53 protein-coding genes and 1 other RNA gene (2 of these 54 running past the window's edge) are annotated in these 57,353 nt (G+C 59.9%); 26 read left to right on the top strand and 28 right to left on the bottom strand.

Translation table 11 applies throughout. From position 1 onward, the window contains the following. From BWR59_RS27935 to BWR59_RS27920, 4 genes are all read left to right on the top strand, one after another. On the top strand, window positions 1–680 hold the 3' portion of the coding sequence (locus tag BWR59_RS27935) for a transporter substrate-binding domain-containing protein (RefSeq protein ID WP_081568926.1). It extends 94 nt beyond the left edge of the window; the window shows 680 of its 774 coding nt (coding positions 95–774); its start codon lies off the left edge, out of view; the stop codon is at window positions 678–680. A gap of 214 nt (window positions 681–894) precedes the next feature. After that, on the top strand, window positions 895–2,604 hold the full coding sequence (locus BWR59_RS27930; protein WP_081568925.1) for an acid phosphatase: 1,710 nt from the start codon (window positions 895–897) through the stop codon (window positions 2,602–2,604). A 116-nt stretch (window positions 2,605–2,720) separates the two neighbouring features. Continuing rightward, on the top strand, window positions 2,721–3,206 hold the full coding sequence (locus BWR59_RS27925) for an N-acetylmuramoyl-L-alanine amidase (RefSeq protein ID WP_081568924.1): 486 nt from the start codon (window positions 2,721–2,723) through the stop codon (window positions 3,204–3,206). Window positions 3,207–3,333: 127 nt separating this feature from the next. Next, entirely contained in the window at window positions 3,334–4,170 is an 837-nt protein-coding gene (locus tag BWR59_RS27920; RefSeq protein ID WP_081568923.1) for a PhzF family phenazine biosynthesis protein, read from the top strand. An 88-nt stretch (window positions 4,171–4,258) separates the two neighbouring features. Here BWR59_RS27920 and acpP read toward each other — a convergent pair whose 3' ends face one another. The 8 genes from acpP to BWR59_RS27880 all read right to left on the bottom strand — a co-directional run bounded on the left by acpP (window position 4,259) and on the right by BWR59_RS27880 (window position 9,572). Then, window positions 4,259–4,504 carry an acyl carrier protein gene (acpP, locus tag BWR59_RS27915; protein WP_081568922.1) on the bottom strand — a complete coding sequence of 82 codons (246 nt, stop codon included), beginning with the start codon at window positions 4,502–4,504 and terminating at the stop codon, window positions 4,259–4,261. Window positions 4,505–4,543: 39 nt separating this feature from the next. Then, window positions 4,544–4,837, bottom strand: coding sequence for a DinB family protein (locus BWR59_RS27910; protein WP_081568921.1), 294 nt, complete (start codon window positions 4,835–4,837; stop codon window positions 4,544–4,546). Window positions 4,838–4,941: 104 nt separating this feature from the next. Beyond that, entirely contained in the window at window positions 4,942–6,165 is a 1,224-nt protein-coding gene (locus BWR59_RS27905) for an MFS transporter (protein ID WP_081568920.1), read from the bottom strand. A 39-nt stretch (window positions 6,166–6,204) separates the two neighbouring features. Beyond that, a complete protein-coding gene (locus BWR59_RS27900) occupies window positions 6,205–6,783 on the bottom strand; it encodes a TetR/AcrR family transcriptional regulator (RefSeq protein WP_081568919.1) in 579 nt (192 codons plus the stop codon). 111 nt (window positions 6,784–6,894) lie between these two features. Then, the gene (locus tag BWR59_RS27895; protein ID WP_081568918.1) at window positions 6,895–7,263 is read right to left on the bottom strand and encodes a Rap1a/Tai family immunity protein; all 369 of its coding nucleotides are present in this window, start codon (window positions 7,261–7,263) and stop codon (window positions 6,895–6,897) included. After that, window positions 7,263–8,189 carry a type I pantothenate kinase gene (gene coaA, locus BWR59_RS27890; protein ID WP_081568917.1) on the bottom strand — a complete coding sequence of 309 codons (927 nt, stop codon included), beginning with the start codon at window positions 8,187–8,189 and terminating at the stop codon, window positions 7,263–7,265. Before coaA ends, BWR59_RS27895 begins: the two co-directional genes overlap by 1 nt. A gap of 165 nt (window positions 8,190–8,354) precedes the next feature. Beyond that, window positions 8,355–9,287, bottom strand: coding sequence for a CDF family Co(II)/Ni(II) efflux transporter DmeF (dmeF, locus tag BWR59_RS27885; protein ID WP_081568916.1), 933 nt, complete (start codon window positions 9,285–9,287; stop codon window positions 8,355–8,357). Between the two features lie 9 nt (window positions 9,288–9,296). Next, window positions 9,297–9,572 carry a metal/formaldehyde-sensitive transcriptional repressor gene (locus BWR59_RS27880; RefSeq protein ID WP_081568915.1) on the bottom strand — a complete coding sequence of 92 codons (276 nt, stop codon included), beginning with the start codon at window positions 9,570–9,572 and terminating at the stop codon, window positions 9,297–9,299. A gap of 296 nt (window positions 9,573–9,868) precedes the next feature. On the opposite strand from BWR59_RS27880, the gene BWR59_RS27875 reads away from it, so the two are divergent. Next, complete coding sequence (locus BWR59_RS27875; protein ID WP_081568914.1) at window positions 9,869–11,200, top strand: hypothetical protein; 1,332 nt, start codon at window positions 9,869–9,871, stop codon at window positions 11,198–11,200. 69 nt (window positions 11,201–11,269) lie between these two features. On the opposite strand, the gene BWR59_RS27870 is transcribed toward BWR59_RS27875, so the two are convergent. After that, window positions 11,270–12,397 carry an alkene reductase gene (locus BWR59_RS27870; protein ID WP_143490968.1) on the bottom strand — a complete coding sequence of 376 codons (1,128 nt, stop codon included), beginning with the start codon at window positions 12,395–12,397 and terminating at the stop codon, window positions 11,270–11,272. A gap of 138 nt (window positions 12,398–12,535) precedes the next feature. Between BWR59_RS27870 and BWR59_RS27865 the strand changes: the two genes are divergently transcribed. Beyond that, window positions 12,536–13,477 carry a LysR family transcriptional regulator gene (locus tag BWR59_RS27865; protein WP_081568913.1) on the top strand — a complete coding sequence of 314 codons (942 nt, stop codon included), beginning with the start codon at window positions 12,536–12,538 and terminating at the stop codon, window positions 13,475–13,477. Between the two features lie 127 nt (window positions 13,478–13,604). Further along, window positions 13,605–13,808 carry a hypothetical protein gene (locus tag BWR59_RS27860; RefSeq protein ID WP_081568912.1) on the top strand — a complete coding sequence of 68 codons (204 nt, stop codon included), beginning with the start codon at window positions 13,605–13,607 and terminating at the stop codon, window positions 13,806–13,808. 107 nt (window positions 13,809–13,915) lie between these two features. On the opposite strand, the gene ffs is transcribed toward BWR59_RS27860, so the two are convergent. Continuing rightward, an RNA gene (gene ffs, locus BWR59_RS27855) (signal recognition particle sRNA small type) lies at window positions 13,916–14,012 on the bottom strand. Window positions 14,013–14,157: 145 nt separating this feature from the next. On the opposite strand from ffs, the gene BWR59_RS27850 reads away from it, so the two are divergent. Next, on the top strand, window positions 14,158–14,646 hold the full coding sequence (locus tag BWR59_RS27850; RefSeq protein WP_081568911.1) for a GNAT family N-acetyltransferase: 489 nt from the start codon (window positions 14,158–14,160) through the stop codon (window positions 14,644–14,646). 98 nt (window positions 14,647–14,744) lie between these two features. Here BWR59_RS27850 and BWR59_RS27845 read toward each other — a convergent pair whose 3' ends face one another. The 6 genes from BWR59_RS27845 to BWR59_RS27820 all read right to left on the bottom strand — a co-directional run bounded on the left by BWR59_RS27845 (window position 14,745) and on the right by BWR59_RS27820 (window position 25,757). Continuing rightward, window positions 14,745–16,550, bottom strand: coding sequence for a GGDEF and EAL domain-containing protein (locus tag BWR59_RS27845; protein WP_081568910.1), 1,806 nt, complete (start codon window positions 16,548–16,550; stop codon window positions 14,745–14,747). A gap of 167 nt (window positions 16,551–16,717) precedes the next feature. Continuing rightward, a complete protein-coding gene (locus BWR59_RS27840; RefSeq protein WP_081568909.1) occupies window positions 16,718–17,884 on the bottom strand; it encodes a putative zinc-binding peptidase in 1,167 nt (388 codons plus the stop codon). 149 nt (window positions 17,885–18,033) lie between these two features. Continuing rightward, the gene (ligA, locus tag BWR59_RS27835; protein ID WP_081568908.1) at window positions 18,034–20,400 is read right to left on the bottom strand and encodes an NAD-dependent DNA ligase LigA; all 2,367 of its coding nucleotides are present in this window, start codon (window positions 20,398–20,400) and stop codon (window positions 18,034–18,036) included. 82 nt (window positions 20,401–20,482) lie between these two features. After that, window positions 20,483–21,340, bottom strand: a complete 858-nt coding sequence (zipA, locus tag BWR59_RS27830) for a cell division protein ZipA (RefSeq protein WP_081568907.1) — start codon at window positions 21,338–21,340, stop codon at window positions 20,483–20,485. 265 nt (window positions 21,341–21,605) lie between these two features. Next, entirely contained in the window at window positions 21,606–25,094 is a 3,489-nt protein-coding gene (gene smc, locus BWR59_RS27825) for a chromosome segregation protein SMC (protein WP_081568906.1), read from the bottom strand. 3 nt (window positions 25,095–25,097) lie between these two features. Next, window positions 25,098–25,757 (bottom strand): GntR family transcriptional regulator, encoded by a 660-nt coding sequence (locus BWR59_RS27820; protein WP_081568905.1) that lies wholly within the window; start codon window positions 25,755–25,757, stop codon window positions 25,098–25,100. 310 nt (window positions 25,758–26,067) lie between these two features. On the opposite strand from BWR59_RS27820, the gene xdhA reads away from it, so the two are divergent. From xdhA to guaD, 4 genes are all read left to right on the top strand, one after another. Then, window positions 26,068–27,537, top strand: coding sequence for a xanthine dehydrogenase small subunit (gene xdhA, locus BWR59_RS27815; RefSeq protein WP_081568904.1), 1,470 nt, complete (start codon window positions 26,068–26,070; stop codon window positions 27,535–27,537). Next, window positions 27,530–29,947 (top strand): xanthine dehydrogenase molybdopterin binding subunit, encoded by a 2,418-nt coding sequence (xdhB, locus tag BWR59_RS27810; protein WP_081568903.1) that lies wholly within the window; start codon window positions 27,530–27,532, stop codon window positions 29,945–29,947. The genes xdhA and xdhB overlap by 8 nt, the downstream gene beginning before the upstream one ends. 115 nt (window positions 29,948–30,062) lie before the next feature. Continuing rightward, on the top strand, window positions 30,063–30,914 hold the full coding sequence (xdhC, locus tag BWR59_RS27805) for a xanthine dehydrogenase accessory protein XdhC (RefSeq protein WP_081568902.1): 852 nt from the start codon (window positions 30,063–30,065) through the stop codon (window positions 30,912–30,914). A gap of 24 nt (window positions 30,915–30,938) precedes the next feature. Then, window positions 30,939–32,243, top strand: a complete 1,305-nt coding sequence (gene guaD, locus BWR59_RS27800) for a guanine deaminase (RefSeq protein ID WP_081568901.1) — start codon at window positions 30,939–30,941, stop codon at window positions 32,241–32,243. A gap of 268 nt (window positions 32,244–32,511) precedes the next feature. Here guaD and BWR59_RS27795 read toward each other — a convergent pair whose 3' ends face one another. Further along, on the bottom strand, window positions 32,512–33,276 hold the full coding sequence (locus BWR59_RS27795) for a GntR family transcriptional regulator (protein WP_081568900.1): 765 nt from the start codon (window positions 33,274–33,276) through the stop codon (window positions 32,512–32,514). Window positions 33,277–33,649: 373 nt separating this feature from the next. Between BWR59_RS27795 and BWR59_RS27790 the strand changes: the two genes are divergently transcribed. Continuing rightward, the gene (locus BWR59_RS27790; protein WP_143490976.1) at window positions 33,650–34,993 is read left to right on the top strand and encodes an NCS2 family permease; all 1,344 of its coding nucleotides are present in this window, start codon (window positions 33,650–33,652) and stop codon (window positions 34,991–34,993) included. A 138-nt stretch (window positions 34,994–35,131) separates the two neighbouring features. After that, entirely contained in the window at window positions 35,132–35,758 is a 627-nt protein-coding gene (locus tag BWR59_RS27785; protein ID WP_081568898.1) for a LysE family translocator, read from the top strand. 105 nt (window positions 35,759–35,863) lie between these two features. Here BWR59_RS27785 and uraH read toward each other — a convergent pair whose 3' ends face one another. Beyond that, window positions 35,864–36,217 (bottom strand): hydroxyisourate hydrolase, encoded by a 354-nt coding sequence (uraH, locus tag BWR59_RS27780; RefSeq protein ID WP_081568897.1) that lies wholly within the window; start codon window positions 36,215–36,217, stop codon window positions 35,864–35,866. 382 nt (window positions 36,218–36,599) lie between these two features. Between uraH and puuE the strand changes: the two genes are divergently transcribed. From puuE to BWR59_RS27745, 7 genes are all read left to right on the top strand, one after another. After that, on the top strand, window positions 36,600–37,526 hold the full coding sequence (puuE, locus tag BWR59_RS27775; protein WP_081568896.1) for an allantoinase PuuE: 927 nt from the start codon (window positions 36,600–36,602) through the stop codon (window positions 37,524–37,526). Next, window positions 37,523–38,038: a 2-oxo-4-hydroxy-4-carboxy-5-ureidoimidazoline decarboxylase gene (gene uraD, locus BWR59_RS27770; RefSeq protein ID WP_081568895.1), complete on the top strand. Its 516-nt coding sequence runs from the start codon at window positions 37,523–37,525 to the stop codon at window positions 38,036–38,038. The genes puuE and uraD overlap by 4 nt, the downstream gene beginning before the upstream one ends. Window positions 38,039–38,096: 58 nt before the next feature. Further along, window positions 38,097–39,092: an allantoicase gene (alc, locus tag BWR59_RS27765; RefSeq protein WP_081568894.1), complete on the top strand. Its 996-nt coding sequence runs from the start codon at window positions 38,097–38,099 to the stop codon at window positions 39,090–39,092. A 197-nt stretch (window positions 39,093–39,289) separates the two neighbouring features. Continuing rightward, window positions 39,290–39,793 (top strand): ureidoglycolate lyase, encoded by a 504-nt coding sequence (locus BWR59_RS27760; protein WP_081568893.1) that lies wholly within the window; start codon window positions 39,290–39,292, stop codon window positions 39,791–39,793. Between the two features lie 48 nt (window positions 39,794–39,841). Further along, window positions 39,842–41,143, top strand: coding sequence for a urate hydroxylase PuuD (locus tag BWR59_RS27755; RefSeq protein WP_081568892.1), 1,302 nt, complete (start codon window positions 39,842–39,844; stop codon window positions 41,141–41,143). A gap of 282 nt (window positions 41,144–41,425) precedes the next feature. Beyond that, on the top strand, window positions 41,426–42,781 hold the full coding sequence (locus tag BWR59_RS27750; protein ID WP_081568891.1) for a nucleobase:cation symporter-2 family protein: 1,356 nt from the start codon (window positions 41,426–41,428) through the stop codon (window positions 42,779–42,781). 383 nt (window positions 42,782–43,164) lie between these two features. Then, window positions 43,165–43,953: an outer membrane protein OmpK gene (locus BWR59_RS27745; protein ID WP_081568890.1), complete on the top strand. Its 789-nt coding sequence runs from the start codon at window positions 43,165–43,167 to the stop codon at window positions 43,951–43,953. A gap of 51 nt (window positions 43,954–44,004) precedes the next feature. On the opposite strand, the gene BWR59_RS27740 is transcribed toward BWR59_RS27745, so the two are convergent. The 3 genes from BWR59_RS27740 to BWR59_RS27730 all read right to left on the bottom strand — a co-directional run bounded on the left by BWR59_RS27740 (window position 44,005) and on the right by BWR59_RS27730 (window position 45,891). Continuing rightward, window positions 44,005–44,322, bottom strand: coding sequence for a hypothetical protein (locus BWR59_RS27740; protein WP_081568889.1), 318 nt, complete (start codon window positions 44,320–44,322; stop codon window positions 44,005–44,007). 374 nt (window positions 44,323–44,696) lie between these two features. After that, complete coding sequence (locus tag BWR59_RS27735) at window positions 44,697–44,921, bottom strand: hypothetical protein (RefSeq protein ID WP_230982100.1); 225 nt, start codon at window positions 44,919–44,921, stop codon at window positions 44,697–44,699. Between the two features lie 28 nt (window positions 44,922–44,949). Next, a complete protein-coding gene (locus BWR59_RS27730; protein ID WP_081568888.1) occupies window positions 44,950–45,891 on the bottom strand; it encodes a DUF808 domain-containing protein in 942 nt (313 codons plus the stop codon). A gap of 140 nt (window positions 45,892–46,031) precedes the next feature. On the opposite strand from BWR59_RS27730, the gene BWR59_RS27725 reads away from it, so the two are divergent. Next, window positions 46,032–46,640 carry a TetR/AcrR family transcriptional regulator gene (locus BWR59_RS27725; RefSeq protein WP_081568887.1) on the top strand — a complete coding sequence of 203 codons (609 nt, stop codon included), beginning with the start codon at window positions 46,032–46,034 and terminating at the stop codon, window positions 46,638–46,640. A 3-nt stretch (window positions 46,641–46,643) separates the two neighbouring features. Here the strand turns inward: BWR59_RS27725 and BWR59_RS27720 are convergent, their stop codons facing one another. After that, entirely contained in the window at window positions 46,644–47,036 is a 393-nt protein-coding gene (locus BWR59_RS27720; protein ID WP_081568886.1) for a response regulator, read from the bottom strand. A gap of 594 nt (window positions 47,037–47,630) precedes the next feature. Here BWR59_RS27720 and BWR59_RS27715 point away from each other — a divergent pair. The 4 genes from BWR59_RS27715 (at window position 47,631) to BWR59_RS27700 (ending at window position 52,342) form a co-directional block, all read left to right on the top strand. Further along, window positions 47,631–49,262 (top strand): methyl-accepting chemotaxis protein, encoded by a 1,632-nt coding sequence (locus BWR59_RS27715; protein ID WP_081568885.1) that lies wholly within the window; start codon window positions 47,631–47,633, stop codon window positions 49,260–49,262. 183 nt (window positions 49,263–49,445) lie between these two features. After that, window positions 49,446–50,330, top strand: coding sequence for an urea transporter (locus BWR59_RS27710; protein WP_081568884.1), 885 nt, complete (start codon window positions 49,446–49,448; stop codon window positions 50,328–50,330). 45 nt (window positions 50,331–50,375) lie between these two features. Further along, complete coding sequence (locus BWR59_RS27705; RefSeq protein WP_081568883.1) at window positions 50,376–51,233, top strand: ion transporter; 858 nt, start codon at window positions 50,376–50,378, stop codon at window positions 51,231–51,233. A gap of 110 nt (window positions 51,234–51,343) precedes the next feature. Then, a complete protein-coding gene (locus BWR59_RS27700; protein ID WP_081568882.1) occupies window positions 51,344–52,342 on the top strand; it encodes a sulfate ABC transporter substrate-binding protein in 999 nt (332 codons plus the stop codon). 138 nt (window positions 52,343–52,480) lie between these two features. On the opposite strand, the gene BWR59_RS27695 is transcribed toward BWR59_RS27700, so the two are convergent. The 6 genes in view from BWR59_RS27695 to ccmE are tightly spaced (at most 39 nt apart) and all read right to left on the bottom strand, a layout consistent with a single transcriptional unit that may run on beyond the window. Then, window positions 52,481–52,894 carry a hypothetical protein gene (locus BWR59_RS27695; RefSeq protein ID WP_081568881.1) on the bottom strand — a complete coding sequence of 138 codons (414 nt, stop codon included), beginning with the start codon at window positions 52,892–52,894 and terminating at the stop codon, window positions 52,481–52,483. Window positions 52,895–52,933: 39 nt separating this feature from the next. Continuing rightward, window positions 52,934–54,139, bottom strand: coding sequence for a c-type cytochrome biogenesis protein CcmI (gene ccmI / locus BWR59_RS27690; RefSeq protein ID WP_081568880.1), 1,206 nt, complete (start codon window positions 54,137–54,139; stop codon window positions 52,934–52,936). Then, a complete protein-coding gene (locus BWR59_RS27685) occupies window positions 54,136–54,606 on the bottom strand; it encodes a cytochrome c-type biogenesis protein (protein ID WP_081568879.1) in 471 nt (156 codons plus the stop codon). Before BWR59_RS27685 ends, ccmI begins: the two co-directional genes overlap by 4 nt. Continuing rightward, window positions 54,603–55,139, bottom strand: coding sequence for a DsbE family thiol:disulfide interchange protein (locus BWR59_RS27680; protein WP_081568878.1), 537 nt, complete (start codon window positions 55,137–55,139; stop codon window positions 54,603–54,605). Before BWR59_RS27680 ends, BWR59_RS27685 begins: the two co-directional genes overlap by 4 nt. Then, window positions 55,136–57,109, bottom strand: coding sequence for a heme lyase CcmF/NrfE family subunit (locus BWR59_RS27675; protein WP_081568877.1), 1,974 nt, complete (start codon window positions 57,107–57,109; stop codon window positions 55,136–55,138). The genes BWR59_RS27680 and BWR59_RS27675 overlap by 4 nt, the downstream gene beginning before the upstream one ends. 3 nt (window positions 57,110–57,112) lie before the next feature. Continuing rightward, window positions 57,113–57,353, bottom strand: the 3' portion of a protein-coding gene (ccmE, locus tag BWR59_RS27670; RefSeq protein WP_081568876.1) for a cytochrome c maturation protein CcmE. It continues 239 nt past the right edge of the window; 241 of the gene's 480 nt are visible here — the last part of the coding sequence; its start codon lies off the right edge, out of view — the gene reads right to left on this strand; it ends in the stop codon at window positions 57,113–57,115.

Genomic DNA, 57,353 nt, shown 5'->3' with positions numbered 1-57,353 from the left:
CGATGCCGCTGGTGCAGCTCGATGACCATCAGCCGACCGGCGGGATTATCTTCGACATCATGCAAAGCATGGCGGCGCAGGCGAAGCTGTCGGCGGAATATCGCGTGGTGCCGATCCAGCGCGTGCAACGCACGCTGGAACGCGGCGCCATCGACGTGCGCTGTTATGCGGCGCAGTCGTGGATGCCCAACCTGTCCGGAGACTACACTTGGAGCCTGCCGCTGTTGATCCAGCGCGATCTGCTGATCAGTACGCCCGAGAATGCCACCCCCAGAGCGCCGGAGACCCTGACCGGCGAAACCATTGGCACGGTGCTCGGTTACGCCTACCCCACCCTTCAATCGGCTTTCGACAGTCATCGTCTGCGCCGGGATGACGCGCGCAGCGAAGTTCAGGTTCTGCAGAAGCTGCAAATCCACCGTTATCGTTATGCCGTGGGCAATCAATGGTCGCTGGACTGGTTCAACCGCAACCTGCCTGAAGACCAGCAACTGCGCGGCGTGGCGGTGATCGACGAGCAGCCGGTGGGGTGCATCGTGCGCAATGACACGCAGATCCCCGCACAGAAGCTGATGCGGATTTTGCTGCGCATGCGCATGTCTGGCGAGATAGACCGGATCATGAGTCGTTACAACACGGTGTCCGGGCTGCCACCCGATGGGCCTGCGGCACAGCCTTGAAACCAGAAAAGTGCGACCCGTAGCGGCACGGCTTGCCGGCGGTTGCGGTTTCTAACGCCATTGCGCCGACAAGCAGGACGGCTACAGGGATCTACGAACTATCCGGAAAAGGCTCTGGCACAGGCGTTTACGACTGTCGCATTAATGTCACATTGCGAGATTAGGCTCCGTCGACATAATTAGTAACACCTCAAATCCCGCAGCAGGAGCCGTGATGAGCGACAAAAAACAAAATCCCGCCAACGAGAACTCCACCGATTCACCTACTGATTCCAGCCGTCGCCGCTTCCTCGGTGGCGTTGCCGTGCTTGGCGCGGGCGCGACGTTAAGCAGCGTGGTCGCCGCCAGCGAGTCGGCAGGTGGCGGCCAGCCCACCGCCCTTGAAACCACCCTCAGCGGTCCGGAACTGGACGTGGCGCTGCAGGACAACGTCAAGACCATCGTGGTGATTTACGGCGAGAACCGCAGTTTCAACAACCTGTTCGCCAACTTCCCCGGAGTGGAAAAACCCCTGTCGGCAGTCAAGCCAGAAAATTATCGCCAGCGTGATCGTGACGGCAAAGTGTTGGAAAACCTGCCGCAATGTTGGGGTGGCATCTGCCAGGTCGGCCCGCAAAACGTCGACGGCGTGACCTACGCCACCGGCGTGCAATACCAGGAAAACCTGCCCAATGCGCCGTACGCCCTCAAAGGCCCAAGCGGAGAAGACCTGCCGCTGAGTGTCGTGACCCGCGATCTGTGGCACGTGTTCTACCAGAACCAGATGCAGATCAACGGCGGCAAGAACGACGGTTTCGTCGCCTGGGCTGACTCGGGCAGCCTGACCATGGGCCATTACGGCCAAGCCCAATATTCCCTGCGCCTGTGGGACGTCGCCAAAGAGTTCGTGCTCTGCGACAACTTCTTCCAGGGGGCTTTCGGCGGCTCGTTCCTCAATCACCAGTATCTGGTGTCGGCCAAAGTGCCGTTCTATCCCGACGCGGTCAATTCACCCGCCAAATCGCAAATTGCCACGCTGGAAAGCGACGACCCACTGGAGACTCGTCTCAAGCCGCTGGAGAAATCCCCGGCCAGCGCCATGACGGGTCCACCCCAATTCGGCCCCAGCCTGCTGACCCCGGATGGCTACGCGGTCAACACCATGGCCCCGCCCTACTGGCCGACCTGGTTGCGCGACAAGGACAACCCCGACTATTCACAACCGAACCTGGCCAACGTACTGGTGCCGCAGACCCACGACCACATCGGCGACAAGCTGTCGAAGAAGAACGTCGACTGGGCCTGGTACTCGGGCGCCTGGCAGGTGACGCTGGACGCCTACAAGGACTCGGCGGGCATTCCCAAGATTCCGAACTTTCAGTACCACCACCAGCCGCTGAACTACTTCAAGCGCCTTGGCCCGGAAAACCCTGCCGAGCGTAACAAGCACCTGCGCGACGGCGGCCTGGGCGATGAATCGGCGACCAACAAATTCCTCGCCGACGCTGAAGCGGGCAAGCTGCCTGCGGTGACCTTCTACAAACCCCAGGGCAACCTGAACATGCACGCCGGTTACGCCGACGTCGCTGCCGGGGATCGCCACATCGACCGCGCTGTGAAGGTTCTGCGCAACAGCCCGCAATGGAAAAACATGGTGATCGTGGTGACCGTCGACGAGAACGGTGGCTGGTGGGACCACGTGGCGCCGCCAAAAGGCGATCGCTGGGGGCCGGGCACACGCATTCCGGCCATCGTCATCTCGCCGTTCGCGCGCAAGGGCACGGTAGACCACACCGTCTACGACACGGCCTCGATCCTGCGCCTGATCACCCGCGTGCATGGCCTGGAAAAACTCGATGGCATCGTCGAACGCGACAATGCCATGGTGGCGCGCGGCCAGGCGCCAATGGGCGATCTGACCAACGCACTGCATTTCCCTGCCTGAGTAAAATGAGCATTGCAGAGCGTCGCCGAGACGTTCTGCAACGCTTGCCGCGTTGACCCGTTGCACCCTTTTATATTCCTTTCAGGACTCAACTCATCCTGCAAGGACGCAACACCATGAACGCGACAACAGCCACTTACGTTCCGCAATACCGCACCACCACCGAATTCCTCGTCGTGCACTGTTCAGCCACCCGCCCTACCCAGGACATCGGCGTACGGGAAGTCACCCAATGGCATCGTCAGCGCGGGTTCGACACCGTGGGTTATCACTACGTCATCCGCCGCAACGGCGAGGTGGAAACCGGTCGCCCGGAAACCGCCATTGGCGCCCACGTCAAAGGGCACAACGCACAATCTGTCGGCATTTGCCTGGTGGGCGGCATCAATGCGGCGGGCAAGCCGGAAAGCAACTTCACGCAGGCGCAATTCGAGGCTCTGAAAGAGCTGCTCGATCAACTGCAAACCCGCTATCCCAACGCTCGCATTCTCGGCCATCGCGACCTGTCACCCGACAAAAATGGCGACGGCAAAATCACCCCCAATGAATTCATCAAGGCGTGCCCGTCGTTCGACATTTCGACCTGGCTGAGAACCCAGTAACCCCAACCCAGACATGGCCTCTTCCGACCACACACATTCAGCGTGAATGAGCGGGGATCTGTGCATATACAGCGCTGTTTCGCCTCCTTAGAGTGGCTGCGTCCTACAGCACAATCAGGAGAGAGCCATGCCTCAGACGTTCAAGTTCCAGCAGGTCGATGTATTTTCCAGCGCGGCAACCGAAGGTAATCCGCTCGCGGTGGTGACCGGGGCCGACGATTTGTCCGACGCACAAATGGCCGCCTTCGCACGCTGGACCAACCTCAGTGAAACCACATTCCTGCTGAGTCCCAAGCACCCGGACGCCGATTACCGAGTGCGTATCTTCACCACTACCCGCGAGCTACCCTTCGCCGGCCACCCGACGCTGGGCAGTTGCTTCGTCTGGCTCGACAACGGTGGCATCGCCAAAGCCGATGAAGTGATTCAGGAATGCGGCGCGGGCCTGGTACGTATCCGCCGCGACGGCTCGCGTCTGGCGTTCGCTGCCCCGCCGCTGTTGCGCAGCGGCCCGGTTGAGCACGACATCCTGCAACGCCTCGCCACCGGGTTGGGCGTAAAGCCCGAGCAAATCGTCGGCAGCCAGTGGGCAGACAATGGGCCGGGCTGGGTCGCGGTCATGCTGGCCAGCCGTGAAGAAGTCCTGGCCATCCGCCCGGACTACGTCGCGCTCAAAGGCCTGAATGTAGGTATCGTCGCACCGTGGACCGGGCCTGACGCCGAAGCCGATTTCGAAGTTCGCGCGCTGACCGGTGACCTCAACGCAGAAGATCCCGTGACAGGAAGCCTGAATGCCACTCTCGCGCAATGGATGATTCCGGCGGGCCTTGCGCCGAGGAAATACACCGCTCGCCAGGGTACTGTACTGGGGCATCGCGGGCGGGTCAGTGTCGAACAGATTGGCGAGCGGATCTGGGTGGGTGGGGATGTGCAGAAGTGCGTTTCGGGGAGTGTGACGCTTTAAGTAGCAGTAGAATGCCGGTCCCGAAGTTTCGGTGCCGGCCTCATCCCCGGTCGCCCTGGTTCGAGAAAAAAGTTCTGTTGCTAGGAGTTCATTTAGCACTAAGCTTTTCGATGAGGTCTATCGCGTCTTTGAAAGTGATAATTTTAGACACGGCGTCATCGGGGACAGAAATCTCGAACTCCTCTTGCACACTTAGAACCAACTCAACTGAGCCCAGTGAGTCGGCATCTAAATCGTCAACGAAACTTGCTTCTGATACGATCTCTTCCGAATTTATCCCTAGCTGAGTGCTCACAATCTCGCGCATCTTAGTTTCGATTTCATTCCTGGTCATTTCACACCTCAGCGGTTAATTGGACTTATTAATCAAAGCCTATCCCACCGTGAATAAACCATTAGATGCATTCGAAATTAACGATATAGCGAACACCTCGGGATACGGCACTTCAAAGCGCGTCTTGAATTCGTGCTCGCGCCCTTCCAGATGCGCCTGCCAGATTCGGTCGACCACGTAGATATGATTGAGACAGCCGACCATGTTCTTGAACACGGTGACCCGCTCCCTGGTCGCTTCGCCCGGGGGAAGCGAGGCGACGCTGGTAAACATCTGTTCGTCCGCCCATTGTTTGTAATGCGCCAGCATGTGGGCGGTTCGCACGTTGATCATGATTGACCTCCTGAGCGCTGCCGGAGCGAGGAATGGTCAAGCAATGATAGTCCCTGTTTTCCGTGGGATTGGTCTATTTGAACAAGCGAAGACTCGCTGCGTATTCAGTTGTTCGCGCAAGGCACCGCTCCGACCTCAAGCACCTCGGCGCCCTCTCTTGGCAAACGAAGTGTGAGCATCGCCAGCAAAACCGCGATGAGGCCGATGGCAACGTACACGCCAACGAATGAGCCGTCGAAGCTCGCCAGCACGCCCGCACAGAAATTGCCGATCATGCCGCCGACGCCCTGCAGGATGTTGGCGACCCCGAAGATGGTCACCGCCAGCGCCGCACTGCTGGCCATCTTCGAGACGTATGCCGGAATCAGTCCGAAGATCGGATAGAACGCCACGGCAAACAGAACACCCGCCAGCAGTGGCCAGTAACCGACCGGATGCACGACGAAAATCAACGCTGCCCCCGCCACACAGGCATACACCAACAGCATCGCCGCTCGCAGGCCAGTGCGATCGGACAGCCAGCCCACGGCGAGGCCGGCGAACATGCCGACAAAACCGATGCTGGCCCAAATCTGCGCGGTGTAGGCCACGCCGAAATTCAGCTCCGTGCGCAGGTAGGACGACAGGTAATTCTGGAAAGGAAAGGTCGAGAAGCCGAGCAGAAAGTTCATGGTCCAGACCGTCAGCACCCAAGGCTGCATCAATGCCTTCTTGCCCATGCCAGCCTCGGATTCACGCTGTTCGGCCGCATCTGTATTTCTCTCGAACAACCGTGCACGGCTGAATACCACCATCACTGCGACTGACAATACGACGGTAATCAATCCAACGATCCACCACACCATGGGCCACTCGCCCCGGGGCGCATACAAAGGCACCAGCAGGCTGTTGATGAACACGCCATAACTGGTCCCGCTGGACACCAGCCCCATGGCCATGCCGCGATACTGGTAGGCAACGACGCGGGAAATCACATCGACCATCGGCACGAATACAGTCGCGGCAGTGCCCGCCAACACGGTCAGCAGCGCGCCGATCAGCACGATGTTGTGGGTCAGCGGAATCAGCAGCAGCGCTACCGCACAGACGGCACCGGAGCCGAAAATCACCCAGCCCCCACCGACCCGAGGCGTGAGCCAGGCCGCCAGCAGCGCACAGACCAGAAAGCCGAACTGCCCTGACGCGGTGATGGTGCCGACATAGGAAATGTCGAATCCCAGGCTGGCGCGCATATCCGGCACCAGTTGCGCGAAAAGGTAGATCCCGAAACCGAAGGTCGCGGCCACCAGGCCGGTCAGCAGCACCACAATCAGAATATTGATACGCATCGTCCGCTTCCTTTCTTGAAGGTGAGAAAAGAACAGGCGTTACGCAGGTTGCGCCGCCTGAATCAGCTCAGCGGCCAAACCCCGCGCCACCAGAAAGACGCTGTCATCGTTTTCCAGAGCGCCGGTGAGAAACGCCCCTTCCAACAGCAGGAACAATCGAGTGACCAGCGTCTGCAGATCGGAGAGTCCGGCCATTTCGGCGAGGTCCAACAGGTGCTGTTTCACGCCACGCTTGTGTCGATCCACCGCCAGGCGCACTGGATGAGCACGGTCCGGAAACTCCGCCGCCGAGTTCACGTACGGGCACCCACGCAACCCGCCTTCACGTAGCCACTGGCGGTGCAGATCGAACAGGCCCAACAACTTGTCGGCTGGCGCTTCGCTGGCCGCCATAGACTGCTGCACTGCCGCTTCCCAGCGCTCATTGCGCTTGTCGAGAAACGCCACGATCAGCTCGTCCTTGGACGCGAAGTGCGCGTACAGCGTCATCTTCGACATTCCGGCGAATTCGGCCACGGCCGCGATCCCGGTGGCGTTGATGCCGTCACGGAAAAACAGCGCGGAGGCAGCGTCGATCAGCTTTTGATGGTTGGCGGTGAAGTCTCGCGTCGTGGGCATGGGACGGTCCTTGAATCTAACTGTACTGACCGGTAAGGATAGACTCGTGACCAGGAAAAACCAGCACGGATTTATTCCCGCGACGAACGGAGGGCTACAGGAGGTAGCGAGTTACTGGCAGGGGAAGGCGTTCTTCAGCGCGGACACCACCAGCACTGACTCATTGAGATGCAGGCTCTGCGGGTGCTCTTCGAGGGCCTGAACAACGATGCGCATCGACTGAATCATCGGGATCCCGCCTTCGGGTACGCAGACCAGCTTCGGCGTGCCTCCGGCTTCATGAAAGAGGTCCAGAGTATCCATGGTCGCCTGCAACACGCCCACGCAATGGCCAATCCCTACCGGATTTTTGGCCACCCCACCGCTCATGCTGGTGATGCCGTCCTTACATTCGAGCAGCAATTTGTTGCCATCGGCCAGGGCTACGGCGCTGAAGCACAACGCCAGCAACCCTGAAACCCCGGCAAAAAGCCTGATCATCAACGCAACCACAATTCCTTCACCGAATGATCCGAAGCCTTGCGCACCACCAGGCTCGCGCGCTCGCGCGTCGGCAGGATGTTTTCCAGAAGGTTCGGCCGGTTGATGTCGCCCCAGATCTTGCGCGCGGCATCCGGGGATTTTTCCGGCGGCAGGTCGGCGAGTTCACGGAAGTAGGCGCCGCGGGCGCGGAATGCTGTGCGTTGCAACATCAGGAAGCGCTCGACGTACCAGCGCTCGATGTCGCTTTCGTCGGCGTCCAGATAGATCGAGAAATCGAAGAAGTCCGAAACGATGCTGCCGGGTTTCTGGCCGTCGTTGCCTTCGGTCTGCAGCACGTTCAGGCCTTCGAAGATCAGGATGTCCGGCTGGCTGATCTTGACGAATTTGTCCGGCACGATGTCGTAACTGATGTGCGAGTAGACCGGCGCGCTGATTTCGGGAATGCCCGCCTTCAGGTCCGACAGAAAGGTGACCATGCGCTTGCGATCGTAGCTCTCCGGGAAGCCCTTGCGATGCATGATCCCGTCGCTGTTGAGCTTTGCGTTGGGGTGCAGAAAGCCGTCCGTGGTGACCAGATCGACCCGGGGGTGATCCGGCCAGCGCGCCATCAGCGCCTGCAATACCCGGGCGAAGGTGCTTTTGCCCACGGCAACGCTGCCCGCCACCGCCACCACATAGGTCTGTTTTTTCGCCGGACGCCCGAGGAAAGTGTCCTTGATGCTCGCCAGATTGCGCGCGGCACTGACATGCAGATTGATCAAACGGGACAAGGGGAGATAGATGTTGACGACATCTTCCAGGGAAATATCTTCGTTTACGCCTCGTAACGCCGCCAGGTCTTCTTCGGACAAAGTCAGCGGTGTGCTGGCACGCAGCCCCGCCCACTCCTTGCTGGTCATTACGAGATAGTCATCAGGCGCCATCTATAGCCTTCCAATCCGGGTGTCCGTGTCGACAATGGTGCGAAGACTATCTTATTGACCCAAAAACCGGGCAGATTTCTTTGATTTACCACGCATTATTGGCTGAATCGATGTAGCCCCAGCGCCTCAAAAAGCGCTGGATAACCGGGGTTGAAAGACGACTGATCAAGCGATTCGATACTCGATGGTCAAATGCGAGACCTCATGCACCACGCTCAGGCGCTCGCGAATCGCATCGGCGGTCACCTCGACTTTCGCCAACACACTGACAATCGCCGCGCGGGCATCTGGACCGACCTTCCAGACGTGCAAATCGGTAATCTGCACATCGCCGTCCGCTTGTAGCACGTCGCGAATTTCTTCGGCAACCTGATCGTCGGTGACATCCAGCAGCACGTTGGCGCTTTGCCTGATCAGGCCGACAGACCACTTGGCAATAACCGCCGCGCCGACAATACCCATCACCGGATCCAACCAGACCCACCCCAGATAACGCCCGGCCAGCAGGGCCGCGATGGCCAGCACCGACGTCAAGGCATCGGCCAGGACATGCACGTAGGCCGAACGCAGGTTGTTGTCCCCGCCATGGGAATGGCCATGGGCGTGACGATGGCCGTGATCATGATGGTCGTGTTGATGAGCGGGATGACCACCCGACAACACCAGCGCGCTGACGATATTGACCAGCAGGCCCACCACCGCGATCAGCGTTGCTTCGCCAAAGGCCACTTGCGTCGGTTGAAACAGACGGATCAGCGATTCCACGCCGATGCCCAGCGCCACCAGCATCAGGATCAACGCTGAAGCGAAGCCCGCCAGATCGCCGACCTTGCCGGTGCCGAAACTGAAACGACTGTTATTGGCGTTGCGCCGTGCGAACGAGTAGGCGGCCGCCGCAATCCCCAAGGCCCCGGCGTGAGTCGCCATGTGAAAGCCATCAGCCAGCAAGGCCATGGAGCCGGTCACATAACCGGCAGCGATTTCGCCAACCATCATCACCAATGTCAGTACCACTACCCATCGCGTGCGACGGGCATTGTCATCGTGAGAGGCGCTGAGGAAGACGTGTTCGTGGGAGTGATTCTTTGCAAGGGCCATAACGCCTCCTTATTTCGAATAGCGGCGAATGGCTTCGAGCAGATCGTCGAGACCTTGCGCCCGTTCCTCGTCGCTCAAGCCCGGATGAGCCACGTGCTCTCGCGCATGAGCCTCGATGATTTGATCCAGCAATCCATTGATCGCTCCACGCGTCGCTGCCACCAGATGCAACGTCTTGGCGCAGTCCGTATCGGACTCCAGGCCCCGCTCGATTGCCTGGACCTGGCCGGCGATGCGCCGGACGCGTTTGAGCAAATCGTCCTTCTCGGCGTGTAAATGCGCCATACCATACCCCCCCTACCTATATATCAAAGCATGATGGGCTTAAGTCGCTGCGCAAACAAGGCCGTTTTATCAGCCGCAAACACTGACATGGATCGTCAGCCAAATCTGTTACGGCACAGATTCCAGGAATCCCCCTACAAACTCCCCCCGCCTTCGCCTACATCGCCCAGCCTCACGGCCGCTCATCATGCGCCCCGCAGTTACGGCATTTTTCTGCCATGGGCAGGGGGAGTCGCTGCGTAAAGCCGGCTCCCCGCTGCCTCTCAAACCCTATCGAAAAATGGATTGACCCACCCATGACCGTAAAGCTCGAACTGATGACCGATGATCCCGAGGAAAGGCAACTGGCTGTCCGTTATTGGGCCATGACTGAAACCGGGGAGTTTGAGGAGAAAGTCATCGACCTCGTGCCATTCCGCCACATCACCCACAGCGGAACCCTTGCTGCCCATATTCGCCAACTATGCCGCGCCTACGACGAAAACCTGATCTGCCCCTATTGCGATGCGCCAATGGAGGTAAAAAGCCGCTCGGCGGTCAAAAAATATTTGCAGAAGTCCTACCACCCCTGCACTGACTGCGCAGACGCTCACGCACAGCAGAAACGTGCCGAGCAAGCAGCCGCCGCTGCTGCGCTGGAGTTGCAACTCAATGCGTATATCGATGGCCTTCCCAGCGGGCCAATCGAGTATGGGCAACTGAGCGATGACGAGGTGTTGCTGCTATTGGCACTGGATTTCGCGATATCGCCAAGGCTGACCAGCGAGGCTTTCAAGGTCAGCGATTGCAAGGCGTTGGCGCCGATGGACATCAAGCCGTTCATCGACAGGCTCAGGGCCAGCGGAATCCTTCGAGAATCGCCCCGCAGTGCGGCGCCGGACACCTACTTCCTGCGCGACGGAAAGTTGATGGTCAACACCCACCACATCCCCTACATCCTGACGCCGGACGCGCACTTCGGGCGAAGCGAAGAAGCGATGCAGGTGTTGCTGACCCGGGAATTTTCCGACAGTACTGCGCTGTTCAGTCTCTGGCTGGACTTCGCTTCAGCCGACGCCATGTGCTACCTGCTGGACAAATGCCGGGCGTTCGATCACGACCTCGATGAGAAGCAGTTGAACGAGATCAGAAGCACGCTGCGCAACAGTCTGAAGACTCACAGCGTGTCACAGATCTGGTTCGTGATCTGGAAGAACGTCAAGGACGCAGCCAGTCTGGCGAGGCTGGTGTATTACACCGAGGTGCGGGCGACGGCGACCATTCCCGGAAAGATCCGCCGCACCCTCGAAAAGATCGAGAAGGAAGGCACCGTCATTCGCAAATGGGACAGGCCTGACTATCAGCCAGCCGGCACACTGGGCATGCTATTCAACGAGCTGTTCGGCATTGACGAGGACACCCCGGGGGTCGAGGTACTGGAACGGTTGACGCTGTTGTTGCCAGATGATGCCGTCGACGACGAAGCACTGCCTCAAGCCGAGTCAGTGCGGCAACTGCTGTGCAACGCATTGGTGAGCGACACCGGCCCGGAGATGATGCACAAGTTCGCCACCCTTATTCGCGAGGGGATTGAAACTCATCGGGCGATCGCGGCCTTGTTGGGGAATGATCCGGCCCCTGCAGCCTAAATTGTCGCTCAACGCGCCCTAGCAGAGCCTGTCGGCTATCGACAGGCTCTGCGCCTGGCTATCGCGCTATCAGGCCGGTTCGTACGGCGGATAGTCGACATAACCCTTGGTGCCGCCACCGTAGTAGGTGTCACGGTCCGGAGCAGTCAACGGCCAGCCGTTTTTCAGGCGCGCCACCAGATCCGGGTTGGCAATGAACGGCTGCCCAAAACCGGCGAGGTCGATCAAGCCGGCGTCCAGCAGATCCTGCGCACGCTCAAGGGTCATGTCGCCGGCGAGAATCAGCGCGGTGTCGCCCAGTTGCGATTTGCAATGCTTCAGTAGTTCGCGCAGCGCCTGTTCCTGTTTTTCCGAACCTTCGGCGGCCAGGAAGAAGTGGGTCTGATCCATCACATGCACGTAGGCAATCCCCCGCTCGCCCATACCGGCACACAGCGCCGAGTAGGTTTCGTCGATCTGCGGGTAGATCGGCATGTCGAACAACTGGCCGTAGGGCGAAATACGAATGCCCACGCGGTTCGCGCCGATGCGGGCAACCACGGCGTCGACCACTTCAAACACGAAACGCAGGCGATCCTCCAGGGTCTTCGCCGAGTAACGATCGGTCCGGTCGTTGACCAGCGGGTTGAGGAACTGCTCGATCAGATAGCCGTTTGCACCGTGGATTTCCACGCCATCAAAACCCGCTGCAACGGCGTTGGCAGCGGCCTGAGCGAAATCTTCGACAACGCGGGCGACTTCATCGGTTTCCAGCGCGCGAGGTGTGGAAGTGGCAACGAAACCGGGCTCGCCGTTTTCGGTGTACCCAAAGGCAATCGCGCCTTGCGCCGGTTTGTCAGTGGAGCTGACCGGCGCCTTGCTGTTGTCCTGGATCGAGGTGTGGGAGACGCGACCCACGTGCCACAGCTGGGCGAACATTCGGCCGCCGACGCTGCGCACCGAATCGGTCACCAGTTTCCAGCCCTTGATCTGCGCTGATGTAAAGATGCCGGGGTTGAACAGGTAACCCTGCCCTTCGCGGGAAATCGGCGTGCCTTCGGAGACAATCAGGCCAGCGGTGCCACGTTGCGTGTAATGCAACGCGATCTGCTCGGTGGCGATGTCTTCAGGCGCTCGCGAACGGGTCATGGGGGCCATGACGAAGCGGTTGGTCAGGGTCAGGCCTTTGAGTGCGTAGGGGGCAAACAGGTCAATCATTGAATGCAGTCTCCAAATGGGCAGGGCGAGCGGTTCAGCGAACCTTTCAACGTTGCGCATAGGTTATTGGAGAATTTTGGTAACATTTAAGCCATTCACTACGAAGTGATGTGAATCCACGTCACCAATGAGCACCCGATGAACGCTTCCGACAACCTCAAAGGCATCGATGTATTCGTCCATGTGGCGAACATGGGCAGTTTTTCGGCTGCTGCCAAACGTCTGAACCTGACCAACTCGGCCGTCAGCAAAAGCATCGCGCGCCTTGAACAACGGCTGGGTACGCGACTGTTCAACCGCACCACGCGCCGGCTGGCACTGACCGACGCCGGGACGCAGTATTACCGCACCTGCGCCGAAGTACTGGGCTGCCTGGAAGAAGCCGAGCAGTCACTGAAATCCGAAAACGCCGGGCCCCACGGTAAAGTCCGGCTGGACCTCCCCGCATCCTTCGGCCGTCTGCATGTACTGCCACTGCTGCTGGAGTTTTTGCGCGAACATCCCCTGCTGCTGCCGCATATCACCTTCTCCGACCGCTTCATCGATCTGGTGGACCAAGGCATCGACATTGTCGTGCGCATCGGCACCCCGGACGCCTGGCCTGCGCTGCTGGGCCATAGATTCCTCGGCGCTCAGCGGCTGGTGTTCTGCGCCACACCCGCGTACCTCGCCGCCCACGGCACTCCCGCTACGGCACAAGAACTCGAGCAGCATGCGTGCGTGCTCTATGGGCATGACGACGGTGCCGTAACGCCCTGGTCGGTCGCAGGAGAACAAGGCAACGTCGACCGCCACGTCATGCCCGGCCGCATCGCCATTGGCGACGGCGAAGGCCAACTCATGGCCGCGTTGGCAAGCCTGGGCATCACCCAACTGCCGACCTGGCTGGTGGAGCGCCACCTGCGAAGCGGCGAACTGATCGAAGTCCTTCCTCACCTTGCGGTGCAGAGCTTGCCCATCAACCTCATCTGGCTGAAGAGCCGACAGAACCTGCCGAAAGTGCGCGCGCTGCTGGAGGTGCTGGGGGCGGGTTTGACGCCTGAGGGGAGGATGTGTGGGGAGACCACGTCCGGGGAGTGATGCCGGCCTGGACGTTCAGCGAGAGAGCCACCACCGCATCGCTGAAAGCCCACAAATAAATGGAACTCCTGATCGCACTCTGGTGACAAATCGCCATCATCACTGACGTCACCAGAGGCGTTCCTTCATGCGGCTTGAATCGTTAGCCATCCGACTGCTCAGCACCCTCACCGACGGCGCAACGTGCAGAGTCAATCCGCTGGACTTCACCGCCCTGCTCTATCTCAGGGATCGCGGCTATGCGGATGTGTCGGTCAAGGATGGATGTGTGGTGGCGGAGCGCACGGCTGAGGGGAAGCAGTTTGCGAGTGAGCGTGGGGGACGTGTTTGAAATCGAGCAGGCGACACTCATCGGTCGATGAATCGGGTTGCCTGGGGTATTGGATATTTTGTGGAACAGAACTCGTCGAGAATTGGCGAGCTAGAGATTGGAGGCAACCCCACCAGCCACACCCCGGCACACAATGTTCCCGCTGTGGCTGCTTCCTTCCGGATCTGACCAGGTTCACGGGTAATCGTTGCGGGGGGACCGATGGGGTCACCATAACGACACTCGCCAGTCGGCGAGCCGCGCCATTGTACCGGTCTGGCGCGAAGTTACAACCTCTGGTTTCAGATAAAAAATCTGATGGGCTTCAGTCACTTGCACATGGGGCCGACAACCCGGCATGGTGTCGCTCATGAACGCCCTACTGATCAAACATGAGCAGCTATCGCCCCGGCAGCACGATGAACTGCTCGGCATCGAACTGTCGCGCGCGCAAAGGGTGCTGATCGGAGATATCCATGGCGCATTGCACGCGTTGGGCGCAAAACCTGTTTGCGACATTCAGGGCTATGCGTTGCTGGTGGATGGGATCCCACGGGGCTTTTTTCTACTCAAACGCAGGTCGCTGCTGCCACGCTGGGCCCTTGGGCACACCGCTACGTTGCACGCGCTGATGATCGATCAAAGGTTTCAGCGGCTGGGACTTGGCAGGCGCTGCGTGGAAATGCTGCCAGATCTGGTTCGCGACCTATGGCCTGAGGTCACGCAACTCATGTTGGCGGTAGACCCGGACAATCTGGCGGCGCATTCACTGTATCGGGCGCTGGGCTGGCTTGATGCTGGTGACGCGGATCGGTCGGCAACGGGGTTCGAGCGCCGAATGGTGTTGAAACTTGATTAGCGAGACAGCGTTGCGGGACGTCAAGACGGTGGTGATTGGGGAGATCGTCTGCGCCGGCAAGCCGAACTGCTACGGATCATCCGTGGCTGCGAGCATCATCAGCCACCCAGCGCCCGCAGCTGCCTGACCTTTGCGCTGCGCTCGCCATTCATCCAGTGTTCCAGCGCGCTGGCGCTCATGGGCCGTGCCACCAGATACCCCTGCACTTCATGACAGCCGAGCTGGCAGAGGATTTCGTAGACCTTTTCGGTCTCCGCCCCTTCTGCAACCACTCGATAACCCAGACGCCGGGCGAGGTCGACGATGGCTTCCACCAGACGGCGGTCCTTTTCGATGACGTCGATGTTTTGCACCAATGACTTGTCGAGCTTCACGGTGGTTGCAGGCAGTTGGCGCAGGTAGGTCCAGTTGCTGTAGCCGGTGCCGAAGTCATCGATGGCGATGTCGATGTCCAGCGCACGCAGGCGTTCGAGTTGCTGGCGGGTGATGTCGGGATTGTCGCAGAGCGCGCTTTCGGTGAACTCGAGTTCGAAGCGGCCTGGATCGAGGCCGCTGATTGCCAGTTGATCGAACAGCGCATCGCTGAATTGTGAGTTGGCGAGGTCGAGGGCTGAGACGTTCATCGCCACCTTGAAGGCGTAGCCTTGCTCCTGCCAGCGGCGCGCCTGTTCCACCGCATTGCGCAACACCCAGAGGCTCAGGGTTCGAATCAGCGCGGTCTTCTCCGCCAGTGGAATGAATTCCGCCGGACTGATCGGCCCCAACACCGGATGCTGCCAACGCAGCAGCGCTTCGACGGTGACGATGCGCCCGGTGCCGACTTCGAGCCGTGGCTGAAACACCAGCGACAGCTGATCGGTACTGCGCACGGCATCGGCCAGTGATGCGAGCAACAGGAATGCCCGCTGCTGAGCGAAGTCCAGATGTGGCTCGTACCAGCGCCAGCCGGTGGCCTTGCCACGAGCCTCATCGGCAGCGCTCACGACCAGACGAATCCAGTCCTTTTCATCGCAACGCCCAAGGCCCAATGGCAGTACGCCGATGCCGACGTCCATCTGGATCGGGATGTTGCGGCATATCAGCGGGTCCTGAAAATGCTTGATCAGTTTGCGGAACAACTGCTCGGCCTGCTCCGGGCCGGTATGCCGGGTGAGCAGTGCGATCCGCGTCGGGCTGACCTTGTACAAGGCGGTGTCGGCGGGCAATTGCTCGCGACAGCTGTCGATCATGCAGCGCACCAGCTCTTGGGCGAAGTTGTAGCCCAATGCCTTGATGATGCTGTCGAGGAATACCGGATTGACCATGTCCAGCGCCACCAACGCGTGTTCGTCGCGGTCGGCCAGCGCGAGGATGTCCTCTTCCAGACGCAGACGATTGAACAGTCCGGTGGGCTGGTCGACGTAGCTCGCCTTGCGCAGGTTATTCAGGCGTTTCATGACCAGTTGCCCGTACATCTCGAGCATCGTGATGTCACGCAACTCCAGGGGCGCACGAGGCTTGTTGTCGATGATGCACAGGGTGCCGAGGGCCAGGCCGTCGGCAGTCACCAGCGGTACACCCGCGTAGAAGCGAATGTGCGGCTCCCCTTCCACAAGAGGGTTGTCGCGAAAGCGCGGGTCGAGACGCGCGTCAGGCACCTGAAACACTTCGTGGGTGAGAATCGAGTAGGCGCAGAACGAAATTTCCCGGGGCGTCTCTCGCTCGTCCAGCCCTGTGCCCGCGCGAAACCATTGCCGGTGCTCACTGACGATGGAGACCAGCGCAATCGGCACTTCGAAGTAGTGGGCAACCATGTCGACGATGTGATCCAGCACTTCGTCGGCGCCCGAGTCGAGCAGGCCCATGTGAGTGATGCGGGAAAGCCGCGAGGCTTCGTTCAACGGAAATGGAGCGCTATTGGCCATCTGCAAAGTCCCTGTACAACTGCTCTACGCCAGTAGTATCAAAACGATATTGTTAGGCAAAGTAGCATTGGATCCTTCCCCTTGCAGGCATTCGCAGACCGGCGGTGATGACAGATCCCCTGCATCAAAGTTGCAGAGTAAATGTCACCACCCTTCAAGTGAATGGCTCACTGCACCTGCAGCACTTCATCTGCCTTGCCGCCTGCGCCCTGAATGACCAAATGGATGAAATGCAGCTTGGTGATCACCGCAGGTGGCAACACGAACGGGTAAAAGTCCGGCTGGCCCATGGCACGAGAAAGTTCGTTGAGCATGCCGGCCAGTTCGATCCAGGCATTGACGAACGCGAGGAAGGAGGGCCCGCCAGGATGCTGCGGGTCATAGAGGGTTTCCAGCTCGAAAGGCTGGTAATCCAGGTCCATGTCCCGTGCACTCATACCCAGGCTCAGGGCGGTGTCGACGGCGTCCATCATGTGTAGGTAATGGGCCCAGGTTTCAGCCCAGTCCTCCCAGGGATGCATGGTGGCGTAGGCGCTGACGTAATGCTGCTGCCAGTCGGCGGGAGCACCATTCTGGTAGTGGTGCTCAAGGGCATCGGCGTAGCTGGCGCGGTCGTCGCCGAACAGATTGCGGAAGCCATCCTGCCAATAGGTGTTAGCAATCAGACGATCCCAGTAGTAATGCCCGACTTCATGACGCAAATGTCCGAGCAGCGTGCGATAGGGTTCGTGCATCTGCACGCGAACTTTCTCACGGATGGCGTCGTCAGCCTCCTCCACGTTCAAGGTGATCAAACCGTTGGCGTGGCCGGTAGTGGGCAGGTTGCCTTCCAGATCGACGCCAAGAAATTCGAAGGCCAGACCCCGCTCCTCATCGACAGTCTTGGGAATGACCTGCAAACCCAGGGTGATCAATTGCGCGACCAGTCGGCGTTTGGCGATTTCGATCTTGCGCCAGCGCTCGGGGTTCTCGGGAACGGAAAGGTCAGGGATGGTTTTGTTGAGGCTACAGGCGACGCAGAATTCTCCGGCATTGAGTGCCGGAAACAGCCAGTTGCAGGCAGCGGGCGTGTCGAGGTTGGCGCAGCGTCGATATAGGCCAGCCTGCGGGTCGTCGCTCAGGCGCCAGGTGTTGATATCCGGGCCCGGCTCCAGCGCCGCGATCTTGCTCTGCTCGGGGAGATAGCCAAGGGCTGCCGAACAGGCCAGGCACTGGCTGTTGCGAAAGAACACCGACTGCCCACAGCGGCATTGCCAGACCTTGCTGTTGCGCTTGCTCTCACCGGCGAACGGCGCCGCGATCCTTGTGCTGAGTTGTTCGAAGAACTGGAACATGGCCATCTCCTGAGTGGGCTGCAAGCACTAGATCGTTGGGGGGTGTGGGGGTTCCGTGGATTATCGGCGGGTTGTCGGCGCGGACACAAAATGTGAGGTGATGCATCGCCTGCCAGACAGGCGATGACATCACAACTGGTGCGAAAAGCTCAGGAGTCCACTGAAATGTTGTGCTTCTTGAGGAACGCGACAAACGCCTCTTCGTCCAGCACTTTCAACCCTAGCTCATTGGCTTTGGTCAGCTTGGAACCTGCCCCGGGGCCTGCGACCACGGTGTGGGTCTTGGCCGATACCGAGCCTGAGACCTTGGCGCCGAGGCTTTCGAGTTTGTCCTTGGCGACGTCGCGGCTCATCAGTTCCAGCGAGCCGGTCAGGACCCAGGTCTGGCCCGCGAGCGGCAGGCCTTCGACCACCTTCTTCTCGCTGTGCCAGTGCATGCCGAAGTCTTTGAGCTGTTGCTCGATCTTGAGGGCACGATCGGCATTCTCCGTGATGTCGAAGAACGCCCTGACAGACTGCGCCTGCTTTTCCGGCAAGGTCTGGCGCATGTCCAGCCAGTCAGCCTTGACCACGCCTTCCAGCGTGCCGAATTTATCGGCCAGCTTCTGCGCCCCGCCGGGCCCTATCGATGGAATGTTGAGCTTGTCGAGCATGCCGCCCAGGGTCGCGCTGGCCGCGAATTCGGCGCCCAGATCACCGGTGTCCTGCAGCTCCATTTTGCACTCGCCCAGCAGCGCACCGATCACGTTCTGGTTGTGATCGTCTTCGAAGAAGCTGTGAATCTCGTGAGCCACTTCCAGCCCGATGTCCGGCAAGTAGGTCAGTACTTCCGGCAGCGCCACTTTCACCTTGTCCAGCGAACCCAGCGAACGCGCCAGCACCTTGGCGGTTTCCTCGCCGACATCGGGAATGCCCAACGCGTAGATAAAGCGCGCCAGCGTCGGCTTCTTGCTGTCATCGATGGCTTTGAGCAGCTTCTTGCTGGAGATTTCGGCGAAGCCTTCCAGGTCGATGATCTGCTCGTAGTCGAGTTTGTAGAGGTCAGCCGGAGAACCGATGAGTTTCTCGTCCACCAGTTGCTCGATGGTCTTGTCGCCCAGGCCCTCGATGTCCATGGCGCGACGGGACACGTAATGGATGATCGCTTGCTTGAGCTGCGCACCACAGGCCAGACGCCCGACGCAGCGATACACCGCGCCCTCGCTGACGGTCTCCTTGCCTTTGCTGCGCTTGATCAACTGGGTGCGTTCGACCTGCGAGCCACAGACCGGGCAAGTCTGCGGAATTTCGACCTTGCGGGCGTTTTCAGGACGGCGCTCCAGCACCACCTGCACCACCTGCGGAATCACGTCACCCGCGCGGCGGATGATCACGGTATCACCGATCATCAAGCCCAGACGCGCCACTTCATCCATGTTGTGCAAGGTAGCGTTGGCCACGGTGACGCCTGCGACCTTGACCGGCTTCAAGCGCGCGACCGGGGTGACGGCGCCGGTGCGGCCGACCTGGAATTCCACATCCAGCAGTTCGGTGAGTTCTTCCATGGCCGGGAATTTGTGGGCAATGGCCCAGCGCGGTTCACGGGCGCGGAAACCCAATTCACGCTGCGCAGCGATGCTGTTGACCTTGAACACCACGCCGTCGATTTCGTAAGGCAGCGACAGGCGACGCTCGCCGATGTCGTGGTAGTACTTTAGGCAGTCGTCAATGCCGGCAGCCACTTTCAGCTCGCGGCTGATGGGCATGCCCCATTCTTTCAACTGTTTCAGGTTGCCGATGTGGGTGTCGGAAATGTCGTGGGACACCTGGCCGATGCCATAGCAGCAGAATTCCAGAGGGCGATTGGCGGTGATCTTCGAATCAAGCTGGCGCAGGCTGCCCGCGGCGGCGTTGCGCGGGTTGGCGAACGTCTTGCCGCTGACCTCCAGCTGGCTCTCGTTCAGGCGCTCGAAGCCGGCCTTGGACATGAACACTTCGCCGCGCACTTCGAGAGTTTCCGGCCAGCCTTCGCCGTGCAGTTTGAGCGGGATGTTGCGCACGGTACGAACGTTGACACTGATGTCCTCGCCGGTAGTGCCGTCGCCACGGGTAGCGCCGCGCACCAGCGCACCGTTCTGATACAACAGGCTTACGGCCAGCCCGTCGAGCTTGGGTTCACAGCTGTATTCGACCTTCTCGCCCGCTCCTAACAGATCGCCCACAGGCAGATCCAGCCCTTCGGTGACACGCCGGTCGAACTCGCGCATGTCGCCTTCTTCGAAGGCGTTGCCGAGGCTGAGCATGGGAATTTCGTGGCGCACTTGAGTGAACGCCGACAACGCCGCACTGCCGACCCGCTGAGTGGGTGAATCAGGGGTGACCAGATGCGGGTTTTCCCCTTCCAGCGCCTTCAGCTCATGAAACAGGCGGTCGTACTCGACGTCCGGAATGCTCGGCTCGTCAAGGACGTGATACCGGTAGTTATGCAGGTCCAGCTCTGCGCGCAGTTCCAGGATTCGGGTTTCGGCAGCTTTCATACGGTGTTCTCTCAGAATGCAAAAGAGCAGCCGAAGCTGCTCAATTCATGGTGCGATCCGGCGCGTGAGCACCGGACTTCAATCAACGACGCTGAGTCAGCGCGCGGCGTTCGAACTCGACGATGCGCTGGCGGTAGTGCTCGATGGTCTGCGCGGTCATGACGCTGCGCTGATCATCTTTCAATTCGCCGTTCAGTTCATGGGCCAGTTTGCGCGCCGCGGCCACCATCACGTCGAAAGCCTGCTTCGGATGACGAGGGCCCGGCAGGCCGAGGAAGAAGCTCACGGCGCGGGTGCTGAAGTGGTCGATGTCGTCCAGATCGAACACGCCAGGCTTGACCGCATTGGCCATGGAGAACAGTACTTCGCCATTGCCCGCCATGCTTTCGTGACGATGGAAGATGTCCATCTCGCCGAAACGCAGGCCGCTTTCCAGAATATTCTGTAACAAAGCAGGCCCCTTGAAGCCGCTTTCGTCACGGGAAATAACGCTGATCACCAGCACTTCTTCAACCGGCGGCAGGTCTTTGTCTTCGGTAATGCGCTGCGGCGCCTTGTCGTCGGGGAAATCGTCGTCACGGGCGCCAAACAGGCTCGGACCATCGGTATCCAGGTTCAGGTCACCCTGCTGTGGCTCGTCTTTGCGCTGCTTGCGTTTGGACTCACGCTCCGCACGCTCGGGCCGGTCGCGGGCCGCGCTCATGGTCGGCAGATCCTGCTCGTCGAGCTGAGGTTCTTTCTGGGTTTCAAGGACACGCGCAGGGCCCAACACTTCGGCAGACGGTGCTTCCTCGTCGTCCGGCAGGTTGGAGAAGCTGCGGTCCAGCCTGAATTTCAATTTGCCTTTACCGCCGCGCATCCGGCGCCAGCCGTCAAAAAGAATACCGGCAATGACAATAATGCCGATGACGATCAGCCACTCTCGCAGACCGATTTCCATGTAATCCCGTGCCTCTAATGAAAATTCTGAAAATTAAGGGCGTAAACCCCTTTAAAACGTGGAGCCAACTCTATGTTCTGAATGGCCTTTTACCCACGCAAAATGAAAAAGTGGACATTAAGCTAGCACGACCAAAGGTAACTTTACACCGTCTGTTACATCTGGCATGTGCCGAGCATCTGTGCCAGCGCGACAGCTATTTCTGTACTGCGCCGTCAGAACGCCACTTTTCCCTCATCAATCTGTTTGACCGCATGACGGCCCGCTACGCATCCACCAGCGCCATCGCCTCCTCTACGTCCACCGCCACGAGGCGCGAACACCCGGGTTCGTGCATGGTGACGCCCATCAACTGATCGGCCATTTCCATGGCGATCTTGTTGTGGGTGATGTAGATGAACTGCACGGTTTGCGACATCTCCTTGACCAGTCGGGCATAGCGGCCCACGTTGGCGTCGTCCAGTGGTGCATCGACTTCGTCGAGCATGCAGAACGGCGCCGGGTTGAGTTTGAAAATGGCAAAAACCAGTGCCAATGCGGTCAGGGCTTTTTCGCCGCCGGACAGCAAATGGATCGTGCTGTTCTTCTTGCCCGGGGGGCGCGCCATGATCGTCACCCCTGTATCGAGTAAATCTTCGCCCGTCAGTTCCAAGTAAGCGCTTCCGCCACCGAAAACTTTTGGAAAAAGTGCCTGAATTCCGCTGTTTATCTGATCAAAGGTCTCTTTGAAGCGATTGCGCGTTTCTTTGTCGATCTTGCGGATGACGTTTTCCAGCGTGTCCAGCGCTTCCACCAGATCGGCGTCCTGAGCGTCCAGATAACGCTTGCGCTCGGACTGCTGCTGATACTCGTCGATGGCCGCCAGGTTGATGGCGCCCAGACGCTGAATACGCGCGTCGATGCGCCCCAACTCTTCTTCGGCATCCTTTTCGTTGGCCTCGGGCGTCAGCGTCGCCAGCACGCCATTTAGATCGTAGCCGTCTTCGTGCAATTGCTCCTGCAAAGCCTTGCGGCGAACGGTCAGCGATTGCCATTCCAGACGCTGCTGTTCCAGCTGGCCGCGCAGCAATTGCGACTGTTGTTCGGCCTGAGTGCGGCGTTTCTCGGCTTCGCGCAGTTCGCGGTCGGCGTCTTCCAGGGCGTTCTTCGCTGTGCGCATTTCGTCGTCGACGACCATGCGCTTTTCCAGCAATTCCTCAAGCTTCAGACGCAATTCTTCCAGCGGCGCCTCGCCCTCCTCCAGCCCGAGGTTCAACTGCTCACGCTTTTCGGTCAGGCGTTCGGACTGCATCTCCAGACGCTCCAGCGCCTGGCGGGTGGAATCATGTTGTGCGCGCAGCGAACTCAACCGCACCGCCAGCTGGTTGCCGTGGTCCTTATGCTGACGGGCTTCCTGGCGCACCCGGTCCAGGCGCTCGCGCAGGCTGTCGCGCTGGGCCAGCAGCAATTCGCGCTGCTCGGTGTCCAGCGCCATGCTGTCGAGGGCGTCCTGCAATTGCAGACGCGACTCACCGAGACTCTCCTGCTCGATGGCACGCTGCTCGCCCAGCTCGGTCAGCTCTTCGTCCAGACGCGTGCGGCGCAGTGTCAGTTGTTCGACCTTGGCCTTGGCCGCCGATAACTGCGCTTTGAGTTCACTCTGCTGACGGGCTTCGTCCTGCAAGCGGCGGCGCAATTGCTCGCGATTGTCTTCCTGAATGCGCTGTTGCTCGCGCTGGGTCAGCAATTGTTCTTCCAGCGCGGCCAGCGTCGCTTCGCGCTCTTCGCGCTCAAGTTCCAGACGCTGCAATTCCTGCCCACGGGCGAGAACGCCGCTCTCAGCTTCGCTGGCCCGGCGCACACGCAGGAAATCGCGACCCACCCAATAGCCATCGCGGCTGATCAGGCTCTGCCCGACACTGAGCTGACCGCGCATCGATAAGGCGTCGTCGAGGGTCTCGACCGGTTTGACCTGCTCCAGCCAACTGCTGAGATCGACATGGGTTTCGACCTTGTCCAACAGGCTGCCGGGGATGCGGGTCTTGTCGGCAGCAGGGCTGACCAGACGCAGATCGCCCTGGCTGAACCCCGCCAGATCGAGCCCGTTGAAATCGTCCACCAGCACCGCGTGCAGATCGGCGCCCAACACGGTTTCAACCGCCAACTCCCAACCGGCTTCGACGCGCAGCCCTTCGGCCAGACGCGGACGCTCGTTGAGTTGCTGGTCCCGAAGCCATTCGGCAGTGCCGGTGCCCGGATCCAGGGCGGCCTGTTGCAAGGCTTCCAGCGAGGCGATGCGGCCGTTCAGACGCTGCAAGTCGCCCTGCGCCTGTTGCTGGGATTGAGTGGCCTGTTGCAGTTCGAGGCGCAGTTGCTCAAGGCGCTCGATGAGTTGTTCTTCTTCGGCGGTCAGCTCTTCGAAGGTCATCTCGCGGGCGGCGAGGTCTTCGCTGAGTTCCAGAATCGCCGCGTCTTCAGGGTCGGCCGCCAGTAACTGGCGCTCTTCGCCCAGACGGCGTTGACGCTCGGCCAGACGCTCCATGCTGGTTTCCAGCTGCTGGATGCGCGACTGCTGCACTTCGGCCTGACGCCGAGGCTCGGCAGAAGTCAGGTTGAAGGCGTCCCACTTTTCCTGCCAGCTGTGCATCGAGGCCTCGGCCTCTTCCAGCGCGGCGGCGGACTCCTCGGCGGCGGCGAGGGTCATGTCCTGTTCAGGCTCGAGCATTTCCAGCTCTTCGCCGAGGGTCGCCAGCAAGGTGCGGTCGTGGCCCAGATGGGATTCGGTTTCCTGCCGGGCGCGCTCGGCTTCGCGCAGATCGTCCTGCAACTGGCGCAGACGTTGCTGACCGTGCTGAATGCTCTGCTCGTTGCGCGCGATGTCACCGCCGACCGAATAGAAGCGGCCCTGCACCAGATTGAACCGTTCGGACAGGTCGTGATGCCCGTCGCGCAGGCGTTCGATGGCCGCGTCGGCACTGCGTTGATCGGCGACCAGCGCCTCGAAGCCGACTTCCTGATTGCCGATGATCGACTCGCGTTGCGCCACCTGTTCGTTCAACGCCTGCCAGCGCAACGCCGACAACTGCGCCTTGAGCTGACGCTCTTCGGCTTTGTATTCCTGATATTTCTCGGCGGCCTGGGCCTGACGGTGCAAACGCTCCAACTGGCGTTCGAGTTCTTCGCGCAGGTCGGTCAGGCGAGCGAGGTTTTCGTGGGTGCGACGAATGCGGTTCTCGGTTTCACGGCGGCGCTCTTTGTACTTGGAGATGCCGGCCGCTTCTTCGATGAAATTGCGCAGATCCTCGGGCTTGGCTTCGATCAGCTTGGAGATCATGCCCTGCTCGATGATCGAGTAGCTGCGCGGGCCCAGGCCGGTGCCAAGAAAGATATCGGTGATGTCGCGACGACGGCATTTTGTGCCGTTCAGGTAATAGGTGTTCTGGCTGTCGCGGGTGACTTTGCGGCGAATGGAAATTTCCGCGTAGCTGGCGTATTCGCCCACCAGGGTGCTGTCCGAGTTGTCGAACACCAGCTCGATGCTGGCCTGGCTCACCGGCTTACGGCTGGTGGAGCCGTTGAAGATGACGTCGGTCATCGACTCGCCGCGCAGGTTCTTGGCCGAGCTTTCGCCCATGACCCAGCGCACCGCGTCGATGATATTGGATTTGCCGCATCCATTGGGGCCGACCACGGCCGCCATGTTGCTGGGGAAGTTCACCGTCGTCGGATCGACGAACGACTTGAACCCGGCCAGCCTGATGCACTTGAGGCGCATGGATCAGCTGGCCGCCAATGCAGACAGGATCGACTGGCAGCTGCGCTCGGCATAGCTGGTGAGCACATCGCGGATGCGCGCCAGATCACGGGCGACCACCGCCTCGAGCAACTGGCCGAACAGGGTCAGGTATTCACTCATCTCGGCCTGACGCTGCTCGAGGGCCAGATAGTAGAAGCGGCTCATGGACGGCTGCAGGTTCTCGACGGTCTCTTCCAGATAGGGATTGTTGGCGAACGGATACGCCGCGCGCATCACGTTGAAGCTGTCTTCAACGAAGCTCTTCACATCCGCGCGCTCACAGCTGGTGATCAGACGCTGCTGGATTTGCAGGAACGGCGCCAGATCGAGTTCCTCTTTCCAGCTCTTGGCCACCGCGAGGCCAAGCAGGATGTACAGCTCGCTCATCAGCGCGCACAGACTCTGAATGTTGTGCGGGGTGAGGACAGACACTTGCGCACCACGGCGCGGCAAGATAGCGATCAGATGGCGACGTTCGAGAATCAGCAGTGCTTCGCGCACCGATCCGCGGCTGACATTGAGTGCAGCAGTGACCTTCTGCTCCTGAATCCGCTCCCCTGGCTTGAGCTCGCCGCGAATGATCCGCTCGGCGAGGTGATGAGCGATCTGCTCAGCGAGGCTGTCCGGTGCCTTGAACGTCATTTCTTTCCTTTAAATCCAATAGCTGCACACAAGCGGCGCAGTGTATCGCACTGGATACCTGTGGCGCAGGGCCATATGCACGGAAACTGGCACGAAATAAGCAAAACTTTGAGCGTCGCCACACCGATTCATTGCAAGGCCATGTTGCCGTTAATCGGCAAGTCTGTGGAAACTCATATTTCTTGACTTATAGGTCAGATTTTAATTGACCCAATAGTCAGAACTGATAGATTCATCGACAGGTTCGATGACAGATTCCGTTACACCTTCACACGACTGCTATTTATTACAAGAAGACGAGGCGCGACCCGTGATCCAGTTTTTGCTGAACCAAGAGCTGAAAACCGAGCATGCTCTGGACCCCAACATGACGGTGCTCAACTATCTCCGTGAGCATTTGCACAAATCCGGCACCAAGGAAGGCTGCGCCAGCGGCGACTGCGGCGCTTGTACCGTCGTTGTCGGCGAGCTGAGCACAGACGATGAAGGCCAGGACCACTTGAGCTATCGCAGTCTCAATTCCTGCCTGACGTTCGTTGCGTCGCTGCATGGCAAACAGCTGATCAGCGTCGAGGACCTCAAGCATCAGGGCCAACTGCACAGCGTGCAGCAGGCCATGGTCGATTGCCACGGCTCGCAGTGCGGCTTCTGCACGCCGGGCTTCGTGATGTCGTTGTTCGCTCTGCAGAAAAACAGCGTTCAAACCTGCTCGCCCCAGGAACAGAGCGCCCAGGCCCATGAAGCCTTGGCTGGCAACCTCTGCCGCTGCACCGGCTATCGCCCGATTCTGGCGGCTGCCGAACAGAGCTGCAGCCAGCGCCAACCCGATCAGTTCGATACCCGCAAAGCCCAGACCATCGCTCGGCTTAAAGCCATCAAGCCGCAGGAGACCGCTGAGCTGAACAGCGGCGACAAGCGCTGCCTGGTGCCGCTGACCGTGGCCGATCTGGCCGATCTTTACGACTCGTACCCGCAAGCCCGACTGCTGGCAGGCGGCACTGATCTGGCGCTGGAAGTCACCCAGTTCCATCGTCCGCTTCCAGTGATGATTTACGTCGGCAATGTCGCCGAAATGAAGAAGGTCGAGCATTTCGACGACCGCATCGAAATCGGCGCCGCCACCTCGCTCACCGATTGCTATGAAGCGTTGAGCAGCGAGTACCCTGATTTCGGCGAGCTGCTGCACCGTTTTGCATCGCTGCAGATCCGCAATCAGGGCACGCTGGGCGGCAACATCGGCAACGCCTCGCCCATCGGCGACTCGCCTCCCTTGCTCATCGCCCTCGGCGCGAAGATTGTCCTGCGCAAGGGCGAGAAAACCCGCACGCTGGCGCTGGAAGACTACTTCATCGATTACCGCGTGACCGCACGTCAGGAAAGCGAGTTCATCGAGAAGATCATCGTGCCCAAGGCCAATGTCAGGCAGGTCTTCCGCGCTTATAAAGTGTCCAAACGTCTGGACGACGATATTTCCGCAGTCTGCGCCGCCTTCCGCATTCAGGTTGAAAACGGCGCCATCGTCGACGCCCGCGCGGCATTCGGCGGCATGGCAGCGATTCCCAAACGCGCGGCCCATTGCGAGCAGGCCCTGATCGGTCAGCCCTGGACTTCAGCTACCGTCGAGCGCGCCTGTGCTGCGCTTGAAAAGGACTTCACGCCGCTGTCGGATTTCCGCGCCACCAAGGAATACCGTCTGTTGAGCGCGCAAAACCTGCTGCGTAAATACTTCATCGAGCTGCAAACGCCACACATCGAGACTCGGGTGACTGCTTATGTCTAATCACGCTCCCCAAAAGACTCAGGAAGAACTGGTCACCCTGTTTCAGCAGGACCTCACTACCGGCGTTGGCCGCAGCGTCAAGCACGACAGCGCTGACAAGCATGTGTCGGGCGAGGCGATCTACATCGATGACCGGCTGGAGTTTCCCAATCAGCTGCACGTTTACGCGCGGATGTCCGACCGGGCCCATGCGCGAATCGTCAGCGTTGATGTCACCCCCTGTTACGACTTCGAAGGCGTACGCATCGCCATCACTCACGAAGACATTCCGGGGCTTAAAGACATCGGTCCGTTGCTGCCCGGCGACCCGTTGCTGGCCATCGATAAGGTCGAGTTTGTCGGCCAGCCGGTGATTGCCGTGGCTGCCCGCGACCATGAAACCGCGCGCAAGGCGGCGATGGCGGCGATCATCGAATACGAAGATCTGGAGCCGGTGCTCGACGTGGTCGAGGCCTATCGCAAAAAGCACTTCGTGCTCGACAGCCACACACACCAGCGCGGCGATTCTGCCGTGGCGCTGGAGACTGCACCGAACCGCATTCAGGGCACGCTGCACATCGGCGGTCAGGAACACTTCTATCTCGAAACCCAGATCTCCTCAGTGATGCCCACTGAAGACGGCGGCATGATCGTCTACTGCTCGACGCAGAACCCGACCGAAGTGCAAAAACTGGTCGCCGAAGTGCTTGATGTGTCGATGAACAAAGTGGTTGTCGACATGCGCCGCATGGGCGGTGGTTTCGGTGGCAAGGAAACCCAGGCCGCAAGCCCGGCGTGCTTGTGCGCGGTGGTTGCGCGCCTCACCGGCCAGCCAACCAAGATGCGCCTGCCTCGCGTCGAAGACATGATGATGACCGGCAAGCGTCACCCCTTCTATGTCGAGTACGACGTCGGCTTCGACAACGACGGGCGCCTGCATGGCATACAGCTGGAACTGGCAGGCAACTGCGGCTGCTCGCCCGATCTGTCGGCTTCGATTGTCGACCGCGCGATGTTCCACGCCGACAACTCGTATTACCTGGGCGATGCCACCATCAACGGCCATCGCTGCAAGACCAACACTGCGTCCAACACCGCTTATCGCGGCTTCGGCGGCCCGCAAGGCATGGTCGCCATCGAGGAAGTCATGGACGCCATTGCCCGGCATCTGGGCAAGGACCCGCTGGCGGTGCGCAAGGCCAACTACTACGGCAAGACCGACCGCAACGTCACGCACTACTATCAGACCGTCGAGCACAACATGCTCGAAGAGATGACCGCCGAACTGGAAGAAAGCAGCCAGTACGCGGAGCGTCGCAAGGCGATCATCGCCTACAACGCCAACAGCCCGATCCTGAAGAAAGGCCTGGCGTTGACCCCGGTGAAATTCGGCATTTCCTTCACCGCCAGCTTCCTCAATCAGGCCGGTGCGCTGATTCATATCTACACCGACGGCAGCATCCACCTGAACCACGGCGGCACCGAGATGGGCCAGGGTTTGAACATCAAGGTGGCCCAGGTGGTGGCCGAGGTGTTCCAGGTCGATATCGACCGCGTGCAGATCACTGCGACCAATACCGACAAGGTACCGAACACCTCGCCAACAGCGGCCTCCAGCGGCGCGGACCTCAATGGCAAGGCGGCGCAGAACGCGGCGGAAACCATCAAGCAGCGTCTGGTTGAATTCGCGGCAAAGCACTACACGTGCGAGGAATCGCAGGTCGAATTCCGCAACGGTCATGTGCGCGTCGGCGAGCAGGTGATCAGCTTCGACACGCTGGCGCAGCAGGCGTGGATGGGCCAGGTGTCGCTGTCGAGCACCGGTTATTACAAGACGCCGAAGATCTTCTACGACCGCAGCCAGGCGCGTGGGAGGCCGTTCTACTACTTCGCCTTCGGCGCGGCCTGCACCGAGGTGATCGTCGACACGTTGACCGGCGAATACAAGATGCTGCGCACCGATATCCTGCATGACGTCGGCGCCTCACTGAACCCGGCCATCGACATCGGCCAGGTGGAAGGTGGCTACATTCAAGGCATGGGCTGGCTGACCACCGAAGAACTGGTGTGGAACGCCAAGGGCAAGCTGATGACCAACGGCCCGGCCGGTTACAAGATTCCGGCCGTCGCGGACATGCCAGCCGACTTGCGGGTGAAGCTGGTGGAGAACCGCAAGAACCCGGAAGACACGGTGTTCCATTCCAAGGCCGTGGGTGAACCGCCGTTCATGCTGGGCATTGCAGCCTGGTGCGCGATCAAGGATGCGGTGGCGAGTCTGGGCGATTACAGGCACCAGCCCAAGATCGACGCGCCTGCCACGCCGGAGCGGGTGTTGTGGGGGTGCGAGCAGATGCGCAAGCTTAAGCGTGATCAAGAGATCGTTCCCACGTTCCACGTGGGAATGCAGCCCGAGACGCTGCGCGTCGATTAACGGCGTGACGCAGAGCGTCACAGGAGGCGTGCCCACGCAGACGGTTCGACGCCTCGACGTGGGTACGATCATGGCAGGTATGGGTTTGATCGTCTGACTCGATCAGGAGAAACACATGAACAACTGGATCAGCGCCCTCGCCGAGTTGCAAACCCAGGGTGAAGCCTGCGTGCTGGTGACCATCATCGAGGAGCGTGGCTCGACGCCGCGCAATGCGGGCTCGAAAATGGTGGTCAGCGCCGAGCGGATCTACGACACCATTGGCGGCGGCCATCTGGAATTCAAGGCCATGGAAATCGCCCGCGAGATGCTCGCAAGCGGCAGCCAGCAAACACGGCTGGAGCGCTTCAGCCTCGGTGCCAGCCTTGGCCAATGCTGCGGCGGCGTGAACGTCTTGCTGTTCGAGCCGATGGGTCAGCCGCAGGCACAGATCGCGGTGTTCGGCGCCGGCCATGTCGGTCGCGCGCTGGTGCCGCTGCTCGCCAGCCTGCCCTGCCGGGTGCGCTGGATCGATTCGCGGGAAGCCGAATTCCCTGCACACCTGCCAGAAGGCGTGACCAGGATCGTCAACGACGAGGTGGTCGATGAAGTGGATAATCTGCCCCCCGGCAGCTACTGCATCGTCATGACCCACAACCATCAGCTGGACCTGGAACTGACCGCCGCCATCCTCAAACGCGGCGACTTTACGTGGTTCGGCCTGATCGGCTCGAAAACCAAACGCGTAAAATTCGAACATCGCCTGCGCGATCGCGGTTTCGACCCGGCCCTGGTCCAGCGCATGCGCTGCCCCATGGGCCTGGCCGAAGTGAAAGGCAAGCTGCCGATAGAGATTGCTGTCTCGGTCGCGGCTGAAGTGATTGCCACCTACAACGCCTGCTTTGGTATGGACAGCGGCGAGCAAGGCTCGACCTCTGAACCGATAGCCAAGCTGATGCCCGTTTCGCGGCGCAGCCAGGCTCAATGAATCTCTAGAGAACGAATCTCGAACATGACTACTGACAAGAAAGCCTATCGCGCCGCCATCGTTCACAGCATCGCCGACCCTGCCGAGGTGGTGGTCGAGGCATCCTATGAGTATTTCGAAGACGGCCTGATGGTGGTCGAGAACGGCAAGATCACCGCGGTCGGTCACACCAGGGACCTGCTGGGCAAACTCGCCAGCGACGTGGAAGTGGTGACCTACAAGGACGCGCTGATCACGGCCGGTTTCATCGACACCCACATCCATTTGCCACAGACCGGCATGGTCGGTTCCTACGGCGAACAGTTGCTGGACTGGCTTAATACCTACGTTTTCCCGGTCGAACGTCAGTTTGCCGATCCTGCCCACGCCGCTGAAGTTTCCGACATCTTCATCAAGGAATTGCTGCGCAACGGCACCACTACCGCACTGGTGTTCGGCAGTCGCCACAAGGAATCGGTGGACGCGTTCTTCACCGCTGCCGAGAAGCTCAACCTGCGCATGATCGCGGGCAAGGTGATGATGGACCGTAATGCCCCGGATTATCTGGTGGACACGGCCGAATCCAGTTACGTCGACAGCAAAGCGCTGATCGAGCGCTGGCACGGCAAGGGTCGTCTGCATTACGCGGTGACCCCACGCTTTGCGCCGACCAGTACGCCTGAGCAGCTGAGCCTTGCGGGTCAACTGATGACCGAGTACCCGGACCTGTACATGCAGACCCACATCAGTGAAAACCTGAAGGAAGTCGAGTGGGTCAAGGAACTGTTCCCTGAGCGCAAGAACTACCTGGATGTCTACGATCACTTCAAGCTGCTGGGCGAGCGCTCGGTGTTCGCTCACGGGGTGCATCTGTGCGATCAGGAATGTGAACGTCTGGCCGAAACCGGGTCAGCCATCGCCTTCTGCCCGACGTCCAACTTTTTCCTGGGCAGTGGCCTGTTCAACCTGCCGATGGCAGAAAGGCACAAGGTCAATGTGGGCCTTGGCACCGACGTCGGTGGCGGGACCAGCTTCTCGATCCTGCAAACGCTGAACGAGGCGTACAAGGTCATGCAGCTGCAGGGCGCCAAGCTCAGCCCGTTCAAATCGCTGTACCTGGCGACCCTCGGCGGCGCGCGGGCACTGCGTCTGGAAGACAAGATCGGCAACTTGCACGAAGGCACCGAAGCGGACTTCGTGGTGATGGATTTCAACGCGACACCGCTGCTGTCCTATCGCATGAAACAGGCGACCAGCATCGAAGAGAAGCTGTTCGTGTTGATGACGCTGGGGGATGACAGGACGGTCAGCGAGACCTATTCGGCTGGGGTTCTGGTGCACAAGCGCTGAGGCCAGCGCCCGACTTCGAACCCGGCGTAAATCAAATCCTTAATGATCGTTCCCACGCTCTGCGTGGGAACGCCTTTCTCGACGCTCTGCGTCGGCTTTGGACGCGGAGCGTCCTGGGATGCATTCCCACGCGGAGCGTGGGAACGATCACAAACGCGGAGCGTGGGAACGATCACAAGAGACTTGTGGGAGCTGGCTGCTGCCACAAATCCCTGTGGGAGCTGCCGGAGGTTACGACGGTGGCGAAGCGGTGTGTCAGACAAACCGATCAAACCGCCGTACTGCGCCCGGGCTTTTTCTTTGGCAGCATCAGGTGCGAAAACACTGCATGCAGGTCATCCGAGGCGCTTTCTTCGTCGAGGTTGAGTTTGCTGTCGATGTGATCCATGTGGTGCATCATCAGGTTCACGGCCAGGGCCGCGTCCCGCGCTTCGATTGCGTCGATCAACTGGGTGTGTTCATCGTAGGAACAGTGCGAGCGATTGCCGCTTTCGTACTGAGCGATGATCAATGAAGTCTGCGACACCAGACTGCGCTGAAAGCTGATCAGCGGCGCATTCTTCGCTGCTTCTGCCAGCTTCAGGTGAAACTCGCCGGACAGACGAATCCCTGCCCCACGATCACCTCTGGAAAAACTGTCGCGCTCGTCGCTGACCATCTTGCGCAGCTCGAGCAACTGCTCGGCCGTCGCGTGTTCGACTGCCAGTTCCGTGATGGCCTTCTCGACCATGCGTCGGGCGAAGAACACCTGGCGTGCTTCTTCGACACTTGGGCTTGCCACCACCGCGCCACGATTCGGGCGCAGCAACACCACGCCTTCATGGGCCAGGCGCGACAAGGCGCGACGAATGATGGTGCGGCTGACCCCGAAGATCTCGCCCAGGGCTTCTTCGCTCAGCTTGGTGCCGGGCGCCAGCCGCTGTTCGAGGATGGCCTCGAAAATGTGCGCGTAGACGATGTCGTCCTGGGTGCCGCTGCGGCCAGCCTTGGCGGCACGCGGTTGTTTCTTGAGAGGTTGCAGCTGATCGTTCATGGGCACTCGTAAGAACTGAATCCGGCGCAAGGCCGTGACCGTGATCGGTGATGGGCAAATCAATAGCAGATATCGCCCAAAAGTCACAGTAAAAGTAATGGCGCATTGTACACAGTGTGCAAAGTCTGAACACGCCCTTGCTGGTCGAGGCGTTATGCACACAATCTCAAAAATATTCACGACAAAATCAAAAACATTATTTGCATTATTTGTATACAAAAGCATAATTCGCTCGTGCACGTTTCTGACCTTTCAGTCAAGAAATTGGACTGAGGGCTGTCTCGCCTCACGGAGCAGTTACCGGCTCTGAAAAAAACAACAAAAACGTTCCGAGGAATTCACTGTGGAAAGTCGCAAAACCGAAGCCGCGCCGCTGGATGCCACTCAAGTCGAAGCCACGTATCTCAAAAGCAGGCCACGTACCGGGCTGCTTGAACGCATCTTCAAGCTGAGCCTGCATGGCACCACCGTTCGAACCGAGCTGTTGGCGGGCCTGACGACCTTCATCACCATGGCTTACATCATCTTCGTCAACCCCAACATCATGGCCGACGCCGGCATCGATCATGGCGCTGCGTTCGTCGCCACCTGTATCGCCGCCGCGCTGGGTTGCCTGCTGATGGGCCTCTACGCCAACTGGCCAGTGGGCCTGGCGCCGGGCATGGGCCTGAACGCGTTCTTCACCTATACCGTGGTCGGCACCATGGGTTACAGCTGGCAGACGGCGCTGGGCGCGGTGTTCATCTCGGGCGTGATCTTCATGATCCTGACCCTTTCGCGCATTCGCGAATGGCTGCTCAACAGCATTCCGGTCAGCCTGCGCTTTGCGATGGGTGCGGGCGTCGGTCTGTTTCTGGGCCTGATCGGCCTGAAGACCGCTGGCATCGTGGTCGACAGCCCGGCGACGCTGATCAAGCTCGGTTCGCTGCGTGAGCCTGGCCCGTTGCTGGCGGCCATCTGCTTCCTGATGATCGCCGTGCTGAGTTACCACCGGGTATTCGGCGCGATCCTGATCAGCATCATCACCGTGACGCTGGCGGGTTGGGGGCTGGGGCTGGTGCATTACGACGGCATCTTCTCCATGCCGCCGAGCCTGGCACCGACCTGGATGGCGATGGACATCGCAGGCGTGTTCAACGTCAGCATGATCAGCGTGGTGCTGGCTTTCCTCTTCGTCCACATGTTCGACACCGCTGGCACCCTGATGGGCGTGGCGCAGCGGGCCGGCCTGGTGAATGACGATGGCCGCATCGAAAACCTGTCCCGCGCCCTCAAGGCCGACAGTGCGTCGAGTGTGTTCGGCGCGATGGTCGGTGTGCCGCCAGTGACCAGCTATGTAGAGAGCGCTTCGGGTGTGGCCGCCGGTGGTCGTACCGGATTGACCGCTGTCACCGTCGGCGTATTGTTCGTTGCCGCAATGTTCTTCGCGCCGCTGGCGGGCATGATCCCGGCTTACGCCACCGCAGGCGCGCTGATTTATGTGGCGATGCTGATGATGGGCGGCATGGCGCACATCGAGTGGGACGAAGCCACTGACGCGATCCCTGCCATCGTGACCGCGATCATGATGCCGCTGACCTTCTCGGTCGCCGACGGGATTGCCTTGGGGTTCATCACTTATGTTGTGCTGAAAGCCTGCACCGGCCGTCACAAGGAGATTTCGGTCAGCCTGTGGGCGCTGTGCGCGATCTTCATTGCCAAGTTTGTGTTCTTGTAAGCAAGCATTAAAGCATCCCCCTGCAGGAGGCGTCGGAAGTGACGACGTCTCCCACAGGAGCACGTGCAAGCTGCACCTCGACGTCACCCACCGGTGGCGTTTTTGCTTTTCCGAATTTCACAAAAGGAGATTGACCGCATGACCCTGGAAACCTGGCTGCTGTTCAGCGGCGCTGCGCTGGTGGTGATTCTGATCCCGGGACCTCTGTCCCTGCTGATGATCGGCAACAGCCTCAACTACGGCCTGCTGCGTTCCTACCCGGCATTTCTAGGGGGCGTGTGCGCGTCGATCTGCCTGCTCAGCGCTTCGGCCCTGGGGCTTGGCGCGTTGTTGATGGCATCGGAGCAACTGTTCAGTGCCTTGAAAATCGTCGGTGGCCTGTACCTGTTCTACCTCGCCTGGCAGAGCTGGAAACAATCCCGGCAACCCGCCACGGGCGCAGAAGTGCCGGAGGCGTTGACTCATCCGGGCTTCGCGCCGCTGTTCTGGCGCGCCTTCGTGCTGGGCGGCAGCAACCCGAAAGACATCCTGTTCTTCGCCGCCTTCCTGCCGCAGTTCTTGAAAGCCGATCAGCCTTTCCTCGGTCAACTGGTCACCATGATCATCACCTGGACCCTGCTGGACCTCGCCTGCAAATTGTTCTACGGCTTGAGCGCCCAGGGCGCTGCCCGCTATTTGCGTACCGGCAAGGGCCAGAGCTGGTTTAACCGCATCAGCGCCGGGTTGTTTGGTGGTGCAGGTGCCGCCGCACTGATCAGCCACTGATCGGACATTGCCCACCTCACTGTTCCTGCGGACGAAAAAAAGCCCGCAGTGTGGGGCGGGCAAGAGGAACGGGGCAAAGCAATGAAGCGAGTGAAGCGGGTTTGACTAGCTGCCGCGATAGGTCGAGTAGCTGTAAGGCGAGATCAGCAGCGGCACGTGGTAGTGGTCCTGATTGGCGTCGATACCAAAACGCAGCACCACTTCATCCAGAAACGCCTGATCGCCCAGCTTCACGCCTTTGGTGCGGTAGTAATCCCCGGCGCTGAATTGCAGCTGATAGACACCTGAACGGTAATCATCGCCCTGTAACAGAGGAGCGTCGCAACGACCGTCGCTGTTGGTCAGCGCTTCAGCAACCTTCTCCAGGCGCTCGCCTTCGACTCGGTACAGGGCAACGCGGATTGCGCTGCCGGGGCAGCCGTGCGCGGCGTCCAGCACATGTGTGGTCAGTCGTCCCATGGCGTGTCAGTGCCTCATTTGATGGTTGGAAGTAGGGGCTCGCACTCTTTCAGTGCCTTGCAGGGCATTGAGGAATGCGAGCGATGAGCAATTAAGACACTTTCAAAAAAAATTGTACACAATAAAAATGAGAATTTAGAGCGCCGCTGCCAATCGTTGCAGCACAGGCCCGAAACAGCGGGCGTCGCGGAAAATATTGAGGTTTTTCCAGCGAAGTTGACCACTCAGGCAAGTTTATTGCAGCGACATACGGCATGAGAAAAGCAAAAAAACAGGCTTACAAATCGTAAATAAAGTTGTATACAATCTATCCATCGCCGCGGCGGCCTGATGACTTAACCAAGGCCCTGCCACAGACAACACGTAGATAAGGAAGATTGCAGTGAGCGCCGACTATCCACGCGACCTGATCGGTTACGGCAGTAACCCGCCCCACCCACACTGGCCAGGCAATGCCCGGATCGCACTGTCGTTCGTACTCAACTACGAAGAAGGCGGCGAGCGCAATATCCTGCACGGCGACAAGGAATCCGAAGCGTTCCTGTCCGAGATGGTCGCTGCGCAACCTCTGCAAGGCCAGCGCAACATGAGCATGGAGTCGCTGTACGAATACGGCAGCCGAGCCGGCGTGTGGCGCGTTCTCAAGCTGTTCAAGCAATTCGATATCCCGCTGACCATTTTTGCCGTGGCCATGGCCGCCCAGCGTCATCCGGATGTGATCCGCGCGATGGTCGACGCAGGCCACGAGATCTGCAGCCACGGTTACCGCTGGATCGACTACCAGAACATGGACGAGGCGCAGGAACGCGAGCACATGCTCGAAGCGATCCGCATCCTCACCGAACTCACCGGCGAACGTCCGCTGGGCTGGTACACCGGTCGCACGGGCCCCAACACCCGTCGCCTGGTGATGGAAGAAGGCGGGTTCCTGTACGACTGCGACACCTATGACGACGACCTGCCGTATTGGGAGCCGAACAACTCCACCGGCAAGCCGCATCTGGTGATTCCGTACACCCTGGACACCAACGACATGCGCTTCACCCAGGTCCAGGGTTTCAACAAGGGCGACGACTTTTTCGATTACCTGAAAGACGCGTTCGATGTGCTCTACGCCGAAGGTGCCGAAGCGCCGAAAATGCTTTCGATCGGCCTGCACTGCCGTCTGATCGGCCGCCCTGCCCGTCTGGCCTCGTTGCAGCGCTTCCTTGAATACGTCAAAGGACATGAGCAGGTGTGGTTCGCCCGCCGCGTGGAAATTGCACGCCACTGGCACGACAAGCACCCGTTCGAAGGAGGCAGCAAATGAGCCGTTTCCAGACACTGACACCCTCTTCTCTGAGCCGCGAAGACTTTGTCCAAGCCTTCGCTGACATCTACGAGCATTCGCCTTGGGTGGCCGAAAAAGCCTATGACCTGGGCCAAGGCACTGATCTCGACGACATCGAGACGCTGCATGCGCGTATGAGCGATATCCTGTTGAGCGCCGATCACGCCACGCAACTGGCCCTGATCAACGCTCACCCGGATCTTGCCGGCAAAGCCGCCGTGCAAGGCCAACTGACCGAAGCCAGCACAAACGAACAGGCTGGCGCCGGTATCCACCAATGCACGAGCGACGAGTTTGCACGCTTCACCGAGCTGAACGACGCCTACAAGGCCAAGTTCGCGTTCCCCTTCATCATGGCGGTAAAAGGCAGCAACCGGCATCAGATCCTCGCGGCATTCGAGACGCGTATTCACAACTCGGCAGACACCGAGTTCGCCTGCGCGCTGGCCGAGATCAATAAGATCGCGATGTTCCGCTTGCAAGCGCTCTGACCTTGATACCGAGCCCTGACGACCCTCTCCACGCCCATTACCAGAGGCAGACAAAATAATGAAAGCTTACGCCGTACCCTTCGAAAAATTCGTCAACCTGGCCGATGCCCGTCTGGGCACCAAGATCATCTCCGTCACCGACGACTGGTTCGCCGATGCCAACCGCCTGTTCCAGCCGACCCCGGCTGTTTGGAAAGAAGGCGTGTTCGACGACAACGGCAAGTGGATGGACGGCTGGGAATCGCGCCGCAAGCGCTTCGAAGGTTATGACAGCGCGGTGATCCGCCTGGGCGTGGCCGGTTCGATCAAAGGCGTGGACATCGACACCTCGTACTTCACCGGCAACTACCCGCCATCCGCCTCGCTGGAAGCCTGCTTCCTGGCGTCGGGCGAGCCGGATGAAAGCACCGTGTGGACTGAAGTGCTGTCGGCTGTCGAATTGAAAGGCGACAGCCATCACTACCACGAGATCAGCGACACCAAGGCCTACAGCCACCTGCGTTTCAACATCTACCCGGACGGCGGCGTCGCGCGTCTGCGCGTGTACGGTGTGCCGCACCGTGACTGGTCTTCGGTGGGCGACAACGAACAGGTCGATCTGGCCGCAGCGTTGAACGGCGGTCGTGCGCTGGCGTGCTCCGACGAGCACTTCGGTCGCATGAGCAACATCCTCAACCCGGGCCGTGGCGTTAACATGGGCGACGGCTGGGAAACCGCGCGTCGTCGTACGCCAGGCAACGACTGGGTCATCGTCGCATTGGGTCATGCCGGTGAAGTCGAGCAGATCGTCGTCGACACCCTGCACTTCAAGGGCAACTACCCGGACAGCTGCTCGATTCAGGGCGCGTACGTCAAAGGCGGCACCGACAGCCAGATCGAAACCCAGAGCCTGTTCTGGCGCGAACTGCTGCCGAGCCAGAAACTGGAAATGCACGCCGAGCACACCTTCAACGAGCAGATCAAGGCGCTGGGCCCGATCACCCACATCCGCCTGAACGTGTTCCCGGATGGTGGCGTAAGCCGTCTGCGTGTGTTGGGCAAGGTTGCCAAATAACCCGGATGTAGCTGGCTGTTATTGAAAACTGTTGCTGTCGTTCCCACGCTCTGCATGGGAATGCACTGCCGGACGCTCCGCGTCTATCAAGAGCGGACGCAGAGCGTCCAGGGATGCGTCACCACGCAGAGCGTGGGAACGATCAAGACAAAAATTGCAGTGTTTTCATTTACGAATTTCGAGAAAGAAGAACCCGCATGCGCAAACTGATTATCGAGCCGTTGACCAAAGAAGCCTTCGCCCCTTTCGGTGATGTCATCGAAACCGATGGCAGCGATCATTTCATGATCAACAACGGCTCGACCATGCGCTTTCATCGTCTGGCCACCGTTGAAACGGCAACGCCGGACGACAAGGCGATCATCAGCATCTTCCGCGCCGATGCGCTGGACATGCCGTTGACCGTCAGCATGCTGGAGCGCCATCCGCTGGGCAGCCAGGCTTTCATTCCGCTGCTCGGCAACCCTTTTCTGGTCGTGGTCGCGCCACTTGGCGATGCACCTGAACCAGAGTTGACCCGCGCCTTCATCTCCAATGGCAGGCAGGGTGTTAATTACCATCGCGGCGTCTGGCACCACCCGGTGCTGACGATCGAAAAGCGGGATGACTTCCTGGTGGTTGATCGCAGTGGTACTGGCAATAACTGCGATGAGCATTTCTTCGAAGAGAGTCAGAAGATGATTCTCGATCCCCAAAAATAATGAGGGTCTGACCGCTCGTTAAGTAGCGGAAGACTAACGGTAAAGACTGTGGCTGCACATCTGATGGAATGGCTGAATCTGGGCGTGCGCTGGATTCACATGATCGTCGGGATCGCCTGGATCGGCGCGTCCTTTTACTTCGTCTGGCTGGAGAACAACCTCAACCGCGCCAACCCGCGCGATGGCTTGAGCGGTGATCTGTGGGCGATCCACGGTGGTGGCATCTATCACCTGGAAAAATACAAGCTGGCTCCGCCGACCATGCCGGACAACCTGCACTGGTTCAAATGGGAAGCCTACTGGACCTGGATGTCGGGTGTAGCGCTGCTGTGCATCGTGTTCTACGCAAACCCTACCCTTTACCTGCTGGCCCCCGGCAGCACCCTGAGCGGCGCCGAAGGCATTGCCATTGGTGTCGGTTCGCTGATCGCCAGCTGGTTCATCTACGACGTGCTCTGCGACTCGCCACTGGGCAAGCGCCCGGGCCTTCTGGGTCTGGTGCTGTTCGTGCTGGTCATCGGTGCCTGCTACGGCTTCACTCAGGTGTTCAGCGGCCGTGGTGCATACCTGCATACCGGCGCGATCCTGGGCACGATCATGGTCGGTAACGTGTTCCGCATCATCATGCCGGCGCAGCGTGCGCTGGTCGCGGCCATTGCCGAAAACCGTACGCCTGATCCGACGCTGCCCGCCAAGGGCCTGCTGCGTTCGCGCCACAACAACTACTTCACCCTGCCGGTGCTGTTCATCATGATCAGCAACCACTTCCCGAGCACCTACGGCAGCCAGTACAACTGGTTGATCCTGGCGGCGATCGCAGTGTGTGCGGTGTTGGTTCGTCACTACTTCAACACCCGTCACAACAGCCACAAGTTCGCCTGGGCACTGCCGGTCGGCGCACTGGGCATGATCTGCCTGGCGTACGTGACTGGCCCTGCGCAAATGCCCCGTGGTCCGGAAGTCGCCAAGATCGAGTATCAGCCCCTGCCTGCCACAGCCATCGGCGGTCATCGCGCCGACGAACCTAAACCTGAAGTCGCGCCCGCCCCTGCCGAAGCGGCTCCCGCTCAGGCGAGCAACGCCGGTGGTGTGGATTTCGACAAGGTACACAGCGTGATTCAGGAACGCTGCGCGGTCTGCCATTCGGCCAAACCGACCAGCCCGCTGTTCAGCAGCGCGCCAGCCGGGATCATGTTCGACACCCCGCAACAGATCCAGCAACTGGCTCCGCGCATCCAGGCCCAGGCCGTGACCGCGCAGATCATGCCGCTGGGCAATATCACCCAGATGACTCAGCAGGAGCGTGATCTGCTGGGTCAATGGATCGACAAGGGGGCGCAGACCAATTGATGCAAGGGGCGTCGATAATGCCCCTGTTGCAGCTGAATACCCTGATCCAACTGCTTTAACCGATCTACCTGATGTACCCGATATACCTGATGTATCCGCCCCCTGTGAGAGGGAGCTTGCTCGCGAAAACCTAGGCTCAGCCAGTGCAGGTGTCACAGGCAGGCCGCCTTCGCCAGCAAGCTCCTTCCCACAGTGGACCGCGGTGCTGCTGCTCTTGATACAGACGTTCCACCGCCCAGCCGCAACGGGCGTACTCAAAAATAAGAACAATTGAGGTGTTGCATGTCCGAGTCAACTCACGCGCGCATCCCTGCTGCGCCACCACGACAGCCCCTGCCACTGATGCAACTGATTCTGGTGGGCCTGCAACACGTCCTGTTGATGTACGGGGGTGCCGTTGCGGTGCCGCTGATCATCGGCCAGGCCGCTGGCCTCTCCCGCGAAGAAATCGCCTTCCTCATCAACGCCGACCTGCTCGTCGCCGGCATCGCCACGGTGGTGCAATCGCTCGGCATCGGCCCATTGGGGATTCGCATGCCGATCATGATGGGCGCCAGCTTTGCCGCCGTCGGCAGTATGGTCGCCATGGCGGGCATGCCGGGCGTGGGTCTGCCGGGGATCTTCGGCGCGACCATCGCCGCCGGGTTCTTCGGCATGCTCATTGCCCCGTTCATGTCGAAAATCGTGCGCTTCTTTCCGCCGTTGGTGACTGGCACCGTGATCACCTCGATCGGCCTGTCGCTGTTCCCGGTTGCAGTGAACTGGGCCGGTGGCGGCAGCAAGGCGGTGAGTTTCGGTGATCCACTCTACCTCGCCGTTGCGGCGCTGGTGCTGTTGACCATCCTGCTGATCAACCGCTTCATGCGCGGTTTCTGGGTCAACATCTCGGTGCTGATCGGCATGGGTCTGGGCTACATCATTTCCGGCTTCATCGGCATGGTCGACCTCAGCGGTCTGGCCCAGGCGGATTGGGTCAAAGTGGTGACGCCGCTGCACTTCGGCATGCCGCAGTTCAGCCTCGCGCCGATCCTCTCGATGTGCCTGGTGGTGGTGATCATCTTCGTCGAGTCCACCGGGATGTTTCTGGCGCTGGGCAAGATCACCGACCGCGAAGTCACGCCCGGCATGCTTCGCCGCGGCTTGCTGTGCGACGCCGCCGCCTCGTTCCTCGCCGGTTTCCTCAACACCTTTACCCACTCCTCCTTCGCCCAGAACATCGGCCTGGTGCAGATGACCGGTGTGCGCTGCCGTTCGGTGACTATCGTCGCCGGTGGCTTCCTGATTCTGTTGAGCCTGCTGCCCAAAGCTGCGTATCTGGTGGCGTCGATTCCACCGGCAGTACTCGGCGGCGCGGCGATTGCCATGTTCGGCATGGTCGCCGCCACCGGAATCAAGATCCTTCAAGAGGCCGACATCTCCGACCGCCGCAACCAGCTCCTGGTTGCAGTCAGCATCGGTATGGGCCTGATTCCGGTGGTTCGACCGGAGTTCTTCAGCCACCTGCCGCACTGGATGGGGCCGATCACCCACAGCGGTATCGCCATGGCGACCCTCAGTGCCGTGCTGTTGAACCTGTTGTTCAACGTGCTCGGCGGTGCCGAACGCGCCGCCATGGCAGGTCCTGCACACTCGCACTGACTGACCGGCTGGTCGCACTGCCCTGTTTTCGACTTCGGTGCTCTTTCAAAGAGCACTTGAGGCCGGCTGCGCGAGTCAGTATCCTCCGCCGCCGCTCGAATGTTGCTCAAAAACAGGGTTGCAAGACCGCGTAACTTATCCTGACTGACCCGACAGATAACCGATCAATCTCTGCGCCCTCGAAAAGGCACGAATAAATACCCGAATCGACTGTTTCCAAAACAGTTGACGAGACTTTTTCGTCTTTTTTCAGGGTGTTGGCTCAGCTCTTGCTATCAATTAAAAAGCTGATCGATTGGACAGGTTAATCAGTAAAAACAAGGCGCCGAAACAGAGCGTCAATCATTGGGCAACAACGACTTTTAATCCAAGGGAGTAATTGCATGAACCGTACGCTTTCCAGCCTGATGGCCGCAGGTAGCCTGCTTGCCGCCGCTCCGGCCATGTCGGGCGATCTGCTGCAGTGGCAGAGCAACAGCCTGACTTACCTCTACGGCAAAGACTTCGCCGTCAACCCGGAAATTCAGCAGACGTTTACCTTCGAACATGCCGATGGCTGGAAATACGGGGACAACTTCCTGTTCGTGGACAACATCTTCTACAACGGCAAGAAAGATGCGGGCGTCGGCAATAACACCCTGTACGGCGAGTTCTCCCCTCGCCTGTCGCTGGGCAAGATCTTCGATCAGAAATTCGAACTCGGCCCGATCAAGGACGTGTTGCTGGCAGGCACTTACGAGTTTGGTGAGGGCGACGTCGAGTCCTACCTGATCGGCCCGGGTTTCGACCTTAACATCCCGGGCTTCGACTACTTCCAGCTGAACTTCTACAAGCGCTACAACGACGGCCATCGCGCGGGTTACGGCGCCTGGCAGATCACCCCGGTCTGGTCCTACACCATTCCGGTGGGCAAATCCGACATCCTGATCGACGGGTTCATGGACTGGGTCGTGGACAACAAACAGTCCAACACCAAAGGCGACTACCACTCCAACCTGCACTTCAACCCACAGATCAAATACGACCTGGGTAAAGCGCTGAACCTGCCGGATCGTCAGCTGTATGTCGGTATTGAATACGACTACTGGACCAACAAGTACGGGATCAACGACACCCGTTACTTCGACACTGACCAGAACACGGCGAGTTTGTTGGTAAAGGTTTTCTTCTGATGACAGGCGGCGTGGGACGTACAGTGAACCACGCCGCAATTACTTTCAGCGTTATCGCTCGACCGGGCCGGGTTCGTGCTGCTCGCGACTTACCAATCGCGCCCCGGCAAGCGGTAATCCAACGCCCACCACCAGCAGGCTCCACAAGACGTACTCCAGTCCGAACAGCAAAAGTGCTCCGCCGACCATAAAGGTGGCAAGGCTCGGTACGCCCAGCGCGCAGATCAGTAGTGCGTGGGTGCCCAGCTTCTTACTGAATGGCACACTCGCGCTGAATACGCAGGTCAGCCACAAGTAAAGCCAGGCAACGATAGTCAACAGATAAACACTCAGGTGCAACAAGTCACCGGACATTCCGTATCCATGCATCGGCGTATCTCCTTCTTCCAGGCCCCGGGTATCGAAGTGGCTGTTCGATCCATCGATGCGCCGCCGAAAAGTTTACACCCCCTACAGAACTAAAAAATGCCCCTGGTCGTGCACTGATCGCGAATGACTCAACAACTGCCTCTCTCAGTTCGGTTATTACATTGAGCGAACTTGCGCAGAGCATGGCTGTGTTCCAGGTCATGAAACTCCGCGCCGCGATAGTCGGTTTAAAACCGAAAGCCTGAAAACGCCGGAAGATCAAATAGCCGATAACTGACTGACCGCCCTGTGGCCGTCCGGCTTGCCGGCGGTGACGTCTTCAAGATCGCAACCGCCGGCAAGCCGTGCTGCTACGTGAACCGAGGGCATCCGCTTCAGGGGCGGTTTTCCCACGGCAACGGCTTGCCCGCTCGCACCTTGGCGTTGAGCGAACGCAGCAGATCAAGTGGATCGCGGTCTTTCATCGCGTGGCTCTGCTCGTCGACCCAGGTCATGACCTGCTGCCGATCGAGCGTCGGCCTTCGATGTAGGATTTCCACCAGCTGTCGCTCACAGTGCTGGGCATAGGCGACCACGCTAGAAAACAAAGGGCTGTTCATGTCCGACACCTCGCCACCAGATACCCGTTCAGGCCTTGAAAAGGCGCCACATTTTTCCCGCTCCGGTTACCGCAGCCAGCACGATAGCACCGGCAATCACTCCGACGACAGCGTTAAGCAGGGTCGGCATGACCCAGGACAACCCGCTCACTGCCGAAGCCGTCGCTGCGGTGATGGACTCGACTCCGTGATGCAACACCGGCAGTCCGTGGACGAGAATACCGCCACCCACCAGAAACATCGCCGCCGTGCCGATCACCGACAGGCTTTTCATCATGTACGGTGCGGCCGTCAGTACCCCGCGCCCCACTGCACGTTGCATCCGGCGAAGGCTGCCCTCGCCTTCAAGCTCGCTGAGGTACAGCCCGCCATCATCGAGTTTGACGATCACCCCGACCAGGCCGTACACGCCGATGGTCATGACGATGGCGATGCCCGACAGCACGATCACCTGCTGCGTCAGCGAAGCCCCGGCCACGGTGCCCAGGGTGATGGCGATGATCTCGGCCGAGAGAATGAAATCGGTGCGAACCGCGCCCTTGATCTTGTCCTTTTCGAAGGCAACCAGATCGGTCGCAGGGTCGGCCACGGCTTCGGTCAATTGCGCATGTTCGGCGTGATCTTCCTCGGTGCTGTGCAGAAACTTGTGGGCCAGTTTTTCAAAGCCCTCAAAACACAGGTACGCGCCGCCGAGCATCAACAAGGGTGTCACCGCCCAAGGCAGAAACGCGCTGATCGCCAACGCCGACGGCACCAGAATCAGCTTGTTGATGAACGAGCCCTTGGCCACAGCCCAGACCACCGGCAGCTCGCGTTCGGCGCGTACGCCCGATACCTGCTGGGCGTTGAGCGCCAGATCGTCGCCCAGTACTCCAGCGGTTTTCTTCGCCGCCATCTTGGTCATCAGCGCAACGTCGTCGAGTACCGTAGCGATATCGTCGATCAGCACCAAAAGACTGCTTCCTGCCATGAGTGTTTTCCCGTTCCGGATATATTGGCCGAGCATAGCCTGCCCGCTCGGCTGCGGTCTGCCTTTGCAGCAATCTTGAGCCTGCCGCGAGGCCGGTGCTAACATTCGCCACCGCCGAGCAGGCAAGGAAATTCCGCTTTATGAGCAGCATCCGCGAGCGCAACAAAGAACTGATCCTGCGCGCAGCCAGTGAAGAATTCGCCGACAAAGGGTTCGCCGCCAGCAAAACCAGCGACATCGCCGCCAAGGCGGGTGTGCCCAAGCCCAACGTCTATTACTACTTCAAATCCAAGGAAAACCTCTACCGCGAGGTGCTCGAAAGCATTATCGAGCCGATCATGCAGGCCTCGACGCCGTTCAATCGCGATGGGGTGCCGGCTGAGGTGTTGAGCGGCTATATCCGCTCCAAGATCCGCATTTCCCGCGACCTGCCCTTCGCCTCCAAGGTCTTCGCCAGCGAGATCATGCACGGCGCGCCACACCTGACGCCCGAGCAGGTGGAGCAGCTCAACGGCCAGGCAAAGCACAACATCGATTGTATTCAGGGCTGGATCGACGATGGCCTGATCGCTCCGCTGGACCCGAACCATCTGATGTTCAGCATCTGGGCCGCGACCCAGACCTACGCCGACTTCGACTGGCAGATCTCGACGGTTACCGGCAAGGCCAAGCTGGACGACGCCGATTACGAAGCCGCCGCCCAGACCATCATTCGTCTTGTATTGAAGGGCTGTGAACCCGACCGCTGAGCCTTAGGGCGCGTTGCGGGTTTGCAACGCCTTGTCCACGCCGTCGAGCAACTGACCGAAGCTCCACGGCTTGCGGATGAACGTCACCGCATGCTGTACGCCAGAGCTTTCAGGGGTCTCGTGACCGGACATGATCAGGATCGGAATCTGCGGCCACTTGTCCCCCGACAGGTTCGCAAGGTCGGCGCCGTTCAAGGTGCCGGGCATCAGGATATCGGTCAGCAGCAGCGACACGCGGTCGGCGTGACCGTCGAGAAACTTCGCAGCCTCGTCGGCGCTTTCCAGCGCGTGAGTCGCAAAACCTTCGTCGCCCAGAATCTCGCACACAAAGTCGCGAATTATCGACTCGTCCTCCACCACCAGAATGAGTCCTTTTTCCTGCCCGTTTGCTGCCATTTGCGCTGCATCCACAATAATTTTTCCCATTGCCTGCCCGGCCGGCCCTGTCCTGGACTCGGGTTGTTGTCCGTACTGTGAACGGCGCCAGCGCTGGAAATTCCATCTGGCGATGACATTTGGTCGAAACGGTTGTAACAGAGGGAGAAATTGCGCGCGAAACGACATTTCTGCAGGCATGAAAAAACCCGCCGAAGCGGGTTTGTGCAACACCGTCCAACATCCTGTCGGCAGCCATTCCTGGCAAACGGTCGATCATCCTTGATCCTGCAGCGATCCTTCGCTGCAGTTGATGGATCCAATGTACTGCGCAAGCGGGATCCAACCTAGAGCGAAACTCTCCACTTCGTGTAAGCTTTTGGCTATACCTGTAAAAAATCTGACGCCACTTTCTGGGCGTCTACATGACGTTTCTGCCTTAGCCGACGGCTAGCTGCCTATTTTCTGTGAACCCCCTCACGTTTGCCCGGAATGAGCCGAGATGCTTGAAGACGGCCTGTCTTCGAAAACGAGCGGTGGGGCGGACCGGTCGTCTCGCAAGCCGGTGGTGGAAACGGTTTGCGCAATAACAAGAACAATGAACGGAGTGACGTTATGAATATGCGCAATCTCTCGATCAGTCGGCGTCTGTGGCTGATCCTTATCGTCGCTGTGTTGATGCTGTTCACGCTGGCTGTGGCCATGCTCAAGCAAATCCATGACGACCTGTATGACGCCAAAGCGCAGAAAACCATGCATGTGGTGCAGACCGCCAGCGGCCTGCTCGACTACTACCATGGCCTGGAAAGCGCCGGCACCCTGACCCGCGAGCAAGCCCAGCAGCAGGCCATGGACGCGATTCGCGGCCTGCGCTACAACCAGACCGACTATTTCTGGATCAACGACCTGCGCCCGGTGATGATCATGCACCCGGCCAACCCCAAGCTGGTGGGTCAGGATCTGTCGGGCGTGAAAGACCCCGACGGTTTCCAGGTCTTCAACGAAATGGTCGCCGTGGCAAAAGCCAAGGGCGCAGGGATGGTCAATTACCGCTGGCCAAAACCGGGGGCCAGCGATTCGGTCGAGAAAACCTCCTACATCGCCCTGTTCACGCCGTGGGGCTGGATCATCGGCTCAGGCGTCTACGTCGACGATGTACAGGCTGAGTTCCAACAGCAGGTGATCAAGGCGCTCTCGATCAGCGCAGGCATCATTCTGGTGATGGCCCTGCTGTTGATCGTCATTGGCCGCAGCATCGCAGGCCCGTTGAAAACCACGGTCGAGGCCATGGCCAACATTGCCAGCGGTGAAAGCGACCTGACCCGCAGCCTGGAAACCCACGGCAACGACGAAATCACACAACTGGCGCGGCACTTCAATGCTTTCACCGCCAAGCTGCGTCGGGTCGTGACCGAACTGCAGTTGTCAGCGGTCGGGCTGGGTCAGGCGTCCAGCGAACTGGGCAGCAATGCCGTGCAGGCTCAGGAGCGCAGTCAGCAACAGTCTTTGCAGATGGAACAGGTGGCGACAGCGGTCAACGAAGTGACTTACGGCGTGCAAGACGTCGCCAAGAATGCGGAACACGCTGCCAGCGAGATGCGCAATGCCGAGTCCCAGGCGCAGCAAGGCCAAGCCAACATCGACAGCAGCCTGAAGCAGATCGATCACTTGTCCGGCACCATCAATCAGGCCGTGGAAGTGATTCGCACCCTGTCCAGCGAGAGCACGCAAATTGGTGGGGTGCTGGAAGTCATCAGCTCCATTGCCGAACAAACCAACCTGCTGGCTTTGAACGCGGCCATCGAAGCCGCGCGGGCGGGTGATCAGGGGCGCGGCTTCGCGGTGGTCGCCGATGAGGTTCGCCTGCTGGCTCAACGCACGCAGAAATCCACGGCGGAAATCCAGGCGATGATCGAGCGCCTGCAAACCCACTCCGACGCTGCGGTGAAAGTCATCGGCGACAGCAGCCGCTCGTCTCAGTTGACCATCGAACAGGCGAACCTCGCCGGGCAAAGCCTGACGTCGATCAGCCAGGCACTGCGCAACCTCAATGGCCTGAACGCCTCGATTGCTAGCGCGACATTGCAGCAATCCCACGTGGTGGAAGACATCAACCAGAACGTCACCCAGGCCGCGCAGTTATCGCAGAGCACTGCGGTGGCGGCTGAGCAGTCCAGTGCGGCAAGCGCACAACTCAAAGGGTTGAGCGAGCAATTGAATGGGTTGTTGAGGCAGTTCAGGGTCTAAGAGGCGCTTGCTCGCGAAAGCTCAGGGACATCCGATGGATAAGTATTGGCTGTCATGAGCCCTTCGCGAGCAAGCTCCCTCCACGGTGTTTCGTGTGGTCTGTGAAATCTCAGCCAGGCTCTTGAACGAGATCTGCCTCTTAGGCCACTATGTATACAATAAAAACAATTATTGAATACATACATGGAAACCCTCAAATCTGCCCCCTCCTCCGCCTGCCCTGACTGGGCCGAGGCGCTGCTCAATGGCTTCAGCCAGGTCCTGCTGCAACGCAATCCTGTGTGCGGCCTGCTCTGTCTACTGGCGATCCTGATCAGCGCGCCTTCATCCCTCGGCGGCGCGCTGCTCGGTGCGGTTGCCGGGTTGCTCACGGCGCAACGTCGCGGATACGCCAAGGCCGAGCGGCAGTCTGGCGTGTACAGCTATAACGGCGTGCTGCTGGGGTTGTTGATCTGCTATCGCTTTGATTGGTCGCCACTGTTGCCGCTGCTGATCATCGCTTGTGGCGGCCTGAGCGCGATGCTGATGCACGCCTGGTTGCAACGGGCGCCGAGGGCGTCGTGCCTGAAGGCCTACACTGCGCCGTTCGTGCTGTTCAGTTGGGTGATGCTGACGTTTGCCGAGCCTTTGCCTGTTACGCCCGTTGCCCATTCCGATCTGATCCAGGCGTTGCCACTGGGCCTTGGGCAGGTGTTCTTGCTAGACCACCCGCTGGCCGGGGTGCTGATCGGCCTCGGCCTGTTGATTTCCAACCGCACGGCCGCGTTGTGGGCAGCGCTGGGTTGCATCAGTGGCATCGCCTTCGCCCTGTGGCAGCAGGAAAGCAATCTGGCCCTGCTGGGGCTGTCCGGTTACAACCCGGCGCTGGCTGCACTGGCGTTCAGTCATGTGCGCTACAAACCCTGGCTGCCGGGAATCGCGATTGTGCTGGCGATCCTTCTGCAACCGGGCTTTTCGGGGCTGGGACTGGCGACCCTGACTGCGCCGTTCATTCTTGCGTGCTGGCTGGTACAGGCCAGCCGTCGTCTTTTGCAGCAGTCGATTGAAGATCACCGGTTGCGCTCCTGAACGCTTTGTCACAGGCTCTGCCGACCTTGCAATCGGAACTGCACCATGGACAGCAACACCGGCTGGCGCGAACAGCTACGCATCATCGTATTTCAGACAGACACCAAGGCCGGTCGGCGCTTCGACAAAGCCCTGCTGCTGATCATTCTGTGCAGCCTGCTGATCGTCATCATCGACAGCATCGAGGCGGTGCATCGCGACTACGCCGATGTCCTGGCGTACATCGAGTGGGGCTTTACCTTCGTCTTCGCTGTCGAGTACATGCTGCGGCTGTATTGCTCGCCCAAACCGCTGAAATACGCCTTCAGCTTCTACGGCCTGATCGACCTGCTGGCGATCGTGCCCGGTATCCTGGCGATCTATTACAGCGACGCGCAGTACCTGCTGATCGTGCGCGTGGTACGGATGCTGCGGATCTTCCGGGTGCTCAAACTCAGCCCCTACCTGAAACAGGCCAATTACCTGCTGGCGGCCCTGCGCGGCAGCAAGCAGAAGATCATCGTGTTTCTGGTCACCGTATCGACGCTGGTCACGGTGTTCGGCACCTTGATGTACGTCATCGAAGGCCCGGAGCATGGCTTCACCAGCATTCCCAAAGGCATCTACTGGGCAATCGTCACACTGACCACGGTGGGCTTCGGCGACATTGTGCCAAAGACGCCTGTGGGCCAGATTCTCTCGTCACTGGTGATGATCACCGGTTACTCGATTATCGCCGTGCCCACCGGGATTTTCACCGCGGAGCTGGCCAACGCCATGCGCGGCGACCAGTTGCAGCATGACTGCCCGGTGTGCGCCAAGAACAACCACGAGCATGGCGCGGCATTCTGTTCGCGATGCGGCAATGCGTTGTTCCCGAAAGTCGATTCGATTTCGGCGGCCGAGCCTGTACAAAAGTCATAAGCACATAAGTTTTTAATCTATGGGCCGTTGAGGGTTTTCGTTATAGTCGCGGCCATTAGCCATACCTTTTTATATAAGAACAACTCTTCGACACGACAAAGGAATTCGCAGTGAACAAACTCTTCGCCGCTTCTCTGCTGGCTGCCGGACTGGCCTTCGGCAGCGCCGCCAATGCCGCGCCCACCCTGCTCAACGTCTCCTACGACGTGATGCGCGACTTCTATAAAGACTACAACGCCGCCTTCCAGAAGCACTGGCAGGCTGAGCACAAGGAAGACGTCACGGTACAGATGTCCTTCGGCGGTTCAAGCAAACAGGCGCGCTCGGTCATCGACGGCCTGCCGGCTGACGTGATCACCATGAACATGGCCACCGACATCAATGCGCTGGCCGACAACGGCAAACTGGTCCCGGACAACTGGGTAAGCCGCCTGCCGAACAACAGCGCGCCGTTCACCTCCGCGACTGTTTTCATCGTGCGCAAAGGCAACCCGAAGGCGCTCAAAGACTGGCCGGATCTGGTCAAGGACGGCGTTGAAGTGATCGTGCCGAACCCGAAAACCTCGGGCAACGGCCGCTATACCTATCTCTCCGCGTGGGGCTATACGCTGAAAAACGGTGGCGACGAAGCGGCTGCGAAGAAGTTCGTCGGCCAGTTGTTCAGCCATGTGCCGGTGCTCGATACCGGTGGCCGTGGCGCGACCACGACCTTCATGACCAACCAGATCGGCGATGTGCTTATCACCTTCGAGAACGAAGCCGAAATGATCGCCCGTGAGTTCGGCCGCGATCAGTTCGAAGTGGTCTACCCAAGCGTCTCCGCCGAAGCTGAGCCACCGGTGAGTCTGGTCGACAAGGTCGTGGACAAGAAAGGCTCCCGGGCACTGGCCGAGGATTACCTGAAGTACCTGTGGTCGCCGGAAGGCCAGGAAATTGCAGCGAACAACTACCTGCGTCCACGTGATCCTGCGGTATTGGCGAAGTACACCGATCGTTTCCCGAAAGTCGACTTCCTCAACGTCGAGAAAACCTTCGGCGACTGGCGCACCGTGCAGAAGACCCACTTCAATGATGGTGGGGTGTTCGACCAGATCTATCCGGCGAAGTAATCAGTTCAGCCACACAAAAACGGCGACCTGAAAAAGTCGCCGTTTTTTATTGCCCCAAGTTTGACACTTGCATCAGTCGTGCACTTGATCTGTGGGGTGGAGGGTTAGCACCCAGACAGCAAGGTCATCACGCTCAGTTCAATTCCCGAACTGCTTGCTCAACCCCGGCGGCACGCCGCTGGAGTCGGTTTCCTGCCACGGACCGGCTGGCGACGTGGACCATGTCCAGCCGTTGTTCCAGCGGTAGTACGTGCGCTGGCGATAGAACGTGTTGGGCACGTTATCCAGCACATGCACGCCCAGTTTAGCGTCCCAGTGGCTGTTGCCACCCGGCGGCGGGGCGAAGTGCGAGGAGGTTTTCGGGCCCGATGGAATCGGCGTTGACGGCGGGGTTTGCGGCGTAGTGCGCGGGGTTCCCGGTTGTGGCGTCGGCGACGGTCCGGGAACGGTCGGAATCGGCTCCGAACTCTGCGGGCCAGGCCGCTGAACCGCACAGGCGGCACTCAGGGCAACCACCACACTCAACAAGGCAAATCGTGCGACGCGATACATAAGCGCAAACTCTCTAAAGATGCTGGCAACGAATCAGGGCTACTGATCGGGGCTGTCGATGGTCAAGGCCTGACGGGCAGTCACGTTACTGGGCAACGGCTGACTGCGACCGATCCACTCACCGGAAGTGGGCTGGCCTGCGCGGGATACCCGGGCAACCAGTTGGACTTCCGGAAAGTTCGACAGTTTCAGTTGCGGCATCATCGCGTCGGCATCAGTCAATTCGACGTCCACAGGCAGGTCGGCCACGGTCACGCGCTTGACCGCCAGCGGCGCCGGCGGGCCGGAGACTGCGCGGGCGAAGACGAACACCGTGTCGCCGGGCTGCACCTTGGCTTTCAGCGAGTCGGACAGGGTCACGCGGACTTTCAAATGAGCCCCGGGAGCCGCTACCAGTGTCGCGTCCTGCACGGTGCCACCGCCCTGCACCAGTCGCTCGCTGGCGCGGGCGATACCGCCTTCCAGCGCCGAGCGCGAAGGATCATTGGGCGGCAATACCGCCAGCAGACGCTTCCAGTAATCCACCGCCTCCTGGAAATGCTGGCTTTCGAACGCATTGATGCCCTTGAGGCCCAGGCTTGTGACTTCCTTCGGATCGAGTTTCAGCGCTTCGTCCGCCAGTGCCTGGATCTGCGGCGTCCAGGCCTTGTTGCTGGCGAAATACAACGCCTGGGCCCACTGCCCGAGCAATTCCGGCTGACGCCCGGCCAGCGCCACGGCGCGCTCGAACATGTTCGCCGCATCGGCCGGACGATCCTGAGCCATGTAGGTGCGCGCGAGGAAATAGATGCTCTCGGCGGAATCCGGCTGAGCCTTGACCGCGCGCTCAAGGCGCTCGGTCATCTGCGCCAGCGAGCCAGGCGGCTGAGCGAACTCACGGGACAACTCGACCTTGTCGCTGGCGCCAAAATGCAGGTACAGCGCCAAGCCCAGAACCGGGACCAGCACCGCCACCAGCAACGGCAGCGGCTTGCCCAGACGCGAGACGCGTTCAGCGCCCGCGCCTTCGGTGTCGGCGAGCAATTCACGGGCGGCTTCGGCGCGGCCACTGTCCATTTGCGCCGCCGACAGCACGCCCTCCTCCTGCTGCTCTTGCAGCTCGGCGAGGCGCTCCTGATACAGCGCGACGTTGAGGGCGGTGCGATCTTCTTCGGTCTGGGCGCGACGACCGCGCAACAGAGGGATCAGCAGAAAACTCAGGGCCACCAGCAACAGCAGGCCGGCCGCTAGCCAGAAATCGATCATTCGTGTTTTTTATCCAGCAGGTGGGCGAGGCGTTGACGCTCCTCGTCGGAAAGCACATTGGCGTCTTCAGCGGGTTGTTTGCGACGACGCACCACGATCACGCCAATCAACAACGCACCGCCGAGCAGCAGCCCGGCAGGGCCGAACCACAGCAACCAGGTGTGGGCATTCAGCTCAGGGTTGTAGCGCACGAACTCGCCGTAGCGATCGACCATGAAATCAATGATCTGCTGATTGCTCTGGCCTTCGCCGAGCATGCGGTAGATCTCTTTGCGCAGGTCGGCGGCGATCGGTGCGTTGGAGTCGGCGATGTCCTGATTCTGGCATTTGGGGCAACGCAGCTCGCGGGTCAGCTCGGTGTAGCGAGCGCGCTCGGCTTCGTTCTTGAAGGTGTAGGCGTCGATGGCGGCGTAAGCGCTGCCAGCGCAGCTCATGACCAATGCCGCTGCGGCGATGAAGCGCTTCATTGCTTGCCCTCATCGACCAGCCCCTGATACAGCCCGGCCAGCTTCTCGCGCCAGACGGTCTCGTCGATCACCCCGACATGCTTGTAGCGAATGATGCCCTTGCGGTCGATCAGGAAGGTTTCCGGCGCGCCGTAGACACCCAGGTTGAGCCCCAGGCTGCCGGCTTCGTCATTGATATTCAGCTGGTAGGGGTCGTGAAAATCCTTGAGCCACTTCAAGGCGTCAGCGTTGACGTCTTTGTAGTTGACGCCGTAGATCACCACGCCCTGCTGCGCCAGTTTGGTCAGCACCGGATGCTCTACCCGACAGGCGATGCACCAGGTGCCCCAGACATTCACCAGCGCCGGTTTGCCCAGCAGGCTGGCGCGGGTCACCGGCTTGCCATCCTGCACGGCAGGCAGGGAAAACTCCGGGAATGGCTTGTCGATCAACGCCGACGGCAGCTCCGACGGGTCCAGATACAGCCCTTTGTAAAGAAACGCCGCCATGCCGAGAAACAGCGCCAGCGGAATCAGCAACACCCAACGCTTCATACCGCAGCTCCCGACAGGCCGAGTGCATCACGCACCTTCGCTTTGACCTTGACCCGATAACGCTTGTCCAGCGCCGCCAGCAAACCGCCCAATGCGGTGATCAGCCCGCCGAACCAGATCCAGCGCACGAACGGTTTGACGTGAACGCGCACGGCCCATGCGCCATTATCCAGCGGCTCACCCAGCGCAACGTACAGATCGCGGGTAAAGCCGGCGTCGATTCCGGCTTCGGTCATCATCGAGCGCTGCACGGTGTACAGACGTTTTTCCGGATACAGCACAGTCACTTCCTTACCTTCTTCCAGCACGCGAAGGGTGCCTTCGTCCGAGGTGAAGTTGGGGCCTTGAACGTGTTTGGCGCCTTCGAAGACAAACATATAACCGCCCAGCTCGACTGACTCGCCGGGGGCAAGACGCAGATCGCGTTCGGCGCTGTTCTGGCTGGACAACACCACGCCGAGTGCCACGACAGCGATGCCGATATGCGCCACCTGCATGCCCCAGTAACTGCGGGTCAACGAGCGCATGCCCTTGAACAAGCCCTTATGACGGGTTTTGTCCAGCAGATCGCGTACGCCGGCCAGCAGCACCCAGGCGGCGAGCAGGAAGGTGGCGAGCACCGCCCAATGGAAATCGGCCATGGCGAAACCGGCGACGACCGCCAGCACCGCACTGCCAACCAACACCGGCGCGAGCATGCTCATCAGCCATTTCACCGGTGTGTCTTTCCAGCGCACCAGCACACCCACCGCCATCACGGCCATGAGCAGGCCCATCAGCGGCACGAACAACGCATTGAAGTATGGCGGGCCGACCGACATCTTCGCCCCGCTCAACGCATCGAGCACCAACGGGTACAGCGTGCCAAGCAGGATCATCGAGGCGGCCACCACCAGCACCAGGTTATTGCCCAGCAGCAGGGTTTCCCGCGACCAGAGGCCGAAGCCGACGTGGCTTTTGACCACCGGAGCGCGGATGGCGAACAGCGTCAGCGAACCGCCGACCACCATCAGCAGGAAGATCAGGATGAACACCCCGCGCGCCGGGTCGGAGGCGAAGGCGTGAACCGACGTCAGTACGCCAGACCGTACGAGGAAGGTGCCCAGCAGGCTCAAGGAAAACGCAGCGATGGCCAGCAACACGGTCCAGCTTTTGAACACTCCGCGCTTTTCCGTGACGGCCAGCGAGTGGATCAACGCTGTACCCACCAGCCACGGCATGAACGAGGCATTCTCGACCGGGTCCCAGAACCACCAGCCGCCCCAGCCGAGTTCGTAATAGGCCCACCACGAGCCCAGCGTGATGCCGATACCGAGGAACGCCCAGGCGACGATGGTCCAGGGCCGCGACCAACGCGCCCACGCCGCATCCAGACGCCCGCCGAGCAAGGCGGCGATGGCGAATGCGAAAGCCACGGAGAAACCGACATAGCCCATGTACAGCATCGGTGGGTGAACGATCAGGCCGATGTCCTGCAGCAATGGATTGAGGTCGCGCCCGTCCTGGGGAATCTGCGGCAGGATGCGGCTGAACGGGTTGGAGGTGAGGATCAGAAACAGCAGAAAGCCGACGCTGATCATGCCCATCACGGCCAGCACGCGGGCCAGCATGACCTGCGGCAACTGGCGCGAGAACACCGACACGGCGAAGGTCCAGCCACCGAGAATCAACGCCCACAGCAGCAACGAGCCTTCGTGTGCCCCCCAGACGGCGCTGAATTTGTAATACCAGGGCAAGGCGCTGTTGGAGTTCTCGGCGATGTAGGTCACCGAGAAGTCATCGACCATGAACGAGTAGGTCAGGCAGCCGAAGGCGAATAACAGAAAAGCAAACTGGCCCCACGCCGCAGGCTGAGCGAGACCCATCCACAGACGGTCGCCACGCCAGGCGCCGAAGAGCGGAACGATGGCCTGCACGATGGCAAAGCACAGGGCCAGGATCATGGCCAGATGGCCGAGTTCGGGAATCATGGTTTACCCCTGTTTTTCCGGGAGAGCGCCTTGCTTGGAAGAGGTGCCCGGCGCTGACTGGCCGCTGTCCTTCAAAGCTTTAGTGACTTCTGGCGGCATGTATTTCTCATCGTGTTTGGCCAGCACTTCATCGGCCACCACCACGCCGTCGGCGTTGAGCTTGCCAAGGGCAACGATGCCCTGCCCTTCGCGGAACAGGTCCGGAAGAATGCCGCGATAGGTAATGGTCACCGACTTGTTGAAG

The sequence above is a fragment of the Pseudomonas sp. Bc-h genome (assembly GCF_002080045.1).
GTDB lineage: Bacteria > Pseudomonadota > Gammaproteobacteria > Pseudomonadales > Pseudomonadaceae > Aquipseudomonas.
This window is presented reverse-complemented; position numbering and strand designations above follow the sequence as displayed.

Bases quoted from the DNA above. Each gene is read 5' to 3' on its own strand.
- BWR59_RS27735 (WP_230982100.1), bottom strand. From the start codon at position 44,921: ATGAACAGCCCTTTGTTTTCTAGCGTGGTCGCCTATGCCCAGCACTGT.
- BWR59_RS27680 (WP_081568878.1), bottom strand. From the start codon at position 55,139: ATGAAGCGTTGGGTGTTGCTGATTCCGCTGGCGCTGTTTCTCGGCATG.
- BWR59_RS27745 (WP_081568890.1), top strand. From the start codon at position 43,165: ATGAACCGTACGCTTTCCAGCCTGATGGCCGCAGGTAGCCTGCTTGCC.
- BWR59_RS27870 (WP_143490968.1), bottom strand. From the start codon at position 12,397: ATGATTGACCTGTTTGCCCCCTACGCACTCAAAGGCCTGACCCTGACC.
- BWR59_RS27705 (WP_081568883.1), top strand. From the start codon at position 50,376: ATGGACAGCAACACCGGCTGGCGCGAACAGCTACGCATCATCGTATTT.
- BWR59_RS27730 (WP_081568888.1), bottom strand. From the start codon at position 45,891: ATGGCAGGAAGCAGTCTTTTGGTGCTGATCGACGATATCGCTACGGTA.
- acpP (WP_081568922.1), bottom strand. From the start codon at position 4,504: ATGACCAGGAATGAAATCGAAACTAAGATGCGCGAGATTGTGAGCACT.
- BWR59_RS27895 (WP_081568918.1), bottom strand. From the start codon at position 7,263: ATGATCAGGCTTTTTGCCGGGGTTTCAGGGTTGCTGGCGTTGTGCTTC.
- BWR59_RS27930 (WP_081568925.1), top strand. From the start codon at position 895: ATGAGCGACAAAAAACAAAATCCCGCCAACGAGAACTCCACCGATTCA.
- uraD (WP_081568895.1), top strand. From the start codon at position 37,523: ATGAGCCGTTTCCAGACACTGACACCCTCTTCTCTGAGCCGCGAAGAC.
- BWR59_RS27725 (WP_081568887.1), top strand. From the start codon at position 46,032: ATGAGCAGCATCCGCGAGCGCAACAAAGAACTGATCCTGCGCGCAGCC.
- BWR59_RS27760 (WP_081568893.1), top strand. From the start codon at position 39,290: ATGCGCAAACTGATTATCGAGCCGTTGACCAAAGAAGCCTTCGCCCCT.
- BWR59_RS27740 (WP_081568889.1), bottom strand. From the start codon at position 44,322: ATGCATGGATACGGAATGTCCGGTGACTTGTTGCACCTGAGTGTTTAT.
- ccmI (WP_081568880.1), bottom strand. From the start codon at position 54,139: ATGATCGATTTCTGGCTAGCGGCCGGCCTGCTGTTGCTGGTGGCCCTG.
- ligA (WP_081568908.1), bottom strand. From the start codon at position 20,400: ATGAAAGCTGCCGAAACCCGAATCCTGGAACTGCGCGCAGAGCTGGAC.
- coaA (WP_081568917.1), bottom strand. From the start codon at position 8,189: ATGGCGCCTGATGACTATCTCGTAATGACCAGCAAGGAGTGGGCGGGG.
- xdhC (WP_081568902.1), top strand. From the start codon at position 30,063: ATGAACAACTGGATCAGCGCCCTCGCCGAGTTGCAAACCCAGGGTGAA.
- BWR59_RS27905 (WP_081568920.1), bottom strand. From the start codon at position 6,165: ATGCGTATCAATATTCTGATTGTGGTGCTGCTGACCGGCCTGGTGGCC.
- BWR59_RS27785 (WP_081568898.1), top strand. From the start codon at position 35,132: ATGACCCTGGAAACCTGGCTGCTGTTCAGCGGCGCTGCGCTGGTGGTG.
- BWR59_RS27720 (WP_081568886.1), bottom strand. From the start codon at position 47,036: ATGGCAGCAAACGGGCAGGAAAAAGGACTCATTCTGGTGGTGGAGGAC.
- BWR59_RS27925 (WP_081568924.1), top strand. From the start codon at position 2,721: ATGAACGCGACAACAGCCACTTACGTTCCGCAATACCGCACCACCACC.
- zipA (WP_081568907.1), bottom strand. From the start codon at position 21,340: ATGGAAATCGGTCTGCGAGAGTGGCTGATCGTCATCGGCATTATTGTC.
- BWR59_RS27910 (WP_081568921.1), bottom strand. From the start codon at position 4,837: ATGATCAACGTGCGAACCGCCCACATGCTGGCGCATTACAAACAATGG.
- xdhB (WP_081568903.1), top strand. From the start codon at position 27,530: ATGTCTAATCACGCTCCCCAAAAGACTCAGGAAGAACTGGTCACCCTG.
- BWR59_RS27840 (WP_081568909.1), bottom strand. From the start codon at position 17,884: ATGTTCCAGTTCTTCGAACAACTCAGCACAAGGATCGCGGCGCCGTTC.
- BWR59_RS27710 (WP_081568884.1), top strand. From the start codon at position 49,446: ATGGAAACCCTCAAATCTGCCCCCTCCTCCGCCTGCCCTGACTGGGCC.
- BWR59_RS27750 (WP_081568891.1), top strand. From the start codon at position 41,426: ATGTCCGAGTCAACTCACGCGCGCATCCCTGCTGCGCCACCACGACAG.
- BWR59_RS27795 (WP_081568900.1), bottom strand. From the start codon at position 33,276: ATGAACGATCAGCTGCAACCTCTCAAGAAACAACCGCGTGCCGCCAAG.
- BWR59_RS27685 (WP_081568879.1), bottom strand. From the start codon at position 54,606: ATGAAGCGCTTCATCGCCGCAGCGGCATTGGTCATGAGCTGCGCTGGC.
- BWR59_RS27820 (WP_081568905.1), bottom strand. From the start codon at position 25,757: ATGACGTTCAAGGCACCGGACAGCCTCGCTGAGCAGATCGCTCATCAC.
- BWR59_RS27695 (WP_081568881.1), bottom strand. From the start codon at position 52,894: ATGTATCGCGTCGCACGATTTGCCTTGTTGAGTGTGGTGGTTGCCCTG.
- guaD (WP_081568901.1), top strand. From the start codon at position 30,939: ATGACTACTGACAAGAAAGCCTATCGCGCCGCCATCGTTCACAGCATC.
- BWR59_RS27715 (WP_081568885.1), top strand. From the start codon at position 47,631: ATGAATATGCGCAATCTCTCGATCAGTCGGCGTCTGTGGCTGATCCTT.
- smc (WP_081568906.1), bottom strand. From the start codon at position 25,094: ATGCGCCTCAAGTGCATCAGGCTGGCCGGGTTCAAGTCGTTCGTCGAT.
- dmeF (WP_081568916.1), bottom strand. From the start codon at position 9,287: ATGGCCCTTGCAAAGAATCACTCCCACGAACACGTCTTCCTCAGCGCC.
- BWR59_RS27880 (WP_081568915.1), bottom strand. From the start codon at position 9,572: ATGGCGCATTTACACGCCGAGAAGGACGATTTGCTCAAACGCGTCCGG.
- BWR59_RS27875 (WP_081568914.1), top strand. From the start codon at position 9,869: ATGACCGTAAAGCTCGAACTGATGACCGATGATCCCGAGGAAAGGCAA.
- BWR59_RS27900 (WP_081568919.1), bottom strand. From the start codon at position 6,783: ATGCCCACGACGCGAGACTTCACCGCCAACCATCAAAAGCTGATCGAC.
- BWR59_RS27675 (WP_081568877.1), bottom strand. From the start codon at position 57,109: ATGATTCCCGAACTCGGCCATCTGGCCATGATCCTGGCCCTGTGCTTT.
- uraH (WP_081568897.1), bottom strand. From the start codon at position 36,217: ATGGGACGACTGACCACACATGTGCTGGACGCCGCGCACGGCTGCCCC.
- BWR59_RS27845 (WP_081568910.1), bottom strand. From the start codon at position 16,550: ATGGCCAATAGCGCTCCATTTCCGTTGAACGAAGCCTCGCGGCTTTCC.
- BWR59_RS27850 (WP_081568911.1), top strand. From the start codon at position 14,158: ATGAACGCCCTACTGATCAAACATGAGCAGCTATCGCCCCGGCAGCAC.
- alc (WP_081568894.1), top strand. From the start codon at position 38,097: ATGAAAGCTTACGCCGTACCCTTCGAAAAATTCGTCAACCTGGCCGAT.
- BWR59_RS27865 (WP_081568913.1), top strand. From the start codon at position 12,536: ATGAACGCTTCCGACAACCTCAAAGGCATCGATGTATTCGTCCATGTG.
- BWR59_RS27920 (WP_081568923.1), top strand. From the start codon at position 3,334: ATGCCTCAGACGTTCAAGTTCCAGCAGGTCGATGTATTTTCCAGCGCG.
- BWR59_RS27860 (WP_081568912.1), top strand. From the start codon at position 13,605: ATGCGGCTTGAATCGTTAGCCATCCGACTGCTCAGCACCCTCACCGAC.